The sequence below is a fragment of the Liquorilactobacillus satsumensis genome (genome assembly GCF_964065465.1).
Taxonomy (GTDB): Bacteria; Bacillota; Bacilli; order Lactobacillales; family Lactobacillaceae; genus Liquorilactobacillus; species Liquorilactobacillus satsumensis.
In genome coordinates this window covers 1,095,760-1,153,430 of record NZ_OZ061606.1, presented here as the reverse complement: position 1 = coordinate 1,153,430, position 57,671 = coordinate 1,095,760, and the positions used below count along the sequence as shown (strand labels likewise).

General features: G+C 40.8%; 48 protein-coding genes (1 of these 48 running past the window's edge). 29 read left to right on the top strand and 19 right to left on the bottom strand.

What is annotated here, in order from left to right:
* Positions 1 to 145: 145 nt before the first annotated feature.
* Positions 146 to 829: a triose-phosphate isomerase gene (locus AB3Y88_RS05440; protein ID WP_054757803.1), complete on the bottom strand. Its 684-nt coding sequence runs from the start codon at positions 827 to 829 to the stop codon at positions 146 to 148.
* Positions 830 to 1,109: 280 nt separating this feature from the next.
* On the opposite strand from AB3Y88_RS05440, the gene AB3Y88_RS05435 reads away from it, so the two are divergent.
* Positions 1,110 to 2,495, top strand: coding sequence for a class II fumarate hydratase (locus AB3Y88_RS05435; protein WP_228887980.1), 1,386 nt, complete (start codon positions 1,110 to 1,112; stop codon positions 2,493 to 2,495).
* A 42-nt stretch (positions 2,496 to 2,537) separates the two neighbouring features.
* Entirely contained in the window at positions 2,538 to 3,935 is a 1,398-nt protein-coding gene (locus AB3Y88_RS05430) for a flavocytochrome c (protein WP_228888006.1), read from the top strand.
* Positions 3,936 to 4,211: 276 nt separating this feature from the next.
* Here the strand turns inward: AB3Y88_RS05430 and AB3Y88_RS05425 are convergent, their stop codons facing one another.
* On the bottom strand, positions 4,212 to 5,177 hold the full coding sequence (locus tag AB3Y88_RS05425) for a ketopantoate reductase family protein (RefSeq protein WP_056961085.1): 966 nt from the start codon (positions 5,175 to 5,177) through the stop codon (positions 4,212 to 4,214).
* A 766-nt stretch (positions 5,178 to 5,943) separates the two neighbouring features.
* Between AB3Y88_RS05425 and AB3Y88_RS05420 the strand changes: the two genes are divergently transcribed.
* On the top strand, positions 5,944 to 6,900 hold the full coding sequence (locus AB3Y88_RS05420) for a ketopantoate reductase family protein (protein WP_056961084.1): 957 nt from the start codon (positions 5,944 to 5,946) through the stop codon (positions 6,898 to 6,900).
* Positions 6,901 to 8,289: 1,389 nt separating this feature from the next.
* Here the strand turns inward: AB3Y88_RS05420 and AB3Y88_RS05415 are convergent.
* Complete coding sequence (locus AB3Y88_RS05415; RefSeq protein ID WP_228887981.1) at positions 8,290 to 8,907, bottom strand: NADPH-dependent F420 reductase; 618 nt, start codon at positions 8,905 to 8,907, stop codon at positions 8,290 to 8,292.
* A gap of 171 nt (positions 8,908 to 9,078) precedes the next feature.
* On the opposite strand from AB3Y88_RS05415, the gene AB3Y88_RS05410 reads away from it, so the two are divergent.
* Positions 9,079 to 9,585: a type 1 glutamine amidotransferase domain-containing protein gene (locus AB3Y88_RS05410; protein WP_056961082.1), complete on the top strand. Its 507-nt coding sequence runs from the start codon at positions 9,079 to 9,081 to the stop codon at positions 9,583 to 9,585.
* A gap of 281 nt (positions 9,586 to 9,866) precedes the next feature.
* Here the strand turns inward: AB3Y88_RS05410 and AB3Y88_RS05405 are convergent, their stop codons facing one another.
* The 9 genes from AB3Y88_RS05405 to AB3Y88_RS05365 all read right to left on the bottom strand — a co-directional run bounded on the left by AB3Y88_RS05405 (position 9,867) and on the right by AB3Y88_RS05365 (position 18,840).
* On the bottom strand, positions 9,867 to 10,643 hold the full coding sequence (locus AB3Y88_RS05405; RefSeq protein ID WP_228887982.1) for an ABC transporter ATP-binding protein: 777 nt from the start codon (positions 10,641 to 10,643) through the stop codon (positions 9,867 to 9,869).
* Entirely contained in the window at positions 10,630 to 11,535 is a 906-nt protein-coding gene (locus AB3Y88_RS05400; RefSeq protein WP_228887983.1) for an ABC transporter permease, read from the bottom strand. The genes AB3Y88_RS05405 and AB3Y88_RS05400 overlap by 14 nt, the downstream gene beginning before the upstream one ends.
* On the bottom strand, positions 11,532 to 12,539 hold the full coding sequence (gene trpX / locus AB3Y88_RS05395) for a tryptophan ABC transporter substrate-binding protein (protein WP_056961079.1): 1,008 nt from the start codon (positions 12,537 to 12,539) through the stop codon (positions 11,532 to 11,534). The genes AB3Y88_RS05400 and trpX overlap by 4 nt, the downstream gene beginning before the upstream one ends.
* Before the next feature lie 294 nt (positions 12,540 to 12,833).
* A complete protein-coding gene (locus tag AB3Y88_RS05390; protein ID WP_054758016.1) occupies positions 12,834 to 13,307 on the bottom strand; it encodes an Rrf2 family transcriptional regulator in 474 nt (157 codons plus the stop codon).
* 584 nt (positions 13,308 to 13,891) lie between these two features.
* Complete coding sequence (locus AB3Y88_RS05385; protein ID WP_054758043.1) at positions 13,892 to 14,593, bottom strand: glycerophosphodiester phosphodiesterase family protein; 702 nt, start codon at positions 14,591 to 14,593, stop codon at positions 13,892 to 13,894.
* Positions 14,594 to 14,626: 33 nt separating this feature from the next.
* Complete coding sequence (locus tag AB3Y88_RS05380; protein ID WP_228887984.1) at positions 14,627 to 15,973, bottom strand: ABC transporter substrate-binding protein; 1,347 nt, start codon at positions 15,971 to 15,973, stop codon at positions 14,627 to 14,629.
* A complete protein-coding gene (locus AB3Y88_RS05375) occupies positions 15,973 to 16,803 on the bottom strand; it encodes a carbohydrate ABC transporter permease (protein ID WP_228887985.1) in 831 nt (276 codons plus the stop codon). The genes AB3Y88_RS05380 and AB3Y88_RS05375 overlap by 1 nt, the downstream gene beginning before the upstream one ends.
* A complete protein-coding gene (locus tag AB3Y88_RS05370; protein WP_082610488.1) occupies positions 16,803 to 17,762 on the bottom strand; it encodes a carbohydrate ABC transporter permease in 960 nt (319 codons plus the stop codon). Before AB3Y88_RS05370 ends, AB3Y88_RS05375 begins: the two co-directional genes overlap by 1 nt.
* On the bottom strand, positions 17,719 to 18,840 hold the full coding sequence (locus tag AB3Y88_RS05365; protein WP_056961077.1) for an ABC transporter ATP-binding protein: 1,122 nt from the start codon (positions 18,838 to 18,840) through the stop codon (positions 17,719 to 17,721). The genes AB3Y88_RS05370 and AB3Y88_RS05365 overlap by 44 nt, the downstream gene beginning before the upstream one ends.
* Positions 18,841 to 19,133: 293 nt before the next feature.
* On the opposite strand from AB3Y88_RS05365, the gene AB3Y88_RS05360 reads away from it, so the two are divergent.
* The 4 genes from AB3Y88_RS05360 (at position 19,134) to AB3Y88_RS05345 (ending at position 23,530) form a co-directional block, all read left to right on the top strand.
* Entirely contained in the window at positions 19,134 to 21,818 is a 2,685-nt protein-coding gene (locus tag AB3Y88_RS05360) for an HAD-IC family P-type ATPase (RefSeq protein WP_261909499.1), read from the top strand.
* A 366-nt stretch (positions 21,819 to 22,184) separates the two neighbouring features.
* Positions 22,185 to 22,859: a class A sortase gene (locus AB3Y88_RS05355; RefSeq protein ID WP_367293406.1), complete on the top strand. Its 675-nt coding sequence runs from the start codon at positions 22,185 to 22,187 to the stop codon at positions 22,857 to 22,859.
* A gap of 121 nt (positions 22,860 to 22,980) precedes the next feature.
* Positions 22,981 to 23,190, top strand: coding sequence for a CsbD family protein (locus AB3Y88_RS05350; RefSeq protein WP_054758046.1), 210 nt, complete (start codon positions 22,981 to 22,983; stop codon positions 23,188 to 23,190).
* A gap of 94 nt (positions 23,191 to 23,284) precedes the next feature.
* Positions 23,285 to 23,530 carry a GlsB/YeaQ/YmgE family stress response membrane protein gene (locus tag AB3Y88_RS05345; RefSeq protein WP_056961075.1) on the top strand — a complete coding sequence of 82 codons (246 nt, stop codon included), beginning with the start codon at positions 23,285 to 23,287 and terminating at the stop codon, positions 23,528 to 23,530.
* 388 nt (positions 23,531 to 23,918) lie between these two features.
* Here AB3Y88_RS05345 and AB3Y88_RS05340 read toward each other — a convergent pair whose 3' ends face one another.
* From AB3Y88_RS05340 to AB3Y88_RS05330, 3 genes are all read right to left on the bottom strand, one after another.
* Positions 23,919 to 25,904, bottom strand: a complete 1,986-nt coding sequence (locus tag AB3Y88_RS05340) for an ATP-binding cassette domain-containing protein (RefSeq protein ID WP_056961074.1) — start codon at positions 25,902 to 25,904, stop codon at positions 23,919 to 23,921.
* 147 nt (positions 25,905 to 26,051) lie between these two features.
* Positions 26,052 to 26,480, bottom strand: coding sequence for a universal stress protein (locus AB3Y88_RS05335; protein WP_056961073.1), 429 nt, complete (start codon positions 26,478 to 26,480; stop codon positions 26,052 to 26,054).
* Between the two features lie 41 nt (positions 26,481 to 26,521).
* The gene (locus tag AB3Y88_RS05330; protein ID WP_156653519.1) at positions 26,522 to 28,105 is read right to left on the bottom strand and encodes an Nramp family divalent metal transporter; all 1,584 of its coding nucleotides are present in this window, start codon (positions 28,103 to 28,105) and stop codon (positions 26,522 to 26,524) included.
* Between the two features lie 245 nt (positions 28,106 to 28,350).
* Between AB3Y88_RS05330 and AB3Y88_RS05325 the strand changes: the two genes are divergently transcribed.
* Entirely contained in the window at positions 28,351 to 29,232 is an 882-nt protein-coding gene (locus AB3Y88_RS05325) for a diacylglycerol kinase family protein (protein ID WP_228887986.1), read from the top strand.
* 73 nt (positions 29,233 to 29,305) lie between these two features.
* Complete coding sequence (locus AB3Y88_RS05320) at positions 29,306 to 30,232, top strand: aldo/keto reductase (protein WP_056961070.1); 927 nt, start codon at positions 29,306 to 29,308, stop codon at positions 30,230 to 30,232.
* A gap of 418 nt (positions 30,233 to 30,650) precedes the next feature.
* Here the strand turns inward: AB3Y88_RS05320 and AB3Y88_RS05315 are convergent, their stop codons facing one another.
* Positions 30,651 to 33,299 carry a cation-translocating P-type ATPase gene (locus AB3Y88_RS05315; RefSeq protein ID WP_056961069.1) on the bottom strand — a complete coding sequence of 883 codons (2,649 nt, stop codon included), beginning with the start codon at positions 33,297 to 33,299 and terminating at the stop codon, positions 30,651 to 30,653.
* Positions 33,300 to 33,476: 177 nt separating this feature from the next.
* Here AB3Y88_RS05315 and mscL point away from each other — a divergent pair, with 177 nt between their 5' ends.
* From mscL to AB3Y88_RS05270, 9 genes are all read left to right on the top strand, one after another.
* A complete protein-coding gene (mscL, locus tag AB3Y88_RS05310) occupies positions 33,477 to 33,839 on the top strand; it encodes a large-conductance mechanosensitive channel protein MscL (RefSeq protein ID WP_056961068.1) in 363 nt (120 codons plus the stop codon).
* An 857-nt stretch (positions 33,840 to 34,696) separates the two neighbouring features.
* Positions 34,697 to 35,599 carry a helix-turn-helix domain-containing protein gene (locus AB3Y88_RS05305; RefSeq protein ID WP_228887987.1) on the top strand — a complete coding sequence of 301 codons (903 nt, stop codon included), beginning with the start codon at positions 34,697 to 34,699 and terminating at the stop codon, positions 35,597 to 35,599.
* A gap of 76 nt (positions 35,600 to 35,675) precedes the next feature.
* Positions 35,676 to 35,816 (top strand): hypothetical protein, encoded by a 141-nt coding sequence (locus AB3Y88_RS05300; protein WP_164478094.1) that lies wholly within the window; start codon positions 35,676 to 35,678, stop codon positions 35,814 to 35,816.
* 134 nt (positions 35,817 to 35,950) lie between these two features.
* Positions 35,951 to 37,498, top strand: a complete 1,548-nt coding sequence (locus AB3Y88_RS05295; RefSeq protein WP_056961066.1) for an ABC-F family ATP-binding cassette domain-containing protein — start codon at positions 35,951 to 35,953, stop codon at positions 37,496 to 37,498.
* A 12-nt stretch (positions 37,499 to 37,510) separates the two neighbouring features.
* Entirely contained in the window at positions 37,511 to 38,146 is a 636-nt protein-coding gene (locus tag AB3Y88_RS05290; protein ID WP_228887988.1) for a L,D-transpeptidase, read from the top strand.
* A gap of 297 nt (positions 38,147 to 38,443) precedes the next feature.
* Entirely contained in the window at positions 38,444 to 40,180 is a 1,737-nt protein-coding gene (locus tag AB3Y88_RS05285; protein WP_056961064.1) for a pyruvate oxidase, read from the top strand.
* A gap of 152 nt (positions 40,181 to 40,332) precedes the next feature.
* Positions 40,333 to 40,965, top strand: a complete 633-nt coding sequence (locus AB3Y88_RS05280; RefSeq protein ID WP_056961063.1) for an NAD-dependent epimerase/dehydratase family protein — start codon at positions 40,333 to 40,335, stop codon at positions 40,963 to 40,965.
* A 68-nt stretch (positions 40,966 to 41,033) separates the two neighbouring features.
* On the top strand, positions 41,034 to 42,452 hold the full coding sequence (locus AB3Y88_RS05275) for a C69 family dipeptidase (RefSeq protein ID WP_056961062.1): 1,419 nt from the start codon (positions 41,034 to 41,036) through the stop codon (positions 42,450 to 42,452).
* 38 nt (positions 42,453 to 42,490) lie between these two features.
* Entirely contained in the window at positions 42,491 to 42,970 is a 480-nt protein-coding gene (locus AB3Y88_RS05270) for a hypothetical protein (RefSeq protein WP_054756956.1), read from the top strand.
* A 117-nt stretch (positions 42,971 to 43,087) separates the two neighbouring features.
* Here the strand turns inward: AB3Y88_RS05270 and AB3Y88_RS05265 are convergent, their stop codons facing one another.
* Together AB3Y88_RS05265 and AB3Y88_RS05260 are read right to left on the bottom strand one after the other, a co-directional pair.
* Complete coding sequence (locus AB3Y88_RS05265; protein ID WP_056961061.1) at positions 43,088 to 43,708, bottom strand: LexA family transcriptional regulator; 621 nt, start codon at positions 43,706 to 43,708, stop codon at positions 43,088 to 43,090.
* 191 nt (positions 43,709 to 43,899) lie between these two features.
* Positions 43,900 to 45,333 (bottom strand): amino acid permease, encoded by a 1,434-nt coding sequence (locus tag AB3Y88_RS05260; RefSeq protein WP_228887989.1) that lies wholly within the window; start codon positions 45,331 to 45,333, stop codon positions 43,900 to 43,902.
* A gap of 133 nt (positions 45,334 to 45,466) precedes the next feature.
* On the opposite strand from AB3Y88_RS05260, the gene mmuM reads away from it, so the two are divergent.
* Complete coding sequence (gene mmuM, locus AB3Y88_RS05255; RefSeq protein ID WP_228887990.1) at positions 45,467 to 46,423, top strand: homocysteine S-methyltransferase; 957 nt, start codon at positions 45,467 to 45,469, stop codon at positions 46,421 to 46,423.
* A 223-nt stretch (positions 46,424 to 46,646) separates the two neighbouring features.
* On the opposite strand, the gene AB3Y88_RS05250 is transcribed toward mmuM, so the two are convergent.
* Positions 46,647 to 47,822: a glycerol dehydrogenase gene (locus AB3Y88_RS05250; RefSeq protein ID WP_056961058.1), complete on the bottom strand. Its 1,176-nt coding sequence runs from the start codon at positions 47,820 to 47,822 to the stop codon at positions 46,647 to 46,649.
* Positions 47,823 to 48,138: 316 nt separating this feature from the next.
* Between AB3Y88_RS05250 and dhaS the strand changes: the two genes are divergently transcribed.
* The 9 genes from dhaS to AB3Y88_RS05205 form a co-directional block, all read left to right on the top strand.
* The gene (gene dhaS / locus AB3Y88_RS05245; RefSeq protein WP_228887991.1) at positions 48,139 to 48,699 is read left to right on the top strand and encodes a dihydroxyacetone kinase transcriptional activator DhaS; all 561 of its coding nucleotides are present in this window, start codon (positions 48,139 to 48,141) and stop codon (positions 48,697 to 48,699) included.
* A 244-nt stretch (positions 48,700 to 48,943) separates the two neighbouring features.
* Positions 48,944 to 49,768, top strand: coding sequence for a homoserine O-succinyltransferase (locus tag AB3Y88_RS05240; protein WP_082610485.1), 825 nt, complete (start codon positions 48,944 to 48,946; stop codon positions 49,766 to 49,768).
* A 190-nt stretch (positions 49,769 to 49,958) separates the two neighbouring features.
* Positions 49,959 to 51,335 carry a hemolysin family protein gene (locus tag AB3Y88_RS05235; RefSeq protein ID WP_056961057.1) on the top strand — a complete coding sequence of 459 codons (1,377 nt, stop codon included), beginning with the start codon at positions 49,959 to 49,961 and terminating at the stop codon, positions 51,333 to 51,335.
* A gap of 95 nt (positions 51,336 to 51,430) precedes the next feature.
* Positions 51,431 to 52,228 carry a glutamate 5-kinase gene (gene proB / locus AB3Y88_RS05230; RefSeq protein WP_056961056.1) on the top strand — a complete coding sequence of 266 codons (798 nt, stop codon included), beginning with the start codon at positions 51,431 to 51,433 and terminating at the stop codon, positions 52,226 to 52,228.
* A 21-nt stretch (positions 52,229 to 52,249) separates the two neighbouring features.
* Positions 52,250 to 53,497 carry a glutamate-5-semialdehyde dehydrogenase gene (locus AB3Y88_RS05225; protein WP_228887992.1) on the top strand — a complete coding sequence of 416 codons (1,248 nt, stop codon included), beginning with the start codon at positions 52,250 to 52,252 and terminating at the stop codon, positions 53,495 to 53,497.
* A gap of 89 nt (positions 53,498 to 53,586) precedes the next feature.
* Positions 53,587 to 54,558 (top strand): ribose-phosphate pyrophosphokinase, encoded by a 972-nt coding sequence (locus tag AB3Y88_RS05220; RefSeq protein ID WP_056961054.1) that lies wholly within the window; start codon positions 53,587 to 53,589, stop codon positions 54,556 to 54,558.
* 472 nt (positions 54,559 to 55,030) lie between these two features.
* Positions 55,031 to 55,459 carry a carbonic anhydrase family protein gene (locus tag AB3Y88_RS05215; protein ID WP_367293405.1) on the top strand — a complete coding sequence of 143 codons (429 nt, stop codon included), beginning with the start codon at positions 55,031 to 55,033 and terminating at the stop codon, positions 55,457 to 55,459.
* A 46-nt stretch (positions 55,460 to 55,505) separates the two neighbouring features.
* Complete coding sequence (locus tag AB3Y88_RS05210) at positions 55,506 to 56,822, top strand: C1 family peptidase (RefSeq protein ID WP_228887994.1); 1,317 nt, start codon at positions 55,506 to 55,508, stop codon at positions 56,820 to 56,822.
* Between the two features lie 65 nt (positions 56,823 to 56,887).
* Positions 56,888 to 57,671, top strand: partial view of a PD-(D/E)XK nuclease family protein gene (locus AB3Y88_RS05205; protein ID WP_228887995.1) — the start only. It continues 2,798 nt past the right edge of the window; only the first 784 of its 3,582 coding nucleotides appear in the window; the start codon lies at positions 56,888 to 56,890; the stop codon falls past the right edge of the window.

Sequence of the window (57,671 nt, the reverse complement as noted above, 5' to 3'; positions counted from 1 at the left end):
AATTTATTGTAATGTGAGCGCAATGGAACTAGTGACACTTTTTGAGTAAGTCGGCGTATCAGCCTAGATCAAAGCTTACTTGTAGCTATTAGGCAAAGTTGCCTTTAATTATAGTCTGACGTATTAAAATTTTGGCAGAAGTCAGTTACTTTTTAAAGTGTGCTAAGGCACCTATTAATGCGTTCAGCTTGGCCTCCCAATCTTCAGCTTTGACAATTCCACTAGCACCACCAGTTCCAGCTGCACCCCATTCCAGCATTTGGGTTACATCTGCCGCAGTGCTGACACCAGCAGCTTCGATTACGAAAATAGCAGGATCAACTGCATGAACTGCAGCAATTGACTGGGTTACATAGTCTTTGCCGCTTGTTTTGCCGGAACCTACTAATGCAGCCGGTTCACAGATCATGGCATTCGGGTGCAGTTGTGCAACGGCTTGACACTGTTCAAGTGTGTCTGCACAAGCAATACTTAAGAGGCCAACTTTTTTAGCACGCTTGATACCGGCATCGAGTTGTGAAAGAGTTAGCTGTCTTTCAGAATGGTTCAAAATGACGGCGTCTACTCCATAGGCTTTCAAAGCTTCTGGTAAAACGCTTCCCATTCCCTTATTTGGAGGGATTGTATCCATATGTTGTGCGGTAATTAGCAAATGAGGATATGCATGTTTTTTAATTTCAGGGATATCAATCAACTGTGCGGTGAAAATACTTTCAATGTCGTATTTTGCTGCTACTTTTTCAGTCAGCTCAGCTAATCTGAGTACATCATTCCCATAAAGATACGTTTTAGGGTTTACCATAAAAAATGGTTTTTTAAATTTTTTCATCCAAATTCTCCTTTAGTTGCTTGTTTACAGGGCTGCGAAAATGAAGCCAAAAATTAAGTTCCTGCTTTCATTGTAAGCGCTGAAATTTGGATTGCAAAAAAATTGATTATATTCTAATCACCGCCTTAGTTTTTAACGACTGCATGTTAAGGGCGTACTTTCATTAACGAGTATTGTATTTGAATTTTGAAACAGGATATAATAAAGATGATTATTGTTGCTGTTTTTCGAAAAGTTAGCATGAATTTTTCGCAACACTACAATCCAAGGAGGAGCTAGCATGACGTCATTTCGAATTGAAGAAGATACATTGGGACCCGTTAAAATCCCTGCAGATGCGCTGTGGGGACCGCAAACAGAACGCAGCCGCCATAATTTCAAAACGGGGAAGAAGATCCCACTGGCGCTTATCCGTGTTTTAATTGAGCTCAAAAAAGCCGCAGCCCAAGCTAATGGTGCGCTAGGACAACTTACAAGTGATAAGACTGACATAATGGTAGCAGCTGCTGATAAACTACTTGGGCTTACCGACGAGAAATTGGAAAGGGACTTTCCGCTACATATTTATCAAACTGGTTCGGGTACGCAGACTAATATGAATGTGAATGAGGTTATTGCTAACTTGGCTGCCCGCATGGACAACACAATTACAATACGGCCGAATGATGAAGTTAATCATGGGCAAAGTTCAAATGACATTTTTCCGACTGCAATGAACATCACAGCTTATTTAGAGCTGGCGCAACTTATTGCAGGACTGGAGCATTTGATTGCTGAATTAGACGAAAAAAGAAAAAAATATTGGCGAACTGTTAAAATTGGTCGAACTCATCTGCAAGATGCGACTCCATTAACTTTTGGACAAGAAGTCAGTGGTTGGGTGAGCATGCTGCAGCATGATCTGCAATTCATTCAAGCATTGCGGCCTAGTTTGCTGGAACTACCACTTGGAGGCACCGCAGTTGGTACTGGGATGAATGCGGCCCCAGGCTTTGCTGCAGCTGTAGCTACAAGAATAAATACGCGTTATCATAGTGATTTTACTGTAAAAAGCAATAAATTTTATGGTCTGAGTGCACATTCTGCGTTGAACGCGGTTCATGGAGCATTAAAGACACTCGCAAGTGATTTGTTGAAAATTGCGAATGATGTCCGTTTCTTGGCCAGTGGTCCGCGTGCAGGTTATGGTGAATTGCATATTCCGGCTAACGAGCCTGGTTCATCTATCATGCCTGGCAAGATTAATCCAACTCAAGCAGAGGCATTGACGATGGCTGCACTCAGAGTGATGGGCAATGATACTGTGATTACGACGGCTGCTTCACAAGGAAATTTTGAAATGAACGTTTTTAAACCTTTAATTATTGAAACCTTTTTGGAGTCAGTTGAAGTCTTGGAAGGAACCATGAACGGTTTTGCAGACAAAATGATTCATGGCTTGACAGTTAACGAAAAGAGAATGTCCGAGTTAGTTGCAGATTCGTTGATGACGGTGACGGCACTTTCACCACATATCGGGTATCATGCAAGTGCAAAAATTGCACAACAAGCTGAAAAAGAGGGAACTACTTTAAAAGAAGCTGCGTTGAAATCGGGGAAGGTCACCGCAGAACAATTTGATCTGTGGGTTGATCCATTGAAAATGACTAATAGTGAGGGACAATAACGGGCAAAGTTGGTTGCAAGCACAAATATTTTAGGGGGTAAAATAGTGGGAGCTTTTTCTTTTAGTACAACCGCACCAGAAAAGTTACAAGATAAATATGACGTGGTAATCGTCGGGTCAGGGGCCACCGGTTTAACCTGTGCGTTGCAGGCACATGAGCTTGGACTGCAGCCGCTGGTGGTTGAAAAAATGGCTAAAATTGGCGGCAACACTAACCGGGCATCTTCAGGAATGAACGCTGCTGAAACTAATGTGCAACTGCAGCATGGGATTGTTGATAGCTTTGCTGAATTTTATCAAGAAACATACCATGGCGGGGGTTATCTTAATGATCCACAACTGCTGCGTTACTTCAGTACACATGCGGTATTGGCGCTTGATTGGTTGTCTGCTCATGGAATTGAACTTTCTGATTTGACATTGACAGGTGGAATGAGCAAAAAACGTGCACATCGACCGGCTAGCACTGCTCCGATTGGGGCATTTCTGATTCAAGGCTTGTTGCAGGCATTACAGCAACAAAAGATTCCGTTGGTAACTGAAACAACTGTTACGCGTCTTTTGCGAAGTACAAGCGGAGCAACCCAAGGAGTAGAAGTCAAGTTCGCCGATGGAACTAAAAAAACGCTGCACAGCAAAGTAGTGGTGTTAGCAACTGGTGGATTTGGTGCTTCAAAAGAGTTGCTGCAAAAGTATCGTCCGGATCTTTTAGGGTATCGGACAACGAATCACGCAGGTGCTACTGGGGATGGACTTAGGCTGGCCCATCAAGTTGGCGCAGAGTTGATGCAGATGAACTTGATCCAGGTACATCCTACTGTTCAACAAGATAATCCCCATGCCTTTTTGATTGGTGAAGCAGTCAGAGGTGAGGGCGCACTGCTTGTTTCAAAGGGAAAACGATTTGTGAATGAATTAGATACACGTAGAATCGTCTCCAATCAGATTACTGCACTGCCAGAAAAAAGTGCCTATCTAGTTTTTGATCAACAGGTTCGTGAGCGGGTCAAGGCAATTGATTTTTACCTCAAAATTGGTCTAGTGGTCACAGCTTCTTCAATTGCAGAGCTCGCGCAAAAGGTTGGTTTTGAAGCAGCTAAATTGGAAGAGACGGTAAAGACCTGGAATCAAGCGGTTGAACGCGGCTTAGATCCGCAGTTCGGCAGAACAACTGGCTTTGGCAATGGCTTGACCACAGCACCTTATTATGCAATTCACGTAGCACCTGCTGTCCATTACACAATGGGCGGTATTCATATTAACGAAAAGACACAAGTGCTTGACGGAAATGGGGATGTCATTCCGGGACTTCTCGCTGCCGGGGAAGTCGCAGGCGGACTTCACGGAAATAATCGAATTGGCGGAAATTCAATTGCAGAAACAATTGTTTTCGGTCGGCAAGCAGGACAACAAGCAAAAGTATTCACGGAACAAGGATAGCAAAAGATAGTAGCAGATTTGCTTCTAAAAAGTTATTTAAATCCGTTTTTCGAACTCTTTATGTTATTAAAATAGTACTAAGGGGCTGTGACAAAAGTTAAATTTTGTCACAGCCCCTCTTTTATTCCGGATAAACGTGTTCCATAAGTCAAAATTTGAGTGCTAACTCGAAATTTCCCGACTTATGGAACACTCTCTTTATTTTTATAAATTAACATGATGTCTGACTTAAATAGGCAGTCAGTAATACTGTGAGAAGGAACTTTTCAGTAGGGCTTATTCCGAGACAGCCTCTTTTGGAGCTTGACGAGTGTGTTCTGCAAGATGGACAAGATGGGTTAAGAATGCATGTGTAGTCGCTTCATAGCGATACTTTCTTCCCAGCTCGACCAAGTAGCCATTGATGTAGTCTACTTCTGTTGGACGATTATGCGACATATCTTGATACATTGAAGGATAGTGCAACGGGTTAGCAACGGTTGAGACGTAGTTAACGCTCTCCAGCTCTGCTTGTCGGGTGTTAAGCATCTGGATACCGGCACGTTCGCAGACATCGTAGGCTTCATTAATCAGTTGTTTGCTCAACTCGTCAGCTCCAGGATAGCTTGCAAATTCACCCATTGTGATTTCAAAGAGCGTGCACAGTGTGTTAACAACAGAATTAAAGACAACTTTAGCGAGGAGCGTACCCATGAAGTTAGTGGTTAGATTCGGGTTGAATTGAGCTTTCTCAAGTTCAGTCACAACTTTATGCGTCATTTCATCCGGCTTTTCAGTATAATTGGCGAGATTCATTGTGCCAGCACCACGTGCACCAATGAAGTCAACATCTCCAGGTCCATTCAAAACAGTTGCGACCAAAGCAGTTCCAGCAATCAATTTTGCAGGTTTAAAATACTCTAAGAGTTTTTCAACGTGACCCATGCCATTCATACAAGTGAGGACGTATTGTTTTTCGTCAAAACAATGCGCAGTTCGTTTTAAAAAGTCCGCAAGCTGCATTTGTTTGGTAAAGACTACCCAAACGTCGGGATGTCCCTGGTATTCTTCCGGGTAGTAAACATTAACGGGGACAAGATGCTGATCCTGATGATCACGTGCAACTAAGACACCACCTTGTTCACGCACCTTTTCGACGTTCTTTTCCCAAGTGTCAACAAAATCAACTTGGTTTCCAGCTTCTTGTAATAAAACTCCATAACGGTATCCCATTGCACCAGCACCTAAAACTGTAAACTTCATAGTAGACCCCTCCAAGTATATTTTTATTCCGAATAAAAATAAAAAAGTCCCTTAGACAAAATAAAATTGTCTAAAGGACGCTGACGCGTGGTACCACCTTTTTTCATTCACGATTGTGAACCTCTTCGAACTCAAAATCAATTCGTCAGCACTATAATGGGTGCACCCACCGCAAGCTACTCATACTGCTTTTGCCTGCATCGCTCCAAGATGATTTTTTATTACCGTCAAATACCTGCTCTCATCAATTCAGGCTCGCTGATCATTTGCAGGGTAACAAAAGTTCTTTTCCACACGTTTTATCTCATTCGTTTTTAATTTATACGCAGTTTAACGCTTAAAAATCTAATAGTCAATCTTTTTTTTGAAAAAAATTATTAAATCGAACCCTGTAGCTTAAGAAAAGAAAGAATTTTGGCAAAATTAGTAAATAATTAAAAAGTGGTTGACAAAAAATGCTAAAAAAGTGTAGACTAGCTACATTAAATGATCATGCTATGAACGAAGTTAGTAGTTTTTCAGTTTTGCCAAGAAAGCACTGTTTGTTGGGAAAGTGTCAGAACTGAAGAAGGGAAGATTTGTTCATTGATCTTACTTTTCGAGGTAAGATGGGCAGCATCCATTAAAGTGCGTGTGTATCTTACACAGTAAGTGGCGATCTGCGAAGATGGTCAAAAACAAAAGGTGGTACCGTGCTGTCAAAGCACCCTTGGTTAAGTAACCAAGGGTGCTTTTTGCTTTAAAATAACAAAAAGGGGTGTTTGTAATGAAATATGGTGTAATTGGTGCAGGTGCGATGGGATATCGCTATGGCGTAATGCTGCAGGAAAATGCAGGGGTAGACGTTGACTTTATCGATACATGGGAACCCAATGTTGAAAAGGTGCGTGAACAGGGCGGAGTCTCAGTTGCACGTGATCATCAAAATAGACGGTTAGTTCCGATTAACATTTATTATCCAGAGGAGTATCAAGGGCATCCTGATGTTTGGATTATTTTTAAAAAGCAGATGCAACTTGAAGATGAATTAAAGCGGGATGCAGCAGCAGGCTTATTCCATGACGACCAAGCTGTTTTTTCTGCTATGAATGGAATGGGACATTTTGAAAAAATTGCGCAATATTTTCCCGCTGAAAAGATTATTTGTGGGACAGCGATGATCGCAACACGTCTTGATGGGCCCGCAAATGTTGACTTTATGGGAGCTAAGGGAACTGAACAAATGCACATTGCACAATATGCTGGAAAGGAACCCACCCCAGTAACGCAGAAAGTAATTGCTGATTTTGAGAAAGCTTCTCTGGGACCAATCTTTGCGGCAGATTACTTAGGGATGTGCATGTCAAAAGTAGTTTTCAACGCGGTGGTTAACACGTTATGTACGATGTTTGAAGTTCAAATGGGTCAATTTATTGAGTATGAGGGTGTTCCCAAAATGGCCCAGCAACTTTTCAACGAAGCCTATGATGCTTGTGAACGGGCGGGGATTCATCTGATTGAAACCAGGCAAGAAGAGATTGATTCTGTTACGACGATTAGTCACGAGTATAAATATCACTATCCTTCAATGTACCAAGACTTTTCCAAGGGAAGGCCCACAGAAGTAGATTACATAAACGGGTATATTGCTAAAATTGGGAGAGAAAATGACTATGTTTGTCGAACACATGAATTTGTCACACAACAGGTCCATTTGGCTGAATTAATGCGTAAATATCACTGAAATTGCGAGAAAATAAAAATTTAATTAAATATATAAAAAGAATTGCGGATTATTTTAAGCCAACGAATAAGAAACGTCAAGCGAATTTAACTATGGAAATTCGTATTTGACTGACAAAGACTGATATTGGAGTACGATGATTTATATATTACGAAATAAGAGAGTGTGACATAAGTCGGGAAAATTTGAGTGCTAACTCGAATTAAGAACATAGCGAGTACTTTGCTATGAGTAATTTGAAGTTAGACGGAGAATTTTGACTTATGGAACACGTTTATCCGGAATAAAAGAGGGGCTGTGACAAAATTTAACTTTTGTCACAGCCCTTTATTTATGAGCAGTCAAGCTTTAGATGCAACTTTTAAGCCGGCAGCACCAACTGAATTCAGTGCTGTTAATGAGCGCAGGGTGTCGGCACTTCTTTAATGTGCTCCAACCAGCAACCTCCTGTGCCTAAGCCAGAATTATGCGTAACCAAACCCAGGTTACTTTATAATTCTGACTTTAGTCCACGGCGGCTGAACGCTGGAAGTCGGCACTTCTTTAACGTGCTCCAAAAGGCAGGTTTTTGTGTTTAGCATGGATCACACCGGTAACAAGGTCAGTTACCATTGTGATCCGACACTAAGCCTCAAAACCTAGCGCCTTTTTACACACTTCTTCTTAATGTGCTCCAAGCACCAGACTTTTGCGCCTAACCTCAAATTACGCATAGACACAACCCGTCTATTTTGTAATTTGTTGTTAGTGCTCAAAGGCTAACGTGCTTGTCGGCACTTCTTCTTAACGTGCTCCAAGCATCAGCCTTTTGCGCCTAACTTCAAATTACGCATAGACACAACCCGTCTATTTTGTAATTTGTTGTTAGTGCTCAAAGGCTAACGGTGCTTGTCGGCACTTCTTTAACGTGCTCCAAGCACCAGCCTTTTGCGCCTAACTTCAAATTACGCATAGACACAACCCGTCTATTTTGTAATTTGTTGTTAGTGCTCAAAGGCTAACGATGCTTGTCGGCACTTCTTTAACGTGCTCCAAAAGGCAGGTTTTTGTGTTTAGCATGGATCACACCGGTAACAAGGTCAGTTACCATTGTGATCCGACGCTAAGCCTCAAAACCTAGCGCCTTTTTACGCACTTCTTCTTAACGTGCTCCAAGCACCAGACTTTTGCGCCTAACTTCAAATTACGCATAGACACAACCCGTCTATTTTGTAATTTGTTGTTAGTGCTCAAAGGCTAACGATGCTTGTCGGCACTTCTTTCATAACGTGCTCCACCCAGCAGCTTCCTGTGCCTAAGCCTGAATTACGTGTAACCAAACCCGGGTTACTTTGTAATTCAGGCCTTAGTCTACGGCGGCTGAACGCTGGTTGTCGGCACTTCTAGTTATTATTTTGCGAATTTTGCCGTCAACTCATTACGATTTCCTGAAAAAAGAAACAACGGTGTATCAGCCTGAAACTTCAAACTATCCTTTAAATCGCCAACATTATAGGGCGTGAAGCCAATTTGCTTAATCAAGTCGGAAACAGTTGCCTTAACCTGTGAATCACCCGCAATTGGCAGTGCAATGCGTTTGTCATCACTAACATTTCTAGCCAAATTTTCAAGGTTAGCAACAGGAATGGTATTGAAAGCTTTGACAATTTTAGCACCTTTAAAATGATGTGCGACCAGCTCCGAACTAGCAAGTTGATGGCGGGTAAGCTGTTCAAATTCTCCATCCCGATGGGGGAAATAATTTGTTGCATCTACGACCGCTTTCCCATTGAATAGGGTTTGATCGAGTTCAAAAATTGCTTTGTAAGGAAGTGCGAGCACAATCAGTTCTTGGCGTGCAACCTCAGCCAGATTTCCAGCCTCAGCCCGCGCACCTAGGCGTTGAATTACTGGTTTTAACCTATCTAGGCCATGTTTGTTTGTGAGCACTACAGAATGTCCTGCGTTAATAAACAGTGAAGCTAATACTTGGGCAACATGTCCGCCGCCAATAAAACCGATCTTCATTAAAAACACCTCCGGAATTTTTAAAAACGTTTTAGATATCACCGTCATTGTAGACTATAATTGCAGAACTGACAAACATTGCTTTTTCAGGCACAAGCTGATCAATTGAATTAACTAACCTTGCTTGCTATAGTTGTAACCGTAGACAAAGACCTGCAAGGAGGAATTTTAATGAGTAAAGTTGCAGTATTAGTAACCGATTTAGTGGAAGATGTAGAATATACCGCTCCGGTTGAAGCTTTGAAAAAGGCAGGACATACAATTACCACAATTAGCCCCGCCGGGAAAACAGTAGTTACTGGAAAACATGGAACTGAGATTAAAGTTGACAAAAACATTAACGAAGTGCAACCGACCGCTTTTGATGCTTTGCTATTGCCAGGGGGCTTTTCTCCTGATCAGTTGCGGGCTGATGAAGCCTTTGTGGCATTTACGAAGCACTTTCTTTTGGCAGATAAACCACTTTTTGCAATTTGCCATGGACCGCAGCTCTTTATTCAAACTGGACTTGTTAAGGGCCGTGAATTAACTGCATATCAGACTGTTCAATCTGATCTTTATTACGCAGGCGGCGTGGTCAGAGACGAGCCTGTTGTGACAGACCACAACTTGATCACAAGCCGTACCCCAGATGACATCCCTGCGTTTAATAATGCAATCGTTAACGCTTTGGCATAAAGTTAAAGTACGGTAGATTTTAAAATCGTTAGTAACTGTTAATTCGGATATTAAATATTAAAGATAAAGCTAAGAGAGTATGACATAAGTCGGGAAAATTTAAATGCTAACTCGAAATTACGAACATAGCGAGTACTTTGCTATGAGTAATTCGAAGTTAGACGGAGAATTTTGACTTATGGAACACGTTTATCCGGAATAAAAGAGGGGCTGTGACAAAAGTTAAATTTTGTCACAGCCCCTTAGCTTTACCCTTAGAACATGTTTATGTGATATATATTCTATTCGATTTCGCTGAATAATGCGAGAAGATCTTCTTTAGTTAGCTTTTTCTTTTGTTCACCGCTGACATCAAAGGTAATTTTACCTTTATCAAGGACAACGAGTCGATTACCATATTTTAAGGCATCGTCCATCCGATGGGTAATCATCAGGCAAGTTAATTTTTGTTCTGTGATATTCCGATTGGTTTGTTCCATTAACTGTGCACTGGTTTTAGGATCAAGTGCAGCGGTATGTTCGTCAAGTAAGAGCAGCTCAGGGCGCTTGATAATTGCCATTAAGAAGCTAAGTGCTTGTCGCTGCCCGCCTGAAAGATTTTCAGTAGCAACATCAAGCTTATCTGCGAGTCCATTATTCATTGAGGCTGTCAGTTTCTTGAATAATTGGCGTTTTTTCTTAAGTCCGCGCAATTTTAGCGTACGGTTGTCACCGCGCTTAGCCGCAAGGTTCAGATTTTCTGCAACTGTCATGCGCGGAGCTGTTCCCATCTTAGGATCTTGGAAAACACGACTTATGAATTGTGATCTTTGGACAACATTTTCTTTTGCAATGTTGCGACCATGATGGAGAAGCTGACCACTGCCAACCGGGATACTACCAGCAATAGTGTTGAATAAGGTAGATTTTCCAGCCCCATTTGGTCCAATAACTGTGATAAAGTCGCCTTCAAAGATTTCAAGGTTTAGCTGATTCAACAGTGCGGTTTGTGCAGGAGTATTTGGATTAACATAAGCGACAACTTCTTTTAGTGAAAGTAAAGGTTTATTTTGAACCATGGATTGCTGCCCCCTTAGAAATAATATGGTCGAGTCCTAACAATGCACTTAGCTTGGGAAGCATCAGACAAATTGCGAGGATTACGGCAGACAATAAGTTCAGATCATTGGTACTAAAGCCTAATTGCAAGACAATCAATAAAACGAAACGGTAGAGAATACTTCCAAGTGTAACGGCAACTAAACGTTGATTCAGTGTTAATTCACCGAAAACAACCTCGCCAATAATGATCGAGGCTAAAGCAATTACGATGATCCCAATGCCCATGTTGACGTCAGCGTAGCCGTTATTTTGTGCGATGAAGGCACCTCCCATGCCAATCAAACCGTTTGAGACCATTAAGCCCATGATTGTCATATTATCAGTATTAATACCGAGAGAATTTGCCATTATCGGATTATCACCAGTCGCAATAAAGGCTTGGCCTAGTTCAGTTTGAAGAAACAGAATTAAAGCGGCTGTGACGACCACGATGATAATCAGTCCGACTGTAACGCTGTCAAAGTATTTAGGTAGCGATTCGAGGAAGTGGTTGCTGAAAACAGTTTGTTTACCTAATAAAGAGATATTAGCACCACCCATAATCCGCAAGTTAATGGAAAGACAAGCAGTCATTACCAGAATTCCAGCTAACAAAATGGGAATTTTACCTTTAGTATAGAGCAGACCAGTGACAAGTCCGGCGAGTGCGCCTGTTAAAAAAGCAAGTGCAGTTGCCAAAAGTGGCGAGACACCATGACTGATAGCAGCAACTGCTGTGGCCGCTCCCAACGGAAAGGTACCTTCAACCGTCATGTCTGGAAAATTCAAGATCCGGAAGGTTAAAAATAATGCGACGCCTAATACAGCCCACAACAGGCCCTGACCTATACTTGAAACAATCATACTCATTTAAAGACTTCTCCTTTCGCTTCAGCCTGTTTTACAATTTCATTTGGCAACGTAATTCCTAATAACTTAGCTTCTTTTTGATTAATTACATACGTCCCCTTAGTAACATACGCAACTGGGAAAGTTGCAGTTTTGCGTCCTCGCAGTACCTGTGCAGCCATTTCACCCGCAACTTTACCAAGTTCTTTTTGACTGATTGCATATGAAGCAAGACCGCCATCTTTGACCATTGTATCAGCGGAAGGAATTACAGGAATCTTTGCCTGATTGGCGACATTGACCAATGTTTTCATTGCTGAGGCAACTCCATTATCTTGAGGTGCATAGACTGCATCAACCTGAGAGGTCATTTGTTCCGCAACTTGTTGCATATCGTTAGTACTAGAGATGGTATATAGTTTGTAGTTAACACCAGCTTGTTGGCAGAGTTTTGCAAACTTCTTTGCATTATATGCGCCACCATGGTCGGAGGAAGTGTAGATAATTCCAATCGTTTTTGCATTGGGGACAATTTGTTTTAAGAGTTCCAGTTGCTTTTGTAGCGGAGATTCACCAGAAGTACCGGTGACATTTCCACCTGGATGCTTATCAGATTTTACTAAGCCGCTGCCAGCAGGATCTGTGATACCTGCCAGAATCACTGGAGTGCTTTTAGAGACGGAATTTGCGAGTGCCTGTGCCGCCGGTGTAGCAATTCCGGCAACTAGATCAACGTTTTCGTTTGCAAATTTTGTGCTCATGGTCTTCAAATTGCTCTGATCTCCTTGAGCATTTTGAAAATCGATTTTAATATTTTTCCCTGGAACATACCCATATTCCTTCAAGCCTGCAACGAAACCTTGATGAATTTGATCAAGGGCAGGGTGGGTGACTAGCTGCAAGATACCGACTGTTGGAATTTTTTCCTTATTTGACGAAGTCGTTTTACTAGCATTTTGTGTTGTGAAAAATGCAACTCCTAAAAAAATTATCAGTGCTGCAATTAATGTATACATTCTTTTCATGGTGTTCCCCCTATTTTTAACTGATAGCTGAGGGCAAATAAAAAGGGCAAACCAACGAGTTTTGGTTTGCCCTTGCAACCGAAGCCCGCTGTGTTAGACCCATGCGGACTTCCTAATGTACACGAAAGTTAGTCGGCACAGATACAAACTGTTTGCCAGATTGTATCCGTTTCTTCACGAATTACAATCCACCATGCCGGCTTTGCCATGAACTATTCAAGTTGGCAATTTTGAACTTTCCCATACTGTTCCGTCCCTTCTAAAACTAATTAATGTCATTATATGAGAGGGTGATTAAAAAGTCAAGCTGCTTTTGGGATTAGTTGTGGTGCCTGTTTTTGGTTGCTGAGATTCAATATTTGATTTGACATCAGTGATAATATCTTGAAGTGTAATTTGCTGCATACGTGCTTCAGCAGCTCGCTGGACCTCCAGATAGTATTTATTAAGAACATGCGGCATTGAATTGCCAATCACACATTTTTTAGAAGTATTGTGATCAACCTTTAATAAGGGCTCTTTGGGCTGGGTAGCCAAATAAATCTCAAAAAGAGTGATTTCACCCGGAGCTTTGGTTAACCTGGGTGCAGCAGTTCCTTGAGTAGTTTCAAGCAAACTAGCTTTTCTAAGTTGTCCCATCATGCGGCGGGTTAAACTTGGGTTGGTGTTAATGCTGCTTGCGATTAATGCACTTGTGCTTTTTTGATGCTCGTGGGTATGGATAAAGACGAGAATATGAATTAAGTCACTTAATCTATTATTAGCCACAGAAGACACCTCCTTTTCCAGATGTTACTTTAAAAGTAATATTAGCATAAAAGTAATGAAAAACAAATTTGTGTTACTTCGGTCAGCCTACTTTAAGCCGGAAAAAGAGAACGAATTCTTGTGGCACGTTCTGGGATGTGTAAAACAAATTAGGTTCGGACCAAAAGGTAACCAAGCGTAATAAAAGAGGGACTGTGACAAAAGTTAAATTTTGTCACAGTCCCTCTTTTATTCCAGATAAACGTGTTCCATAAGTCAAAATTCTCCGTCTAACTTCGAATTACTCATAGCAAAGTACTCGCTATGTTCGTAATTTCGAGTTAGCACTCAAATTTTACCGACTTATGTCACACTCTCTCTTTTATTCCAGATAAACGTGTTCCATAAGTCAAAATTCTCCGTCTAACTTCGAATTACTCATAGCAAGGTACGCGCTATGTTCGTAATTTCGAGTTAGCACTCAGATTTTACCGACTTATGTCACACTCTCTTGGTGACTGCCATTTTTCAAAAATACTTGAACTAACTGAAAGATTACCTAAGTGATGCACACTAATGACATCATAAAGAAAGCTGAAAGCGTGCTAACTATTTAGTTTTGTCATTAGCTTGTCACGAATTTTCCCGGCCTTTTCAAAATTATCGGTAATAATACCAGCAACTCCTTGTTTAAATAGATGCCGAATTTTAAAGGTATCATTAATAGTCCAAATACGTTGCACCACTTCGTCAGCTTGCCGATGATGAAGATGCAAGCCCGCTAATCCTGCTTTTTTTACAAAAGTAGCAGCATCAGGAACTTTATGCATCGTTAACCAACAGTATTGTTGAGCCGCGTCAATTTTTTGACATTTTTTAAGTGTCTCAAGGTTAAAAGAAGAAAAAATTACAGGTTTTACAAGTGGAGCTTGGCTGATCATTTCTAGCACGATTTTTTCAATATTTTCGTACTCAATCTGGTCAGTTTTAAGCTCAAGATTAAGCTGAGTATTTGAGGTCGCTACTGTCGTTAAGAGTTCTTCTAGTGAAGGAATGGCTTCTCCGTTGGTTAGATGTAATTGCCGCAGCTCTGCGAAAGTGAAGGTTCTAATTTCTCCCTTGCCGTCAGTTGTCCGATCAACCGTTTCATCGTGAATGACTACAGGAACGCTATCTTTGGTTAAATGAACGTCAAATTCGAGACCATCAATATTGTGATCTACTGCATATCGAAATCCTTCGAGTGAGTTCTCAGCAAATTTAGCTGGGTATCCGCGGTGACCAAAAATTAAAGTTTGTGTTGTCATTTTACCATTCCTCATTATTAATTGATTTTGTGCTTATTTATTTGCCTTATTCGTAGTTTGAACGTAGCTATTCATCTGTTTTTCAGCGTCTTGCAGTGCTGAAGTTACACTTTTACCATTGTAGATTTGCTCCATCGCAGTTTGAGTGATGGTCCTTTCCTGGATCAAGCCTTGCATAAAGATTCCTGAGTTCGTGTTATTAGGGGTGGTTCGTGCTAATTGTTGACTAGGAATTTTTGCTGCAGGAGTTTTTTGATAGAGTTTTTGCAAGACAGGTTCATTTTGTGAATCCTTGTTAAGCGCTAAGTAGCCGGTTGCTGCCTGCCAAGCTGCTTGGTTTTGGGACTTCATCAGATATTTGATAAATTCCCACGCGCCGCGTTGAACGGTGGTCGATTTGTCATTTGAGATCCAAAGAGAGGCACCACCAATGGAAACGCCATTTGATTTTTGCCCATCTGGATGAGGATAGTAGGTGATCCCAAGTTGATCTTTCATCCCCGCTGTTAACTGGCTAATATCAGCTGATGATTGGAGGAACATCCCCAATTTACCAGAAAGAAAACCAGCCATTTCATTAGCAGATGCACTTGTACCCGAACCATAATTCATGAATGAACCATGTTTAATGTTTTCTTGGATCCATTTCATGGTTGTGGTGGCTGCTGTTCCGGTAAAGTTAACTGCGGTAGGCGTTCCAGCATGTCCATCTTGATTGTTAGCGAGTGATTCTCCGGCGTTAGCTAAAAATTGTTCAAAAAGCCAGCCGTAGATTTCAACACTTAGTCCCTTAACTTTTTTGCCAGAGCGTTCATAGAGCTGTTGTGCAACGCATGTAATGTCACTATAACTAGGATCAACCGGTGGGGGTGTAATCCCATATTTTTTTAAGAGCGTAGCATTATAGTACAAAACCGGTTGTGAAGTGTTAAACGGCATTGAAAGTTGTTGCCCGTTTTTAGAGTAAAAGGCACGTGCAACAGCCGAGATTTTACTAACATCATAATTATCCGCCGTGATAAATTTCTGCACTGGGGTTGTATAACCACTACTATAAATTTGGCTGGTAGAAATGTCCATTGATTGAAAAACAGCAGGAGAAGCACTTGTGCCATGTGTATTCAAAATCTTTTGCACAGCTTCATTATAATTGCCTTCGAACTGCGGAACAACCGTATACTTATTCTGTGACTGGTTAAATTCCTTGACAAATTTTGTTAATTGAACTTGCGCCGGGCCGGTCATTTCATGCCAGAAAGTGATTTGAATTCGGCTATCAGCTTTAGCAGAAGTGCAGCCGGTTAACGCTGATAAGATGACAGCACACAAGGAAAAAAGCAGTAACAAGTGGCGGTAGCGGAAATTCTTTATTTTTTTCATTATTTAACAGCACCTTCATTCAAACCGGATTTAAAGTAATGCTGTCCAATGAAAAGCACAATTAAAGTTGGAATAACTACAATAGCAGCACTTGCTTGGATCATCCCCCAGTTATTGAATGATTCTTGTGATTGTAGTTGGCGCAAACCGTCTTGGACAGGTCTAAAGTCATCACTAAAGGTGGTCAACATTGGCCAGAGATACTGGTTCCAACTGGCTAGGAAACTGTAAGCAGCAAGGGTGAAAAGGCTGATCCGGGAATAAGGCATAACTACACTAGCGTAAAAACGCCAGTGTGACAGCCCTTCGATCTCTGATGCTTCTTTCAATTCACCAGGAATTTGTAAAAATGATTGCCGTAGCATAAATGTTCCGAAAGCTGAAGTGAGGAAGGGAATAATCATAACTGCATAGTGATTCAAAAGTCCCATATTACGAACTGTCACAAAGTTTGGGATGACCTCTGCTTCAAATGGCAGCATCATTGTGGCTAAAAACACGTAGAAAAGGGTGTTTCGCCCTTTGAATTCAAGGAAGACAAAGGCATAGGCACTCATTGAACAAAAAAGCAGTTGCGCAGCCATTGTGAAAAATGAGATCACAAGGCTGTTGAATAGATATCGAATAATTGGAGTTTGCGTAATCGCGGTGTAGTAGTTGTCTAATGAAATGTGACTACTCCATAATGAACCCTTAGAAATATCTGCTGTTGGTAAGAGGCTGGTCCAAAAGCCAAGTAGAAACGGAATTAAAATGAAAAGTGCCAATAAAATCAGGACAAGAAGTTGACCTAGCCGCTGAAAATTAGGACCGGTAATATTTTTATTCATCAATAGTTCACTCTCTTTTCCAAGACTTTAAACTGGATGAAGGTAAAAAAGGCAATCATCAATGCAAGAATAACTGATTCAGTGCTTGCCAGGCCGTAATTACCGCTCAAAAAAGCATCTTGATAGATACGATAAACAAGCAAATTGGTTGCGTTATCTGGACCGCCGGCTGTCATTAGATCGATTAAGCCGAAGCTTTTGAACGATTCAATTAAAGTAATAATGGAAACAAAGAAAAGTGTCGGTGAAATCATCGGAAGTGTAATGTGAAAGAACTGGTATCTTTTTGAGACTCCTTCAATTTGTGCAGCTTCATAGAAGGTAGTGGGCACAGATTGCAATGCTCCGAAGAAAATCAAAAAGGTAAAGCCAAGATTCATCCAAACTGTCGAAATGACGACTGCTGTCATGGCCCACCCAGGCTGGGTCAACCAGTTGATGACGGGTAGATGGAAAAGATTGGCAAGTTGGTCTAAAAGACCCACAGAAGGATTAAACATGAAAAGCCAGAAAATGGCAGCAACTGAAACGGAGACTCCCATGGTTCCAGAGAAAACAGTTCGGAAAAAGCTAATCCCGCGAATTTTTTGGGAAGCTGTTTGTGCGAGCAGCAGTCCTAAAACGAGCGTTAAACAAGAAACTGCAATGACGTAGATGAAAGTTGCCTGTAGACTATGAAGGTAAGCTGTAGAAGTTAATAAACTGAAATAATTCTGGAGTCCAATAAACACAGTCGGCTTACCAACACTATTGGTTAAGAAAAAGCTGAGATACAAGGTGCGCAGCATTGGGAAAAAAACAAAGATTGTTAAGATGAGTAAAGAAGGGCCTAAAAAAACAAGTGCATATAAACGTTCGCGTAGTTCTTTCTTGTACGAAAGTCCAACAGTTAAAGGCTTCTTATTACCTTTGGGCTTATAATGCGTTTGTGACTGTTTGTTTGTAATTGGTGCGTCCATCTTCGCCATCCCCCTTATTGAAAAAGATTGCCCTGCCCGTATTATCAAAAACAAAGTAGGCAGCAGTGGCACGAATCTGAATCCGTTCGCCAAGACTGAAAGTGTTGTTTTGGGCAGTAGTGATGCGAACTTCTTCTTGGTTATCCAATAATGCGTGAATAATTGACTGTGTACCTAAGTATTCAATGTTCTTGATTGCGGCATTTGAAGCTTGCGCAGTCGCGTGGATCTCAAGTGCATTAGGACGAACACCAACAAAGTAGTCTCCTTCTTCAATATCCATTGGCAAAACATAATCAAGCAACGGATCCACTTGCAGATGACGTTGATTCTTTGTTGAATAATGTACGCTTAGAAGGTTCATTCGGGGAGTGCCAAAAAATTGTGCCACAAAAGAGTTTGCGGGATGTTGGTAAATCTCTGAAGGCGTTCCGATCTGTTGAACCTCATGTGCATGTAGAACCATAATTCTATCTGCCATTGTCATTGCTTCGACTTGATCATGGGTCACATAGATCAGTGTAATACCAAGATTTTGTTGCAACTCACGAATTTCTGAACGCATTTTACTGCGCAACTGTGCATCAAGGTTCGAAAGTGGTTCATCCATCAGGCATATTTTTGTGTCACTTGCAATTGCACGGGCTAATGCGACTCGTTGGCGTTGACCACCAGATAATTCGCGCGGTTTACGTGCTTTTAGCTCACTTAGACCAACAAGTTCAAGTGCGTGCGCTACACGTTGTTCAAGTTGAGCTGCAGGCATTTTTCGCGCTTTTAAGCCAAAAGCAACATTTGATTTGACATCTAGAAAGGGAAACAAAGCATAATTTTGAAAAACCATTGATAATGAGCGTTCTTGTGGAGGAAGGTTAGTGACGTCTTGATCATCGATTTTGAGTGTTCCATCAGAAATCGAGATGAGGCCGGCAATCATTCTTAACAAAGTACTTTTTCCACAACCGGAAGGACCAACAATCGTGAAAAATTCACCTGATTTGATTTGGACGTTAATGTTTTTTAATGTCCAGTTTTGACCATCATAACTCTTTGAAAGACTAGCTAGTTCAATACCCATCTGCTCACTCCCTAATTTTATGTTAAATACACGTTCAGTATAGCCGTGAAGTGTAACGCGTTTGTATGCACCATGTAAGGATTGAGTAAACTTTTAGTCTATTTATTTTAGTAGATTTTGAAAATCAGCGACCTAAAATTTTCAAGTTATGTAGAGATACGCTATAATTAAATTATCAAAAACAAAGGCCGCGGTTGAAATTGGTGTTTCAACCGGCTGGTGATATTCAGGCAAGAATTGAAAGGATGATTACAAGAATGCAGGAAGAGAAGAAACCTGGACCGCACGAACACATGGGTGAAAATGATGGCCAGAGGCAATCGTTGTTTTGGGAAAAGACGGATCAAGAGCTAGCACGTGCGTTTGAGACGGACCTTGAAAGGGGTTTGTCTGCAAAAGAAGCGCAGCAAAGGCTGACCCGTTATGGTAAAAATGAGTTGCTTATTCAAAAACGTTCTAATTGGATCTTGTTTTTTAAGCAGTTCAACAATAGTATTATTTACATTTTGGCGCTTACTGCCTGTGTGACATTGATACTGAAACACTACCCGGATGCAATTGTGATCAGTGCTGTGATTATTGTGAATGCCTTCATCGGCTTCTTCCAAGAGATTTCTGCTGATAATGCACTTGATAAAATTAAAGAACTGCTGGTTTCACGCAGTTATGTAGTGCGCTCGGGTCGCAGAGAACTATTAGCGGCGCAGCAAATTGTTCCAGGAGATCTAGTCAGTTTAGAAGCAGGAGATGCGGTTCCTGCGGACTTGAGGCTGGTTTCTGCAGATAACTTGAAAATTCAAGAAGCAAATCTGACAGGGGAATCGGAACCATTAACTAAGATTGAAGAACCACTCTCAGGCAAGAATGTTCCGCTTGCCGAACGAGCGAATATGGCATTTGCATCGACTGCGGTTACAAGTGGGACTGGAATGGGTGTTGTGGTTGCGACCGGGATGGATACGCAGATCGGACAGATTCAAAGAGATGTGGCGACCGTTAAAACCAGACCTACACCATTGATGCATAATCTAAATCGATTAGGGCTTACGTTGTCACTGGCAATTGTTGCCTTAGCAGTCTTACTTTTTGCACTCGGTTTTTACCTTGAAATCTACAGTTTACCAACACTGCTAATCTCAATTATCACTTTGATTGTAGGTTCGATGCCAGAAGGAATGCCAGCAAGTGTCTCAGTTGTTTTAGCAATGGGAACTCGCAAACTAACACAAAAAAATGCGATCGTCAAAACCTTACCAGCTGTTGAAACTTTAGGAGCAGTTGACATCGTGAATACGGATAAAACGGGGACTTTAACTAAAAACGAGATGACCGTGACAGATATTTTCACACCAGAAGGAGAATATCAAGTTACAGGAGTGGGCTATGATGCGGCTGGAGAAAAAGTTCAGTGGCAACAGCTCCCTGCAATCAAATGGTTAGTTGAAATTGCAGGTCAGACCTCAGATGCAAGTTTCCATCAAGAAAATAACAAGTGGATTTTGACGGGAGAACCAACGGATGGAGCTTTAACAGGGTTGTACCATAAATTAACCGGTCAGGAACCCGAGGTCAATGAAGTCGATTCTTTACCTTTTGATTCTGCTTTTCGCTACTCTGCCCGGTTGCTAGCACAAAACGGGGAAAAACTGCTTTTTGTTAAAGGTGCCCCGCAAACTTTGCTGCAATTGATGGAAAAGGCAGGAGCTTCACCAGATAAGGATTATTGGAAAACCAAAATCGAAAAACTTTCAAAACAAGGTAAACGAGTTGTTGCCTTAGGTTATCAGAAAGTTGCGGTTGATAGTACCGCAGTGATTCCGGAAAACATTGGGAAAAATTTCGAACTTGTGGGCTTGGTGGGAATTATTGATCCTCCCCGCAGTGAGGTAAAAGATGCTATTAAACAATTGCGTTATGCTGGAATTAAAGTCAAGATGATTACCGGAGATGATCCTAACACAGCACTAGCAATTGCTGAAAAGCTTGAGATGGGCGAAAATCTTAAAGCAATTACGGGACCGGAACTCGAAAAATTGACAGCAGCTGAACTTGCAGAGCAAATTGATCGTTATACAGTATTTGCCCGAACGACTCCGAGTGATAAGCTGAAAATCGTAAAAGCACAGCAGCAAAGAGGCCATGTTGTTTCAATGACCGGAGACGGTGTTAATGACGCTCCCGCCTTGAAGCAAGCAGAAATTGGGGTTGCGATGGGAATTAAGGGTACTGATGTTGCTAAGGGTTCTGCCGATATGGTATTAGCCGATGATAACTTTACGACGATTCTTGCAGCAGTTAAAGAAGGACGGCATGTTTTTGACAACATTAAAAAAACGATTAGGTTTTTGCTGCCAACTAGTTTTGCTGAAGGACTAATCGTTGTTTTCAGTATCCTGTTGGACCAAACAATGCCGCTGTATCCAACACAATTGTTGTGGATTAATATGGTGTCTGCTTTGACGATTCAATTTGCGTTTATCTTTGAACCGGCAGAGACCGGGATCATGGCTCGCGGACCGCGCTCAATTAACAGTGGGATTCTGACAAAAGCAGATGTTTTCGAGATCGCTTATGTTTCCGTCTTGATCTCAAGTATGGGGATGATTGCTTATGAAATCTTGACGAATCAAGGAATGTCCACTGTAATGGGGAGTACGATGACGCTTAATATTATTATCTTTGGTAAGATTTTCTATCTCTTCAATTTACGGAATAACCATCCTGTTTTTTCAAAGTACTTTTTCCAAAACAAGATGGCATTTTATATCATTGCACTGTTGCTTGTATTGCAAGCAGGGATTATTTATCTTCCCTTTATGCAAGCAGTTTTCCACACAGGACCAATTGATTTTCTTTATGGTTGGTTATTGCCGGCCGGAATTGGGTTTACAATTCTACTGGTAACGGAACTGATTAAGTTTTCAAAAAGTCGCTTATATGATTCTTTTCTTGCAAGAAAAGAATTGAAGGGCAAGTAGTCTGGTAATAAAAATATCATAAAAAAGAGCGCAGCACTGAGACTGAACAAGTTAAGTGTTGCGGCTTTTTTATGTGTTCTTTCTAGCAGTCCTAAGATGCAAAGATCGACTACTTAGCAACAGATTCTGAGAACAGTTGGCAAGTAGCATAAGAGCTTTTAGGGAAATTCGGATAATGTTGTGGATTTGGGGCAAAAAGCGCGCCCTGTTTTTTGGTGTTCTTTGTTTCCAAACAGCTAGTGCTGAAATGTGCACCAAAAGACAGCCAACTAAACGCTCTTTGTCCCTCTCTTTTTTTGTTAAAAATATTTTTTTGTGCGACAATACTGGTAAGAGTAGGAAGTCTATGATGGGCGGGGAAGTAACTTGAAAAAATATAAAAAAATATTGTTAAGGGCACTGGCAGTCAGCTTGCTGCTGGTTGGAATTGCTTTGATTTTTAACGAGCAGATTAAAACTTTTGTTATTCGCGAAATAGCAACTAGTCAACTTAAAAAAAAGCCACAAAGTATTAGTAAAAAAATGCGTAAGAAAGGAAACTTTGATTTTAAAAGTGTTAAAGCGGCAGATCTTTCGACCTTAAGTAAAGCAGCTCAAACTCAAGGAGGCATGATCGGTAAAATTGCTATTCCACAAATTGGAATGCGTTTACCAATCTTTTATGGCATCAATAATGAAAACTTGCTGCGTGGTGCTGGGACAATGAAACCAGCTGAAAAAATGGGAACAGGAAACTACGCATTAGCAGGACATCATATGAGCAACCCTGATATTTTATTTTCTCCACTCGCAAAAGCTAAAGTAGGGATGGAGATTTTGCTGACTGACGGCAAAAAAGTTTATCGTTATCGGTTTGTTGAGCGCAGAGTGATTGATAAGTATCAAGTTAGCTGGATTGATGATGTGCCAAAGCAGCAACTGGTGACACTCGTGACGTGTTTGACCGCAACCACTGGTGAAACTAACCGAATAATGGTGCAAGGCAAGTTGGAACAAGTACAACCGGCTACAAAAGATAACTTGAAGGAGTTTGAAAGTTAAAAGCAGAAAAATTGCTTAAAATATTGTGCTTTGTTAAACTAAAGTTGTAGGAAATTAGCTCACTTTTTTGAACATCCTGCTTGATGTCCTGAATAGGTGATTAGTGAAGGGAGATGCAAAGATGAGCTTAAAAAACAAGGTCGAGGGAACAAAGGATCAGGTTGCTGGTAAAGCTAAAGAAGTTGAGGGCAAGGCAACTGGAGACAAGACACGTGAGGCCCAAGGAAAAGCACAGGGAATTCTTGGCAAAGCTAAGGATAAACTTGAAGAGGCTAAGGACACAGTCAAAGAAACCGTCGACGATCTAAAGAAAAAGATCGATAAAAAGTAAGGTTATTTTGACTGAAATGTGTCAATTTTAAAACTGAGCAATCTGCGTTTTTGAAGATTGCCAGTTTATTTTATGAAATTAGGGGGATTAGAGTATGCATTGGTTATGGGTCTTGATTATAGGTGCAATTATAGGTGCGATTGCAGGGGCAATCACAAGTAAAGGCAAGTCAATGGGCTGGATCAGTAACATTATAGCTGGTTTAGTAGGATCCGCAATCGGGGAAGCGATCCTTGGTTCATGGGGACCACAATTAGCCGGAATGGCAATCATTCCTTCAATAATTGGAGCTGTGATTCTGGTATGGCTTGTGTCTTTCATCCTTTCGCGTGGAAAATAGCGGAAGCAGCAGAAGTTATGCGAAGCTGGATAAATAATAATTATTAAAAAAATTAAAACGGGTGACATAAATTGTCAAAATTTGAGTTAGACTGAAAATCTTGACTGTTGAAACATGGTTATCCATACAAAAAAGGGCTGTGACAAAAGTTAAATTTTGTCATAGCCCCTCTTTACTCGGATAAACGTGTTCCATAAGTCAAAATTCTCCGTCTAACTTCGAATTACTCATAGCAAAGTACTCGCTATGTTCGTAATTTCGAGTTAGTACTCAAATTTTCCCGACTTATGTCACACTCTCTTTTTTGTAATGCATTAACGTGAAAGTTCTTTAAAAACAGCATTGATTACGCACATTGCTGCCTATCTGAATTACTTAACAGTTTATTTTATTCTGCAGACAGAGCCTCGATCGGGTTCAAACGCGAAGCTTTCCGAGCAGGCAAGAGAGCCGCAATTAACGAAATAAACAGTGAAACTAAGATCGCGAAGATAACGTTGCTTAAGTTGATCTGCACAATGTTAAATTTGATTAAGCCATAGAGCGCGTGATTAAGTGCTGCACTGGCAAGCCATGCAATTATGAGCGCAAAGATTGCTGAAAAGAAACCAATCATTAAGGATTCTGCAGTGAAGAGCCGTCTAATATCCTTACGTCGTTCTCCAAGTGCACGCAGGATTCCAATTTCTTTTGTGCGCTCTGCTACAGACATGTACATTGTAACAACAATCATGAGGACTGAAACGATAAGCGAGATACCAGCGATTGCCGCCAAGACCGTTGATGCAAGACTTACATAGGTGTTAATGGTTTTAAGCAAATCACCCACAGTCATAACTGCAAAGGCATGCTTGCCATTAATTTTTTGATTACGAATACTATTTGCAACTGAGTTTACATTATCAAGATTTTTTGCGTTGACAGAAATAAAGTTCGGTTCGGTTCTTGCCCCAGCATCTTTGAGCAAGGAACGCAGACTGCTGTAATTAAGCAAGGTAACTTGCCCACTGGCACTGCTGGAACCAGTAATTCCTGAAACAGTCAGGTCAGTTTTTACTTGAACGGGTGTATCTTGGGCGGAAAGCCAGTTGATGACAACCCCGATCTTTTTACCTATTAGTGAACGATAGTTGTTGTTCCCTAAAAGTGTCACAGCTTGTTGTTTGGAAATTACAATTTCGTTGCTTTTAGGCCAATTACCATTTTTTAGGTTATTATCAGCAAATGCCTTAGTGTAGCTCTGGATTCCTGACGAGTTGCTATTTTTCCCTTGATAGTTCAGTGAGTAGGTCCCTAACTGATAACCTGGCTCAATTGAAGCGGTGCCTTTGGTTTTCTTTATCTGGGTGAGTTGTTGATCCGAGATAAAAAATTTGGTTGGATCTTGGCTGAACTCTTGCATAGATTGCTGTGCTTCTGTATTTGAAAGCTTTTTGCCTGAAGGGTTGCTTAAAACAGTCATTGATCGAGGATTTACTAATGAATTGACTTGATTTTGGATATATGAATTAATTCCATTACCTAATCCTGAAAAGAGCAGTACCGCAAAGATGCCGATAGCCGTTCCAATAATAATCAATGAATTCTGTTTGAAATTATACAGCAGGTGTTTAAAAGCAGAAAGGTAACTTGCACCTGCACGTAAAGGGCGGGCCTCAATTTTTGCAGGTGTTTTGTCTTGGCTATCAGGTTCCCCTAAACGAACGTCACTATCAATCTGACCGTCAACAAGATGGATAATTCGCGTACCGTGATTTGCAACTTCCTGTGAGTGCGTCACCGCAATAACAAGTTTGCCATCAGCAGCAATCTTTTTCAAAATTGCCAGAACTTCTTGTGTATTCTTGGAATCTAAAGCTCCTGTAGGTTCATCAGCTAAAATAATTTCTGGGTCACTTGCGAGTGCACGTGCAATTGCAACACGCTGTTTTTGACCACCAGAAAGCTGATTAGGATGTTTCTTTAAATGTTCACCCAGACCAACCTGCTCAAGCAATTGCTTAGCTCGTGCGACTCTCTCGGTGTGCGAAAGGGACGTCATATCAAGGGACACCATGACGTTTTCAAGAACAGTCAGGTGGGTGATAAGATTATATGACTGATAGATATAACCAATAGTTCCTCGCCGGTAGTTATCTAGCTGTTTTTCTTTTCGGTGATCAAGTTTTTCATTATTGAGAAGTAACTCCCCAGAAAATTCACGGTCAAGTCCGCCAATAATATTCATCAAGGTTGACTTCCCGCCACCGGATTCTCCTAGGATTGAAACAAATTCTCCAGAATTAAACTCAAGATCAATTCCATTTAAAACCTTGCTTTCTTCTTTCCCCAGAAAGTAAGACTTGTGAATGTTACTGAGTTTCAGTAAGCTCATAAAATTTTAACTCCCTTTTTTAAAGTTATTACACTTGATTCTAACATAGTGAAAGGCTGTTTATTAAAAAAAAGATTACACAATTTCTAGACGAAATAATATTCGCAATTGCATAATCTTTTTTTCTTTTAAAATGAGCACGCTGTTTTATCTTACGACTAAGACAGAGATGGGAGCGTACTTTGCCATGTATGCAGCCTGACTGCCAAAGTGACGCCGAATTCCTTTTTTAGATGCAGAGCCGATGATTAATAAGTCGGGGTTCACATTAGGAATAACATCTTTTACGATCGCTTCACCGGCATTTCCTTCAGCAATTATAGTTCGTACAGCACTGACGCCGGCTTCCAAGGCCTGTTTTCGATAATCTAAAATGTGCTCTTCTAATTCTGAACGTTCGCCATGAATGTAATCTTTATCCATTGCTTGATAAACACTTAGCTCATTGCTTTCCAGAACAGAGGTAATGATGAGTTCAGCATGTTCTTCTTTGGCACGTTGAATAGCATAATCAAAAGCTAACAGCGCATCTGCAGAATCATCAACACCAACTAGAATTTTTTTAAGATTTTTCAATGGTACAACATCTCCATTCGCTCAAATCATTTGCAAACTAATTATTCATCCTCTAAGGGCTTAGCCGTCTTACCGGCAGCAAAACGTTTGTTGCCGCGGTACAGGTCAATGACTGTCCAGATCAGTAACGCAAGGACACAGAAGATTAAGAAATAGGCAATGTCATTTGCCAGTGCAATTTCAGTCTTAGAAGCATTAGAACCGAAAAAGTCTTGGATTTGTCCGGGTAACCCCGTCATATTGAGATAAGTCAGTCCAATTACGGAAATCCAGCCTAAGGTTTTAATAAGCAATGTATTTTTGAAGCGTTCGCCCATCTCAGCTCGACTGTCGGTCATCATCAAAAGTGGCAGCATTGAAAATGGCAACGCAAAGGCTAGGAAAACTTGCGAATTGTTCATCAACGTATTAAGGGCAGTATGTTCTTCAATGTCGCTTTTTCCACTCGTCAAGATGACACAGATCAAAACAGGGACAACAGAAATTAAGCGGGTGACTAAACGACGTAACCAAAGCGGCATTCTTAGATGGACAAAGCCCTCCATAATAACTTGACCAGTTAAGGTTCCTGTAATAGTTGAATTTTGACCAGAAGCAAGCAATGCCACCGCAAACAAGGTGGAAAGAACTCCTGAACGGGCAACCTCAATCAAAATACCATTACTAAGCATCGAAGTATCGGAAAGTGCATGGAACAAACCGAAGAAGGAGGGATCCTTGACGGCGCCGGTTTTGAAAACAGCAACCCCCATGATTAGCAATAAAGAATTTACGATGAAGGCAGCTGTCAGCTGAATGTTTGAATCCCAAGCTGTAAAGCGGACTGCGCGAGCGACATCTTCTTCATCGCTATGATCAATTTTACGGGTTTGCGAGATTGCAGAGTGCAGATACAGATTATGCGGCATTACAGTCGCACCGATAATTCCTAATGCGCCGGTTAAAGGAGTTTGCCCTCCCACGCTAGGTGAGCTGGCAATTGTTTTTCCAGTTGGAATAAAACCTTTGAACATACTTGCCCAATCTGGATTTGAAAGTGCTACTTGATAGATGAAGATAAAAAGAATAACCAAAATTAAGCAGACCACAATGGCTTCAATTTTTCTAAAACCAATTTTAGTTAATAAGAGCAATAACAAGACATCAAAAACGGTTATGAAAACGGCAATCACCAAGGGAATATGAAATAAGAGATAAAGTGCAATTGCGGCACCAATAACTTCGGCAATATCAGTTGCCATAATGGCTAATTCAGTTAACAGCCATAAAACAATGCCTAATCCCTTGCTTGTGCGTGCACGAATGGCTTGTGCAAGATCCATCTGGCTCACGATACCAAGTTTGGCAGCCATGTATTGCAGCAGCATCGCGATCAAACTTGAAATCAAGATGACGGACATTAAAAGATACTGGAAATTCTGTCCACCAGTAATGGATGTTGACCAATTCCCTGGGTCCATATAACCAACGGCGACTAAAGCACCAGGTCCAGAATATGCGAAAAGTGTTTTCCAAAAGCCCTTTCCCCGTGGGACTGTGACGGTGCCGTTAATTTCCTCCAATGAAGGCCCATTGGCATATTCGATTAATTTATGCCGGTTTTGTTTGTTTTTCTTTCTGCTCACTTTTAATACCACCTTTCAAAGATCTCTGAGCTATCCACATTGTACACCAAATTTAATCTATTGAAAACAATTTTTAGGCGCACCTTAGAAAATAAAAAAGGAATATTAATTCTGGTGGGGTTTGAAACAGTTTCCATAGTTACAAGGCGTACTTATGTTAAAGTTAAAGAGCAGCTAAAAACTATAACTTAATTAGAATTTAAGGAAAATAGGAAATAAAATTAACGATGACAGGTGGGAAAAAAATGGAGAAAAAAACTTTGCTTTTTTTCAATTCGAATGCTGGCGATGGTCAAGCACAGCAGATTGCGGTCGAGATGCAGCAAAAACTGGAACAAAAAGGCGCACAGATTATTGAATTAAACACAAAAACTAGAGCAGAAGCAATTGTAGGTTTGCAGGAGATGCTGCGACAAAAGCAGTTGGCAAAGATCGTCTGTATTGGAGGCGATGGGACGTTGAACATTGTTGCTACGGCTCTTGTACATGCTCACGCCCAAGTTCCTGTCGGGCTGATTCTAGCGGGAACGGTTAACAATTTTGCACAAAAATGGCAAATTCCACTTGAACCAAGGGCGGCCATTGACCTTATTTTACGGGGAAATCAACGCCGGGTTGATATTGGTGAATGCAATGGCACAGCGATTGTTAGTTCATTACTTTTTGGGAGCCTTGCTGAGCTTTCAAATGATGTTCAGCAAAGGCAAAAACAAAAGTTCGGCTTGGCAGTCTATGGTTGGAGTGCACTTAAGCACCTTGGAAAAAGGCAATCCGCTGAATTGTTATTTTTTAATCAAACATTTTCTTTACGTGCAAAGGTTTGGGTCTGTCTAATGACAACTTCCAATTATGTAGGCGGTTATCAGTATTTGGGGAAAACATCTGCTGGACTGCATGTTACGATGCTTAATAATATGAAAATTAATAAATTATTGAATTATGGCTTTTTTGCGCTAACAGGCAACTTACGGCGCTCAAGTACCCTGACCTCTTTTGATATCAAAGAGGTGATCATCAAACCAGTTGCAAAGCAAGCAGTCTCAGTCAGAATCGATGGGGACGAGGGGCCACAGTTACCGGCAAAAATCAGCTGGTTACCGCATTTTATGACAATCTACGTTAAGTGAGCAGAATCGCAGTCTGTTTCGGATAAACTGTTTTATAATTAAAAAAGAATTTGAGGCAAAAGGAGGAATAAAAATGAATCAAAGTCAAAGCGTTAAAATCGGTAAAACAGATGTTTTAATTGCACCTAAGCTTGGTCTTGGAACCAACAAGGTAGGGGGCCACAATCTTTTTAAGGGACTTAAAGATACTGATGGGAAGGCGGTTATTAAGACGGCATTGGATGAAGGCATTTCGCTGTTGGATACTGCTTTTATGTACGGTCTAGGCCGCTCGGAAGAAATTATCGGAGAAGTGTTGCAAGAGTACGATCGTGCGCAAGTAATTTTAGCAACTAAGGCCGCCCAAGATGTTCGTAAAGATTATCAGCCCAATAATGAGCCTGAATTTTTAAAGAATGCAGTTGAACAAGCACTAAAAAGACTTCACACAGATTACATTGATATTTTTTTCATCCATTTTCCTGATAAAACAACGCCTAAAGATGAAGCTGTGGCTGCACTTGCAGCCTTGAAAAAAGAAGGCAAGATTAGAGCGATTGGGGTTTCAAACTTTTCGCTAGCACAGCTAAAAGAAGCTAATAAAAATGGTGAAGTGGATCTTGTTGAAGATAACTATAGCTTAGTACAGCGTACAGCTGAAAAGGAACTTTTCCCATATTTAAAGGAGCAGCAGATTTCATTTGTGCCTTATTATCCGCTTGCCTCTGGACTGTTGACGGGGAAGTATCAAGCTACAGATCGGGATAAGTTTGAGCGCTTCACACCAGCGCAATTCAGGCAGATTATCGCGGCACTTGTACAGGTTAAAGAATTGGCTCAAAAGCATGCAGCGACAGTTGCACAAGTCATTTTGGCATGGTATTTACAAAACCCAGCGTTAAGTGTTGTGATTCCTGGGGCACGTAAACCTGAACAAGTTCAAAATAATGTTGGTGCGCTAAATGTTGAACTAACACCGGCAGAGTATACACAGATTGACAAACTTTTCAGGGAATTTTGAGATCAAAGACAAAACGGCTGGTCATCTAGCTGCAATAGTTTAGTTTATATAAGTAAAACAAAAGAGAGTGTGACATAAGTCGGGAAAATTAGAGTACTAACTCGAAATTACGAACATAGCGAGTACTTTGCTATGAGTAATTCGAAGTTAGACGGAGAATTTTGACTTATGGAACACGTTTATGCAGAATAACTAGAAAAAGAGTGTGACATAAGTCGGGAAAATTTGAGTGCTAACTTGAAATTACGAACATAGCGAGTGCTTTGCTATGAGTAATTCGAAGTTAGACGGAGAATTTTGACTTATGGAACACGTTTATCCAGAATAAAAGAGAGACTGCGACAAAAGTTAACTTTTGTCACAGTCCCTCTTTATTTTGCAATTCAAGCCTAACATTCCAAAGCTTTTGTAGTCTTTTTTATTTTTTATAGAGTAACTTACGCTGCACCAGCTTAACAACTTCGACGATCACGAGCATTAATGTGCCACCGATGAAGACAAGCAACCATTGCTGTGGTGCTAACGGAGTAACTTTAAAGGTTGCATTAAAGGCTGGAACTAGGATAGTAGCAAACAATAATATACCTGAAATCAGAATCGACCAGTTAAACATTTTATTGTTAAACAAATCTTTTCTGAAGATTGAGCCGTGCAATGACTTGGAATTGAATGCGTGGAATAGTTGAATTAAACCAAGCGTTGCAAATGCCATTGTCAGAGCATCAGCGTGAATCAATGTGTAAGAATGGTGAAATGGGAATTGAAGTGCAAACCAGTAAACTCCTAAAGTTAGCGCACCCTCTAAGATTCCTTGATAAAGGATACTCGACATAACGCCATCGCTGAAGAAGTTTGATTGCTTACCACGCGGTCTGCGTTGCATGATAGTCGCTTCGGCACGTTCGATTCCCAGCGCGATTGCAGGAAATGTATCTGTGACAAGGTTAATCCATAAAATTTGTGCCGGGGCGAAGATATCCCATGCCAGCATTGTCATAAAGAAAAGGGTTAAAACTTCGCCGAGGTTAGCGGATAACAAGTACTGAATTGCCTTTTGAATGTTAGCAAAGACTTTCCGTCCTTCTTTAACTGCTACAATAATCGTTGCAAAATTGTCGTCTGCAAGTACAATGTCACTGGCATTTTTAGAAACTTCTGTCCCAGTGATTCCCATACCAACACCAATGTCTGCTGTTTTAAGTGCAGGTGCATCATTGACACCGTCCCCCGTCATCGCCACAATCTTTCCTCTATTTTGCCAAGCTTTAACGATTCTGACTTTATGCTCAGGTGCAACACGCGCAAAAACGGAGTATTGGGCAATTTTTTGGTTCAAGTCTTGAGTGGAAAGCTGGTCAAGTTCACTGCCCGTGATTACGGCGTCTTCGTCCGTGCTTTTTAAGATCCCTAAGCGTTTAGCAATTGCCGTTGCGGTATCTTTATGGTCTCCAGTAATCATCAAAGGGCGAATTCCAGCTGCCCGTGCTTCAGTCACGGCATTTTTAGCTTCAGGACGCTCAGGATCAATCATGCCGACCATGCCGACAAAGATTAAATCTTTCTCAAGGTTTTCTGAATTCAAGGAAGCTGGCATAGCTTCAACTGGGGAATAAGCAAACCCCAAGACACGTAGAGCCTGCAGCGCAAGTTGGTGGTTGACTTCCATAATACGCGCTCGGTCCTGAGAAGTTATTTTCCGGATACGACCGTGATCTTCAATTCGATTTGTTCTTTTGAGCAGCTCATCAATTGCGCCCTTTGTCATCACATAGTTTTGTTGGTTATTCTTAACAAGTGCGGACATTAGTTTTCGCTTTGAATCAAATGGAATTGAGGCAACGCGTGGATAATCTTTTTCCAGTGACACAAGCTCTAATTTTTTGTTGAGATAATACTGAATTAGGGCAGTTTCTGTGGGATCACCGACCAGACCGGTTGGTGTCTTTTGACTATCATTTGCAAGTATCATGATTTGAGTCAAACGATCCTGAAGCGTTAATGAGGCTTGTGCGGCATCCTGCAAGGCATCAGGGAGGTAGATTTTTTCGACCGTCATTTTATTTTGTGTCAATGTGCCAGTTTTATCAGAAGCGATAATTTCTGTTGTTCCCAGTGTTTCAACGGCGGGCAGCTTTCGGATCAAGGCATTGCGTTTAGCCATTGTCTGCGTTCCTAATGCCAATGTGATTGTCACAATGGCGGGCAATCCTTCAGGAATAGCAGCAACAGCCAAAGAAATTGACGTTAGCAGCATCTCAAGCACTGAGGAACGGCCAACGAGAATCCCAATTGCAAAAACTAAGACGGCAATCAGCAAAACAAGGATACTCAGGATTTTACTAAGATGAATAATATTTTTTTGTAGAGGTGTAATTGATTTATCAACGCTGTTAAGCATCGTCGCAATATGTCCAACCTCAGTTTCCATACCAGTGGCAATCACAACACCTTCACCAGTTCCATAGGTGACGTTGGTATTCATATAACCAAGGTTTTTACGGTCTCCAAGAGGAAGCTTGGATTGAGCAAGCGGTGCTTCACTTTTATCGACCGGGACAGATTCGCCCGTTAATGCCGCTTCTTCGATTTGTAGTGAGGCAGTTTTAAGGAGCCGCAAATCGGCTGGAACAATGTCTCCTGCTTCAAGCAAAACAATATCTCCTGGAACGAGTTCTGAGCTTTTTACAGTTTGGACTTGCCCGTCACGGCGCACACGAGAAGAGGGGGTCGTCATTTCTTTGAGAGCATTAATCGCATTTTCAGCTTTCGCTTCTTGAAAAACGCCGAAGACTGCGTTTAAGATCACTACTAAAAAGATAATAACTGCGTCCGAGGCATCACCGGCAAAGAAGGCAATTACAGCAGCCACCATCAAAATAATAATCATCAAGTCTTTGAACTGACTCAAGAACTTCTGCAATAGCGTTGTTCCTTTTTGTTCGCGCAAGACATTTTGACCATACTTTTGCAAACGTTCGTCAACTGCACCTGGTGTTAGACCAGTTTTAGCGGTTTGCAGCTGCTCAAGTGTTTTTGTGGAAGAAAGCTGGTGATATGTTTGTTTCATTGGATGACAATCCTTTCTTTATACTAGCTTAAATGTAGCATATGGTAATCTTTTTAGGAAGTTTAATACTCAGAAACCTACCTAAGAGACAAATAGTTGTTTTATAAGGCCGTTTAGTTGAATGTTTTACTAATTATTGCTACATTAAAACTAATTAATTACATAGGGGTGTTTGAGTTGATTAAAGAGTTTAAAGAGTTTATTTCGCGTGGCAGTGTGATGGACTTAGCAGTTGGTGTTATTATCGGCGGTGCATTTACCTCAATTGTGAAGGCCTTGGTAAATTACCTGATTAATCCGTTAATCGGGTTATTTATTGGTGGCATTGATTTTTCTGACTGGGTCTTAAAAATTGGAAGTGCAACTTTCAGATTTGGAAGTTTCATCAACGCAGTCATTAACTTCTTGATTATTGCATTTGTGATCTTTTTATTGGTTAAAGCTGTTAATAAATTAGTCAATAAGAAAAAGGTGGTTAAAATTACACCTGAAGTTCAACTATTAGAAGAAATTCGTGACTTATTGAAAAAGCAAAATTAGCAGAAAGTTTTAAGCTATGTTCAATCCGATATGAATAAATTTAAATGACTCGGTGTTTGTATGTATGAAGGAGAGTGTGACATAGGTCGGGAAAATTTGAGTGCTAACTCGAAATTACGAACATAGCGAGTACTTTGCTATGAGTAATTCGAAGTTAGACGGAGAATTTTGACTTATGGCACACTTTTATCCGGAATAAAAGAGGGGCTGTGACAAAACTGATAAGTTTTGGCATGGCTTTTTTAGTTTAAGTGCGTAAGTGTAATCTTTATTAAGCTGTTTTTTTAATTTTATTGCAATCCATTTTTCTTCATTCTTCCATTAAATTTGTTTAAAAAAGGGTTTGACTCCCAATTCACGGTTATTAATGCATAAAGTGAAGGCTTTGTCTGCTACTTTGCTGAGCAACTGTGCATTTAACAACAGAATGCGGTTTTCCACTTTTTTCCTACTTTTATCTGAAAATAAAAGTTAAATTTGAAAACAGAGTGACCGATATAAAAAAGCAGAACGTTATTTGGAAATTGAGGTAAATTCAGCTGGGAAAATCTGAAATAATGGTTACTTTTAGAGAATAATCTGGTATCATAAACTTGTAACACCGGGTACTGGGGAAGACAATAAAGTTTCCAATTTATTATTTTATTGGATGCCAAGTATTAAAAAAAGGGGAAAACAATTATTTGTAAAAATCATTTTATATTTCACAAAGCTTTATTATTGCAATGAATAGCGTAAAAATAGATTGTGCATAGTATTAAGACCAAATTTCACTGATATATAATAGAATGACCATTTTTTGAACAACTGTTATATATTAAACACTTGTGCAATAAAATATTAAAAGGGGCGGAAAGATGAAAACAGGAGAGCTAGTTAAAAACATTCGAACTGCAAAAGGAATTAAAGCGAAAACAATTTATGACGATTTACTGTCACGCTCAATGTATTATAAATATGAAAGCGGACTGGTGGAGACAACCGCGGATACTTTCTTACATATATTGGATAGATTAAATGTCGGTGCCGATGAATTTATGAAGCTTTTTGGGAAGTTTATAAAAAAAGACGACCATTATCGCAGTTGTCGTAATGATTTGAAACAGGCTTTCGCCCAGGGAAATCTTACAGAGATCAAGGCCATCGAGAAAAAGATTGAAAAAGAGTACAACGCATCACATCTTTTACGTCTTCATAATCTGGCGGTGATTGCTGATGCGATGAAGAAAACATTAGGCAAAACAAGTGAAAGTACTTTGAGCGAGCGCAAGGAAATCATGCACTATTTGTCAAGAAGTCACAAATGGGGCTATTATGAATATTCGCTATTTTCGGATGCAATCTTTATGTTTGATAGTTCCTCAACAGAAAAGTTGTTACAAAATCATGATTGGGATACTGAAGCAGAAGTTCAAGACATCACGCTTGAAAACCTGAAAATTAAAACGCTGTGCAACGCAATCTTACTCTTCATGAAGGCTAACAAAAAAGAACACGTAGCTTACTACTATAATCTCTTAAATAAAATTAAAGTTGATTCAAGCAATGTTAGCGCTTTGAGTAACAAAACTTTCTTTGAGGGACTCAAAATCATTAATGATGGTGATTATGAGCAGGGGCTAAAGATTATCTCTGATACCTTCTCACTTTACCAAAAGTTGGGATTGGATGATCTTTATCGCCAACATGTAGCGATTTTGCAGGAATTATTGAGTGTCAACTTGCAGAAGGCTAAATCACGGCGGCGACGGAAAGCATAAAATGGAACTTGAAAAAAATTGTATTACAGTTTAACATAAAGTGATACGCAATAAATGAAGGGAGGAAACTACACAAATGTCACAGAACACACATGTTGGGGTTGCAAATGATCGCCGCCCTGTAAATCAGAAAAATATTAAGAAACGTCGTGCACAACATCAAAATGTTTTGGAGTTTTTGAAGAGTCGTGCAGAGTTGGAAAAAGCAGCAAAATAGCAGCTTTTTTATCCTTAAAAATTATCTGCCAACATGAGGCGTCAGTGACGTTTAATGTTGGCTTTTTTGTTGGAATAAATTATTATTTGTTGAAGAGAGTATGATATAATCACCCGGTAAGAGGATGGAGAATAATGAGTATTTTAGAAGTTGATGGTCTGGCACATTCATTTGCTGATAAACAGCTGTATCAGAATGCAGCCTTTAGACTTAATAAAGAAGATCATATGGGCGTGATTGGCCAAAATGGAGCAGGAAAAAGTACACTGATTAAAATCATTACTGGCCAAGAATTGCCTGATGAAGGCAGTATTAAATGGCAAAAAGGTGTCAAAATTGGTTACTTGGATCAGTATGCACAAAACGCACACGAACTGACAGTGTTTGCCTTTTTAAAATCTGCGTTTGCAAATTTGTACCGAATTAGTGCAGCTCAGGCTAAATGCTATGAAGAATATGCAAAGACGATGAATGATGAGCTGTTGGAAAAGGCGGGACGTTACCAGGAGCAATTAGAGGCTGGCAGTTTTTACGAGATAGAAACCCGGATTGCACAAGTGATGACCGGATTAGGAATTGACGCAATCGGCAAAGAACGGCAAGTTGATCAATGTAGTGGAGGACAGCGTTCTAAGATTATTCTGGCTAAACTACTCCTTGAGGAACCTGATGTTCTTTTGCTGGATGAGCCGACTAATTACCTTGATACCGAGCACATCGAATGGTTGATTGGGTATTTGAGAGATTTTTCTGGGAGCTTCATGGTTATTTCGCATGATTATAATTTTTTAGAGCAGATTACAAATACAATTATTGATGTAGCATTCGGGAAAATTACTAAGTATACCGGCAGTTTCAGTGCAGCAGTCAAGCAAAAAGAGCAAAAAAAAGAAGTGCAATTGAAAGCATACGAAAAACAGCAACGCCAAATTGAAAAAGATGAGGCTTATATTAGGAAAAATAAAGCCGGTTCGCGTTCTACAATGGCTAAGTCTCGGCAAAAAAGACTGGACAAACTTGAACGTGTTGATCCTCCTAGTGATGCCTTGCAGGCGCATTTTAAATTTCCGTACATTGAGCTGCTTTCCTCGGCAACCTTGGTTGTTGAAGGACTATCAGTCGGATATCAGGCGCCCTTGCTGGAACCGGTGACTTTTTCGCTTAGTCACGGCGAAAAAGTGGTACTCAAAGGATTTAACGGTGTTGGAAAGTCGACCTTGATCAAATCAATCTTAGGTTTAATTCCGACTTTTGGAGGCAGTGCTAAATTTGTAGATGCCGCTGAAGTGAACTATTTTACCCAAGATTTAGAGTGGCAAAATCCGGACCAGACTCCTTTGGGAATTGTGCAGGATGTCTATCCGCGCTTGGAAGCCAAGACCGTGCGTCAGCGGCTTGCAAGAGCAGGCTTGAGCCCAGCCAACATCATGAAGCCGATGCGCTTGTTAAGTGGTGGAGAACAAACAAAAGTAAAGTTGTGTATCCTGGAACTTAAACCAAGTAATTTTCTGATTATGGATGAGCCGACTAATCACTTGGATGAACAGACCAAAAATGCGCTTCGTGATGCGTTAATTGCTTTTCCTGGGAATGTGTTACTTGTTTCCCATGAAGAACCCTTTTATGAAGGCTGGGTCGACCGAATCTTTGATGTTGAAAGCGTCAGACTTAATAAAAATTAAAGGATGGGTCAGATGAATAAGAAGAAAATATTTGCGTGGGCTGTCGCACTGGTACTTGTGTGCATTGCTGCCGGAAGTGTGGTTTATGTGCGCCATGTAGAAAAAGAAAATCAAGTTAAGATTGCTAAACAGGCTAAAAAGGAAGCAACTTTAAAGAAAAAAAGTACTGATCCAGAGATGCGCTATCCGATTAACTGGCGTAAATCATCTGAAAAAAAGGATTATCCAGACGCTAAATTTCTACCAAAGATGTGGGTGAAAGTTTCACTTAAGCGTCAGAGAATGTACATAATGTCTGGTAAGAAGACTGTCTATAAAATGTATATTTCTGCTGGAACTAACGCAGAAGGATATTCTAATAATAAAAAGAAGTTTCCTAAAGGGACTTTTAAGGTTGAGTCTAAAAGAGGAGCATTCTTCTATTCGCCTACCATAAATGAAGGTGCCAAATACTGGGTGTCATGGAAGGGTGATGGAAAGAACATGATTCACACCGTTCCGACCGATGAAAAGGGCAAGTACCGAACAGATCAAGCCCAAAATTTGGGGCAAAAAGAAGATACTAACGGCAGTATCAGACTATCCGTTAAAGATGCTAAATGGTTTTATGAAAATATTGCTGCAGGAACAAAATTAGTGATTGAATAACTGCTTTTTCAGTCTGTGGCAGTGAGTTTGTGGTAATTAAAATAAGCATCAGGCGGGGCTGTGACAAAAGTTAAATTTGTCACAGCCCCTTTTTTATCCCGGGTAAACGTGTTCCATAAGTCAAAATTACTGATTTTGGACTGCTGGTAGGGTGCAACCTGTGCAGGCTGAATCTGTTGCCTAGGTTCCTTGAAATTTTAAAGCAAAAAACTGTTGTGCAAAATCTTTTTGCAGTAGAATGAAAAGTGAGCCCGGATTTTGATGAGCTATTATTATATAGTTTAGGGAGTGTTTTTTATGGCAAATACTAAAGGATCGGACCTGCTGGTTGATGTTTTAGTTGACTGGGGAGTTCAGAATGTTTATGGTCTACCAGGTGATTCCATTGATACAACTGTTGATGCATTGCGCCGGCAGCAGAAAAAAATAAAGTTTACACAGGTGCGCCACGAAGAGGTGGCGGCATTAGCTGCGGCAGCAGAGGCTAAGTACACTGGAAAATTGGGCGTGTGTCTTTCAATTGGTGGACCAGGTGCAATTCATCTATTGAACGGTTTATACGATGCTAAGATGGATCATGTACCAGTTTTGGCTTTATTAGGACAGGTAACGTCTGCTTCATTAAATGAGGGCTACTTTCAAGAAGTGAATACCGCTAAGTTATTTGATGATGTAGCTGTCTTTAACCGGACAATTTCTGCAGTTGATAACTTACCTGAAGTAGTGGATGAAGCTGTTAGAAGTGCCTATGAGAATAAAGGGGTCGCTGTCTTAACGATTCCTGATGATATTCCTGAGCAAAAGATGCAGGGAGAATATAAGTCTTCTGCGCGTGCTTTTGCATTGGCTACACCGGAAGTCGCAAAACAACAGGTAGAGCAGGCAGCTCAGCTACTTAAAGCGGCTCAGAAGCCAATTGTTTTGTTAGGTGTCGGAGCTAAACAGGCAGGCAGCCAAATTAGGGAATTTGTAGAAAAAAATAATTTGCCATTTATTGAAACCTTACCAGCTAAAGGTACAATTGCAGATGATCATCCTAATTCTTTGGGACAGGTGGGTAAATTAGGTACAAAACCTGCTTATGAAGCGATGCACAACGCAGACTTATTGCTACTTCTTGGCACAAATTATCCATATTTGCCATATTTGCCGGCTAAGGGGCAAGCTAAGTGTATTCAAGTTGATCTAAAGGCCGAAAATTTGGGAAAGCGCTATGGAGTAGACGTTGCAATTCAAGGCGATACTGCTAAAGTAATTGCAGCTCTCAATGCACAAGGAAGTTTGCATGCAGATAAAAACTTTTTAGCGGCTTGTCAAAAGAGTATGTCTAACTGGAACAAGTGGATGGCTGGAAAACGCAAATTAAATACAGCACCGGCCTCTCCAGAAAGTATGGTTGCTTACATTGATGAGACAGCACCAGATGACATTGTATATTCGATCGATGTAGGGACTTCAACTTCATGGGCAGCCCGTTTTCTGCATGTTAAGGAGAGCCAAAAATTTGCAATTTCATCATGGCTTGGTACGATGGGCTGTGGGCTTCCAGGTGCAATTGCAGGGCAGCTAGCTTATCCAAAGCGCAGGGTTCTGACGCTCAATGGTGATGGAGCTTTTGCGATGGTAATGCAAGACTTTGTGACAGCTGTCAAGTATAAGTTGCCAATTATCTGTATTGTGATTAATAACCAAAAGTTGGCTTTTATTGAATATGAGCAACAATCTGCAGGCCAATTAAATTATCAGATTGATCTAGCTGATGTGGATTACGCTAAATTTGCTGAGGCATGCGGCGGGGTCGGAATTACTGTCAAATCAAATGATGAATTTAAGGCAGCGCTTGATCAAGCTTATACAATTAAGGACAAACCAATTTTAATCAATGCTTATGTTAAAGACGATGCTCCACTTCCAGGCAAAATCGTGATGGATGAAGCTAAGGGTTATATGAAATTTGGCCAAGAATACTTGGAAAATTACTGGAAAATTCCAGAATTGCCACCATTAAAGGACATTTTGCGGCAATTCTTCTAAAAAAAATTTGCAAAGTACCTGCTAAAAACCTAGACTTAAAAAACTGGGTTGTAGCAGGGCTTTTTTAGTTGTTGATAGTTTTTGCTTACGCAGGCTTGCATAGTTTGATCTTTGGATCAATGTGCTATAGTTTTACATAGGGAGGGCGACAGATGAAAATAGTATTACTCGGAGGTTCAGGCTTTGTTGGCCAGGGAGTGATCGCAGAACTTCTGCAAGACAGTCGTTTTGAAGTTGTCAGTATTTCACGTTCTGGCGGTAATGAGACCTTGTGGCGGCGCTGGCCGCAAGTCCAGTGGGTTAAAGCTAATTTGACAGTTGCTGAACCAGCTTGGCAACAGCCGTTAAAAGACGCTGATTGGGTGATCGACCTAATTGGAGTATTATTTGCACGTAATTATAATGATTATCAACAAAAGACAATTAGGCCCGTGACTAAGGTTCTTGAATTTTTACAGTTTGAAGCACCTACAACTAAATGGCTATTTGTTTCGGCAAATGCTGCACCCAAATTGTTGCATAATTATCTGCGGGCTAAAAGGGAACTTGAAAGGCAATCTAAAAAACGTTTAGGGGCGCGTGCATTTTTTGTTTATCCAGGTTTGATCTATGCGCCTGAGCGGCCACTGGTGAATCTGTCTGGAAGTATTTTGCGGACACCAGCTGCTCGGAAACTTCTGCCGCGAATAACACAGCAGTTACGACCGCTTAAACGGTGGGAATTTGCCCAAGAAATTAAAGCAGTCTTATTAAGACATGAAAGCAAGTTAACTAAAAGAAATTAATAAGCATGCTTTTTTGAAAGCGGAGATCGCTTTATAATCAAGAGTGTTATTTTTTAGGAGGAGTAGTAATGGAAAAAGCATGTACCACTATTTTAGTGGGGAATGAAGCAACAATTGATGGTTCGACGATGATTGCACGAAACGATGATACTTTCTTGCCTTTGACGCCGCAGCGGTTTGTCATGCGACCGGCGAGCAGTAGTGCAGGGCGGGTGCTAGTCTCTAATCAAAATGGATTTAAAGCTCCTTTGCCGGCAAACAGCTATCGCTTAACGGCTACGCCAAACGCGGATGTTGAACATAACGGTGTATTTGATGAAAGTTCAATTAATGAAAAAAATGTAGCTATGTCTGCAACTGAAAGCGTTTATGGCAATGAACGCGCCCTCGCATATGACCCCTTTGTGCCGAATGGCTTGGCAGAAGACAGCCTGCAGACAATGGTTGCTCCGTACATTGATTCAGCCCGCCAAGGTGTGCGTTATTTGGGAGAGCTAATTAAAAAGTACGGTTCACCAGAAGGCAATGGGGTTTTGTTTGCTGATCGGGATGAAGTCTGGTACATGGAGATTGTGACAGGGCATCACTGGGCAGCAACCCGAATTCCGGATAATGCCTATGCGATTGCTGCAAATCAAGTGGCTCAGCAGCAAATTGATTTTGATGATCCGCAAAATTATTTGTGGTCAGCAGGAATTCAGGAATTTGTAGCGGCTCATCACCTTAACCCAGATAAGTCTGGCTGGAACTTCCGGCGTATATTTGGAACTGATACAGAAAAAGACCGTCACTATAATACACCGCGTGTTTGGTACGGGCAGCGTTATTTGAATCCAAGTACGCCACAAGCTCCAATGTCTAGTGAGTTACCGTTTATCTGCTACGCTGAGCATTTGATAGCGGTTGAGGATCTTGAATATATTCTCAGTTCACATTATAACGAGACTAAATATGATCCTCTTGGTCATGGCAGTGTAGAGGATCGCCTTAAATTCCGACCGATTGCGCTTAACCGGACACAAAATTCACACATTTTGCAGCTGCGGAATGCTGTTCCTGCTAAAAATGCCGCTCTGATGTGGATTTGTTTTGGAATCCCTTCATTTAGTCCCTATGTACCGTTTTACACAAATGCAAATGACACTGCGCCTAGCTGGAGTCAAACACCGCTTAAATACGACATTAAGAGTGCATATTGGATGTATCGTACGTTGTCAATGTTAGTGGAAGCACACTATTCTCACTTTGTTCAGACTGACTTAGATTATCTAAAAGAATGTCGGCGATTACAGCATCAAATGATTGCGGCTGCAGATCAAAAAGTCGCTGCAGTGGATACTGAAAGCGAAGTTACCGCCGCTTTAACACAGAGTAATTACGAACTTGTGGCTAAAATGCGAGCGTTGACAATGAAGTTGATTGGCGAATTGGTCACACAAGGTTTGACATTATCGCGGCTAACTTTTAATATGGATAAGAATCTTTAGTAAAAAGCTTATTTTGAAAGTTTGGATGTGAGACGAAGATGAAGATTAAGGTCGCAGAATTTATTAAGCAGATTGAAGATGGAGATTTTCAAAAAGAGGTGCTACCAGCAATTGCGTGCAAGAGTGCAACGGAATTTGCGGCAAAACAGTTGCAACCATTGTTCGCGGCATTTAAAAAGGCTGTGAGTGCTGGCAAGACTGTCCAAGTTGAACAACCAGTTTCGCTTGGAACAGAACAAGCTTCGTTAATGCTTGAAAGCGGCATTATCAATTTACCCTTTGCAAATACTAAGAGTGTTGATAATTTTTTTGAGTTGGATGATGAAGTTGAGGAAATTACTAATCTAATAGTAGTCTCTGCCAATGTGAATGCTTCAGGACTGCGCATCGACTCGTTTGGAACAACGACAGCTTTTTTAGATGACACAGTTGCAGAACAGAAGGTTACAGCAAATATTTTGCGTGAGCTTGCACTGATCGAAGAAAATGTAAAGAATAACTTGGACACAAAAGAATAATTACCGCTGAGTTTTGATGCTTACCACATTAAGTCACATGCAGGTAAATAAAATGAGACGGACCAAAATGGAAATTTTGAGTCAGTCTTATTTTTTATGTGTAATTTGGGTGCCAGTTTATAGTTCTGACACAAAGCGGATTGCTTTGCCCAATATTTTGATGGGGTTTTCTGGAGAAGAAACCAGCGGATCGTATTTGGGATTATCGGGCAATAACAAAATGAGTTTGCCGGTATGTTTGATTCTTTTTAAAGTTGCCTCATTTTCATTAGTTAATAAAACAGCTGCAATTTCACCATCTTCAACTTCAGGTTGCTGTCGAATTAAGACGTTGGAACCATCCGGAATAGTAGGCGACATTGAATCTCCTTTTGCACGTAAATAAAAAAGTTGTCCTGCCGGTAATGTTTCTTTAGGTTCTTCAACATAACCTTCAATATTTTCTTCGGCAGTGATCGGGTCTCCGCAAGCAATCACGCCGATTACGGGAATTTTAACGACTCCATAAACGGGTGTCATGTTAGCCGGCACTTCAACTCCAAGTAAATGTTCAGAGGTGGTACCTAGTGCTTTGGCAAAGCTTTCAAGTCGATTTAAAGGAAAAGCCCGCGTTTCATTGAAATATTTTGAAACTGCAGATTTTGCCATTGCTACTCGCCGTGCTAGTTCACTGATTGAAATATTTTGTTGTTGTGCAAGTTCACGCATTTGTTTGACAATCGCGGCATTTGATTTCATGAATCAGGACTCCTTCATAATAGTAAATTTAGTATACCATTGTTCTCTATAAAGAACAATGGTATTTGAAGTCTTGTTAGGCGACAAAAAAGAACACCCCTGAGAGGAGTGCCTTTTTACCTGAGTCAGATTAATGAGCTAGTCTCAAGTTTGACGTGGTAAGCTACAACTGTTTGAGAACAAATTTTAGTTTATTTTGAATCATTTCGTGATGTTTCTTCTATGCCGGTTTGCGCCGACTCCTTTTTTTGCAGGTTTAGCTTTATTTTTTCTTTCGTATAGTAAACAACATAGCAAAGAATTACAAAGGGAATCATGTAAAATAAAGCGGGTCGCTGTGTGGGGTCAAAGACAATTAAAACACAAGACAGCAAGCTTAAGCTAAAGGCTAACCAAGGAACCACAGGATACCAAGGAGTTTTAAATTTAAGCTCTGTGACAGTGTGCCCACTAGCCAGCCAATTTTTACGGAACTGAATTTCAGCATAAGCAATTGCCATCCAGACGAACACAACTGCCAGTCCAGCAACTGAGACCAAGACTAAGTAGACAGTTGAGGCGGCGATCACACTTGAGAGGAGTGCTAACAGCCCGCCCAGCATACTGAGGGTTAAGGCAATTATTGGGATACCCCGTTTATTAGTGCGCGCGTATTTTTGCGGGATCATATGTTCATTTGCTAATGACCATAGCATTCTGGTTGAGGCGTATAGCCCGGAATTAGCTGCCGACAAAATTGCAGTTAGAACGACAAAATTCATAATGGCTCCAGCAAAAGGAAATCCCAGACTATTCAGGACTAAAACAAAGGGACTTTCAGTAACTCCTGCTTCTTTCCAAGGAATTAAGGCAGACATGACAATAATACTTCCGATGAAGAACAGGCAAAGGCGAATTAAAGTGGTATGAATGGCTTTAGGGATATTTTTGGCAGGATCTTTAGTTTCCCCCGCGGTAACTCCAATGAGCTCTGTTCCTGAAAAAGCATAATTAACAGTCAACATGGTAGTAAAGACGCCTTTAAAACCGGTTGGAAACCACCCGTCTTTAAAGAGGTTGTGAAATAATGGAGCGCTTGAGTAGCCTTTGAGCGGAATAATGCCAAAAATTGCAAGTGTACCTAAAAGGATAAAAAGAATAATGGCAACAACCTTTATACTTGAGAAGAAGAATTCAGTTTCGGCGAAAAAACGTACAGAAAGAGCATTCGACATAAAAATAATGAGCATAAAAAGCACACTCCAAAGCCAAGTGGGTGAATCTTTAAACCAATCGTGCATAATCAGCCCGGCAGCGGTAAATTCTGACCCAAGTGCGACGGTCCAAGTTAACCAATAGAGAATGGCAACAGTAAATCCTGTTCCTGGACCAATAAACTTGTCCGCATAAACGTGAAATGAGCCCGTTTGCGGCATCGCGACAGATAATTCGCCTAAACATAGCATTACGAGGTATACAATTACGGCACCGACGAGATATGCCAAGATAGTACCGACTGGACCGGCTTCGTGAATGGTGTACCCTGAACTTAAGAAGAGGCCAGTGCCAATTACGCCTCCCAAAGAGATCATCAGCAAGTGGCGGGCCTCCATTTTTCTTTGCAGCTTGGTTGTTTCTTCTTCCATGAAAATGTTTTCCCTTCAGTGTTTTATTTTCATTAATAATGAGTTAAGATAATTAAAATTACAGGTGAAAATACATTATTATAAGAATGCACCAATTTTTTAAAAGATACAAGTCGGATGCAGGAGGAAAAAGATGAGCGATCCAATTAAGCAGGAATTAGCTAAACAGGGAGTTTTAGCTTTAGATGGGGCAATGGCAACTGAATTAGAAAAATTAGGAGTTGCAACTAATAACGAATTATGGTCAGCAACTGCATTGATTAATGCACCTGAAAAAATCAAACAGGTGCATCTGAAATACTTTGCAGCTGGCGCAACAATTGCAATTACAGATACATATCAGGCAAATGTTACTGCTTTTAAAAGGGCTGGTTTTAGTCTAGCGCGAAGTCAGAAGATGATTCTTACTGCTGTCGAGCTTGCTAAGGCGGCTCGCGAGGAATTTCTGGCCCAGACAGCATTGGAAGGAAAAGCTATGCAACAACTTTTGCTTGCGGGTAGTGTAGGGCCTTATGGGGCTTACTTGGCCGATGGTAGTGAGTATACAGGAGCGTACAAGTTGACGCAGAAAGCTTTTCAAGATTTTCATCGTTCAAGAATGCAGTTATTGGCGGATGCCGGTGTAGATCTGTTTGCTTTTGAAACGCTACCGCAATTCGAAGAAGCTAAGGCCTTAGTGGCGTTACTACATACGGAATTCAGTAGATATTCAGCGTGGCTGAGCTTTAGCATTAAGGATGCAACACACCTTTGTGATGGAACTTCTTTGGCTCAGGCAGCCGCCTTTTTTGCGAAAGAGCCACAAATAAGTGCAATTGGTGTCAATTGCACCACGATGACCAAGATTGCGGACGCGATTAAAACAATTGCGCAAGTGACCACAAAACCGATTATTGTATACCCCAATAATGGTGATCTTTATGAGCCGCAAACGAAAACATGGGTAACTAATCCCCAAGCTGCGACTTTTTCAGAGCTGGTGCCCACGTGGATTGATGCGGGTGCCAAGATTATCGGGGGCTGTTGCCGTACAACCCCAGCAGATATTAGGCAGATTGCGGCTGCAATTCAGGCGACTAAACTAACTTAAAAGTGAAGAGCTATATTTATATATAATATGGCTGATTCAAGAAACTCTAACCTGTCATTAATTAACTGGCAAAATAAGAGCGAGCTCAGCGAAAAACGTTTTATTTTTCGCTGAGCTCGCTCAATTTTAGAACAGGAGGTTTCAAGTATTAATCTTTAGTGACTTGATTAGAAGAGATTCAGGTCACTAAAACACTAAAGTGGGTATGACTTTTGCTGTGAAATTAAACCAGCATGCCAACCTGTTTTTCAAAAACATTGTCAACAAAAACGGGATGTACGGTATGAGTCTTCTTATAATGAGTGACCGCTGCATCTGCTCCCGCAAGTGCTTCTAGAATCATTGCAGGTGTAACCTTGAATGACATATTTTCGATTGTTTCACCCTTGTCAGTTGCTTTTTCGGCAAATGCTTCAAGATCTTCTTGGCTGACCTGATCAAGATGGAAGTCTTTTTTGGTTAATGGGAAACCGCATGTTAGGAGGAACTCGATGAACTTATCCAATTCTTTTTGGGGTGTTCCAACCAGCATCAATTGAATCATCACGCCTAGAGCAACTTCTTCACCATGACGAAATTTAGCGGGATCACCTTTTAGTACGCTAAAACCATCATAAATTGAATGCGCAGCTGCAAGTCCAGCCCCTTCAGCTCCTAACCCAGACAAAAGAATGTTAGCTTCAATGACTTTTTCTAAGGCATGGGTAACGGTGTTATGTTCAGCCGCTTCGAGAGCTTGATAGGCATATTTCCATAATGTATCGGCACATTGTTTAGCAACTGCCAGACCTGCATCTGTAGGGTGACCGCCTGCGAGAGTATGACCATGACTTTTAGCAACTTCTAAGCCTTCATAGTAAGTCGAAAAAGCATCGCCAATTCCTGCTAACAAAGTTCGGGTAGGAGCTTGGGCGATCACTTGAGTGTCTGCCATAATAAGTACTGGATGATGCGCATAAAAGAGGTACTTAACAAATTCATGGTTTTCTGTATAGATGATTGAAAGCTTGATGCAAGAAGCATCACAGGATGCAGCAGACGGGCAGATAATGTTTGCGATGTTTAGTTTATTAGCAATCCCTTTTGAGGTGTCAAGCGTTTTTCCACCGCCTAGACCAATAATGACATCGCTACCCTTTTCTTGAGCGATCTTTGTCACCCGTTCAATTTCTGTAAGGGATGACTCACCATTAAATTCAACATAATCAACAGTAAATTGATTGTGAGTTAGATATTCTTGGAATTTTTGACCGGCGGCTGCGTAAACGCTTTTATCGGCTAATAATAAAAACTTTTTTCCATAGGGCCTGAGAATATCCGCACTATTAAGCAAAATATTTTTCCCTTGAACGTAATGATCTGGACTACCAAACCAATTGAATTCTGCACTATTTGTCATGACGAATCCTCCTTGTATTATTGTGGACCAGTTAACACTAAAAACAGCGCTTACCAACTACAATTACATTGTGTAGTAAGCGGTTACTTTAAGCAACGTGCATTTCTGAAAATTTGTCCCTTACAAACGAAGATGGTTTATTTTAAAATACTTGTGGGTATTCTTTTTTGAGGACAATGCTCACAAATAATACTAAATAAAAACAGATTGCTAATTCAAAGTTAAAGCGAGTTCATTAAGACTTTACTATGTTATAATTTACACAGAGAGAAAGGCGGACAGGATCGGATCACCAGTGAATTTGTGAGGGTGAAAAATGTCAGATATTCTTAAAAAAAGAATTGCTTCTTCTTTTCAGGGACTAGTCAATGAACAGGATTTTGAGCATCTTTCGGTTACACTTGTTATGCACAAAGCAAAAGTAAGACGTCAAACTTTCTATGATTATTTTCTTGATAAGTATGATCTGTTGAGCTGGTTTGTACACGAAAGCTTATCTGAGTTAATTGACAGTAACATCAATTATCTACCATGGGAAGACATCATTAAACTAACTTTTTTTGAATTAAACGCAAACCGAAATTTTTATACAAAATGTATTAGAGAACAACATGAATTTGATATGACGAATGCATTAGCGCAGCATTTGAGTTTACTTGTGTTGAGCTGGGCTAAGAGTGGCCCGCGTAAAGATAAAACTGAAAATCAAGCATTAATCGATGTCTTATCATTAGGGATCGGCCATTTGGCGACACATAACTTGCTGGTTAATCACCCATTAGATTATGAATTCTTGACGAATGAGGCAATTGAATCTTTGAATTTAACAATTGCTTTGTTTAACAAGGCTAACCGACAAATGCGTATTAAAATTTGACCTTGAAATTTATAGAGCTGGCATCTCGGTAGGGGCTACTCTGAAATTAAAAAAGCGAGCTACTAAAATTAATTAGTAGAGCTCGCTTTTTTAATTAGTGTTGAACAACTTTAGTTTTAAAAGTGGACACCTGAACTTTGTTAATTAATTATACTAGAACTTTCTTTCTGGGTGCGTTAGAATTAGAAAATTGATAAAAGGCTTTTTCCGGCTCGCAAAATTAGAAAATGTGAGGAGAAGAACGGTGGAACGTGGATTATTGAAGATTGGGATTTTAAACATCATGCATGACAAGGAAGATACTAAAAGACGTTTTGAACGTGTTTTAGGGGCCGCTGGACAAGCAGTCCAAATTACCTATTTTTATCCGGTTATGCATTACCAAAATAGGAGTGTTCCTGCATTTTTATTGCAGACTGCTGAGCCGCTTTCACGCAAGCGTGTTGCCATGATGGATGCTTTTATTATTACTGGAGCACCGCTTGAAAAGTTGGCGTTTGAGGATGTAACGTATTGGCCAGAATTAAAGCGGCTTTTTTCCTTTTTGGAAGGTGCAGCAATCCCGCAGCTCTATGTTTGCTGGGGTGCAATGGCGGCTGCAAATTATTTTTATGGAGTGGGAAAACAGCAATTGCCACAAAAGATCTTTGGAATTTACAAGCATCAAATTTTACAGCCTACTCCTGCACTGCATGGCTTAACAACTGGGTTTAAGGCTCCGCATGCGCGTTATGCAGAGCTCAACCAAGCAGAGATTAGCGCTGTTCCGGCACTTCAAATTGATGCATTGACGACGGATCAAAAGCTTTTTTTGGTAGAGGCACGCGAAAAGCCACAACTTTTTTTGTTTGCACATCTTGAATATGGTAAAGATGCTTTAACAAAAGAATACCAGCGAGAAGTGCAGGCATACCCAGAAAAAGTTACCTCTTTGGCTAAACCGGAGAACTACTATGCAGATCCTGAAAAAATGCAAGATGAACGGTTTTCTTGGAAACAAACCCAGACAGTCTTCTTTGCAAATTGGCTAAAGTTAGTGGAAAAAGGCAAGTATAGAGTAGGGTATTGAAAAATTGAGCGTTGTTATCAAAATAGGAGACTGCGTCAGAACACGCGTTTTGGCACAGTCTTTGTTGTTTTTGTAAACTGTTTTACCAATGCGGCAGTTAAAGGACAACAATTGATGGTTAGTACGTTCACAGTACTTAAAAAATGATATTATAATGGTAAGAAGTAAGAATTGAAATGGGGAATGGATTTTGACAAGTGGCCAGTTGGCAATTAACTTGCTCATCATGGTGGTTGTTTTTTATTTTGCAGCTTTTTTCGTTGCTACAGAATTTGCGCTCGTTCAAACTAGAAAAAGTGCATTGGAAAGTGCGCTTGAGGCAGGCAAGGGCAACCGACGGAAGTTACAAACAGCATTGAAAATGGTTCAAAATTTAAATGAATACTTATCGACCACCCAAGTTGGTGTGACTTTAGCAGGAATTATTTTAGGGTGGATTGGTGAAGGAACGATCGAAATTCTAATCGTTGATGCACTGCGAATTGCACCCATCAGCGAGACTGGTCTACACGCAATTGGGGCCATTCTCGGGGTGATGTTGCTCACATATTTAGAAGTCGTGCTAACGGAAATTGTGCCTAAAAACCTAAGTATTGATATGCCGATGAAAATGATGATGTTGGTCGTGACGCCGCTGCATTATTTTCATATCCTGTTTTATCCTTTTGTTTGGCTGTTAAACGTTTCTGCCGCAGCGATTATTCATTTGTTTGGACTGCGGCCTGCAAGTGAAAGTAACGATGTACTAACCCAAGCTGAGATTCTCCGGCTTTCACGAAATGCTGTGACAGGTGGTATGCTTGATAAAAACGATCTGCTTTACATGCAAAGGGCGTTTGATTTTAACGATAAAATTGCCAAAGACATTATGGTGGATCGGACTAGTCTGGAAGTTGTAGATATTACTGATTCTGTTAAGACTGTGATTAACTACTACTTGCGTCAAGGCTTTAGTCGTTTCCCAGTCGTGGCGAATAATGATAAGGATAAAATATTGGGTTATGTCTATATTTATGACTTGATTAGACAAGCTCAAGTTGACGATCGAATTTTGGTCAGCAAGCTTTTACGTACAATTATAACAGTACCGGAAGTTACTCCAATTCAAGGACTATTACAGCAGATGATTCAAAAACAAACTCCGATTGTCGTGGTCTTGGATGAATATGGCGGAACCAGCGGAATTGTGACGGATAAAGATATTTACGAAGAACTTTTTGGAGTTGTTAAAGATGAAATCGACAATGTCTCAAGTGAATATATTTTAAAAAATGCGGATGGTTCGTACAAGATTTCAGGGAAGACAACCTTGTATGATTTCGAGCGCTTTTTTAGAACTAAAAACAAGAATTTTGATGAATCCGAAAGTGTTACAATCGCGGGGTATCTATTAGAAAATTATAAAGTTAAACGCGATGATGTGATTACGATTGGGCAGTTTGACTTGAAGGTAGTCGACCTTAACCATAATTATATTGACTGGCTTGAAGTTAGACGGCATGCTGCCAGTCCGGATGAACAAAATGCACCACAAGATAAACCTGCAGAAATTAACGGACAGAAGTAAATTGTTCTGCTTATTTAAATAGACAATTAGGCAGGGCTGCTATATTATTATTGCAATATAGCTTTGGATATTTTAAAGGAGAAGTGACTGGGTAGATGCAGCAAATGGATGCAAAACGAATTGTCATTAAGGTGGGCACGAGTACCCTGACACATGACAATGGAAAATTGAATTTACAAGCAATTGATCAGCTTTGCTACACGTTAAGCGGCCTCGTGAACGAAGGCAAGGAGATTGTGTTAGTTTCGTCAGGGGCAATTGGCGTGGGATTAGGACTGTTACGCTTGCACGAACGACCTGCGTCTATTCCAGAACAACAAGCAGTTGCTTCGGTGGGACAGACACAGCTAATGACGGTTTATCAGCAGCGCTTTTCAGTCTATGGTCAAAAGATTGGACAGATTCTTTTAACGCATGATGTAGTTGATTATCCAATCAGTCGGCAAAATGTGCTGAATACTTTTGAAAATCTGTTGCGGTTAAATATTATTCCGATTGTTAATGAAAACGATGCGGTCGCAGTTGACGAACTGGATCATCATACAAGGTTTGGTGATAATGATCAGTTGTCTGCGATTGTAGCGCGTGCAATTGATGCTGATTTGCTGATTATGCTTTCAGATATTGATGGCTTTTATGATAAGAATCCGCGTAAGTGCGATGATGCGGTCTTGATTGAGCGGGTAACGGAAATTAGCGAGGAAACCTTCAAGCGGGCAGGTGGTCGCGGAACAAAGTTGGGGACTGGCGGAATGATTACCAAGTTAAAAGCTGCCGAGATCATGTTAAAGGCTAAAAAGGCAATGTTACTTGCGAATGGTGAAAATCCATCAATTATTTTTAAATTGCTTGATGGAACCGCTCTTGGAACTTTATTTAAGGGCACAGAATAAACAGACAAGGAGGCAACAGAAATGACCTATGATTTGACAATGCTGGGTAAGCAAGCGCAACAAGCAGCATTTCAATTAGCGCAATTGGAGACTAAGAAAAAAAATGCGCTTTTGGTAGCAATGGCTGCAAGTCTGCGCAAGCATGCTGCTGAAATTATTGCTGAAAATAAAGTTGATTTAAAGCAAGCGGCTGGTTTAGCACAGGCCTTTGTGGATCGCTTGACGCTTACAGAAGAGAGAATTGAACAGATGGCACAAGGGTTGGAGAAAGTTGCGCAGCTTCCAGACCCGCTAGGCAATCTCGCTGGTGGTTGGGTGAATGCTGCCGGGTTACAAATTGCACAACAGCGTGTTCCGCTGGGAGTGATTGGAATTATTTATGAAGCACGTCCCAACGTCACGGTGGATGCGGCTGCTTTGTGTTTTAAGTCTGGCAATGCAGTTATTTTACGCGGAGGCAAGGAAGCATTCCGCACTAATCTTAAGTTGGTGGAAATCTTACAGGCGGTCTTGCAGCAAGCACAGGTTGACGTTGCGGCGGTGCAGGTAGTTAAAGATACATCGCATGAAGTTGCGCAGCAATTAATGCAGCTTACTGAATATTTGGATGTACTGATTCCACGTGGCAGCGCCCGCTTGATTCAGGCGGTTGTTAAAAATGCAAAGGTTCCAGTAATTGAAACTGGTGCAGGCAATTGTCACCTTTATGTTGATAAGACCGCTGATTTAGAAATGGCGGAAAAAATTATTATTAACGCTAAATGTCAACGTCCTTCGGTTTGCAATGCCGCTGAGAAGTTGTTAATTCATCAAGATGTTGCTGCCGCATATCTGCCAGAGATTGCCAAGCTTTTATGGGAACAACACGTTGAATTGCGTGGTGATAAAGAGGTCCAAGCAATTCTGGGAGCAAAGGTTAAACGGGCAACTGAACAGGATTGGTATACGGAGTACAATGATTATATTCTGGGGATCAAAGTAGTGCCTTCTTTTGCCGAAGCCGTTGCACATATTAATAAATATGGCACTAAACATTCAGAAGCAATTATTACAAATGACTATGAAAGAAGCCAGCAGTTTTTGGCACAGGTTGATGCGGCCGCAGTTTACGTGAATGCTTCAACTCGTTTCACAGATGGCTTTGAATTTGGTTTCGGCGCCGAGATTGGAATTTCGACGCAAAAACTCCATGCACGTGGTCCGATGGGTCTGCAAGCACTTACTACGACGAAGTATACAATTCGTGGAAATGGGCAGATTAGAAAATAAGCTGATTTTGCATTTTGTAGCGTCCAAACGATAGAATTATCGGCTATTTTTTATTATAATGGTTAAAAAGACAATAATTGGAGGCAGTCATGGGCGAAAAAAATGGGCAGGGCAGGCTGAAGTTGTTTGCGCTGAATTCAAATAGGAAATTAGCAGACAAGATTGCACGGGAATTAAATGTTGAATTGTGTGCAGCGTCAGTCAAACATTTCAGTGATGGTGAGATTCAGATTAGTATTAATGAAAGTGTTCGCGGGGCGGATGTTTTTATCATTCAATCAGTTTCTGATCCGGTGAATGAGAATTTTATGGAATTGATGATCATGATCGATGCCCTGCGGCGCTCAAGTGCAGGTACTATTAATGTAGTGTTGCCATACTATGGTTATGCACGTGCTGATCGTAAAGCCCGTGCCCGTGAACCAATTACTGCTAAATTGATCGCTAATTTTATTCAGCTGGCAGGTGCTGATCGAGTTATTACAATGGATCTGCATGCAGGACAGCTTCAGGGCTTTTTCAATATTCCTGTTGACCATTTGCTGGCGATCTTTGTGCAAGCACGTTACTTTATTGAAAAGGGAATTACTAATGACGTAGTAATTGTTGCCCCCGATCATAATGGGGTTAAGGCAGCCCGTAATTTAGCAACCTTGCTGAAGGCTCCAATTGCAATCGTTGATAAACGCGATGCTAAGCGTGCAGCAGCTAACGAAAAGATGACGGTGATTGGTGATGTTGCTGATCGCCGCTGCATTGTCTTTGATGACTTGATTGATACTGGTGGCAAGATGGCGGATGCAGCCGCAGCATTAAAGGCTGCAGGAGCACGGGAAGTATACGCATGTGCTACTCACCCCATCTTCTCAAATGATGCGGTCGCAGAACTGCAAAATTCTGCTTACACAGAGGTGGTTGTAACTGATACGATTGAAATTCCAGCGGAAAAACAATTTGCAAAATTGCATGTTCTTTCTGTTTCACGGACTTTTGCCAAGGCGATCAGTTTAATCTACAACAACAAGTCTGTAGACTCATTATTCAATAAAAACAAACTTTAATTTTAGAAACCAGAACTCGGAACTTTAGAGTTTCGATGGTTCGAGCAAAGACAGCGACTGTATTCCCTTCTGGGAAAAGTCGCTATTTTTTGTAATGTCCGGCTTGCGAAATGGTTTATGCTAGAGAGCGGTAAACTCTGATTAAGCTTAAAATTTGCACGCTGACAAGATTCTAATTCTTGCTGCCTTATTTCCTTTTTAACGCTAGGCCTTTTTGCTACCTTGAAGTATTTCAATTAACTTATACTGGAGCTTAGAGTGTGACATACGCTGATCAAATTTGAGTACTAATGTGAAATTACTCAACGGGGATCTTTTGTGCTGAGTAATGCTAAGTTAGACGAAAAGCTTTGGCTGATGGAACACGTTTATCCGCAGTTCTTAATGAAGGATCTGAGCAAAATTTACTTTTTTCTCAGTCCTGTGCGAATAAGTTAATAGGAATATTTTAAGCAGAAGGGAAAGAGAATTTATGTTAGATTATAAAGAGCAAGACAATTGGCCAGATCATCTTTCACAGTGGCAATCACCACTTGAATTATCTGCACTGCAGGCAACAAAACGACAACAAACAGCGCAGGTCATCAATTTTTCCACAGATTATAAATTTAAAACGGTGGTTGGCAAGGGAAATAATTTGCAATATAACGGAGTGGGACAAACCATGATTGCGGGTCGAACATTTGAGTTTCAGCAACTCCATTTTCATTTCCCGGCTGAGCACCTTGTAAACGGCAAGACTGCTTCTATGGAGTTGCATTTCGTGCAACAAAACGCAATTGGCCAGTTGTCAGTCTTGGCTTTTTTAGTTGAGCCAGGAACTTTTAATGAACAGCTTGCCCCATTTTATCAGCATTTTACTTTAAATGAAAATGAGGAAACGGTCTTTGCGGAGCGCTAAGATTATATTTTGCATTAATTAATTCAAAGAAGAAAGAGGTTTTTAAATGAAAAAAGATATTACGCAAGCCAACTTAGAGAGGTTTCGAACAGCATTAAAGGGGCGCAAGGTTAATGCAGTGGTAGCCCGTGCAGTTCAGCAAAACGGGGTGAACGCTGCAAGTGAAAATATTGCTGCTAAGCAGGATTTGACGCGTGTTTTCTCAATTGAACTACCCACTGGTAAAGTTACTAATCAAAAGAAAAGCGGCCGTTGCTGGCTTTTTTCAACCTTAAACACATTGCGGCATCAATTTGCTGAGCAATATCAGATTAAGGATTTCCAATTTTCACAAAATTATAATTCCTTCTACGATCGGTTAGAAAAAGCTAATCATTTTTATGAAGAGGTGCTGGCAACTGCGACCCAACCGCTAGCTTCGCGGATTGTGCAACATTTATTTGCCGGACCTGATGATGATGGCGGACAGTGGGCAAATGCGGCGGCTTTAATTGAGAAGTATGGTGTGGTTCCTCAAGACGTGATGCCTGAAACGTATAATAGCGAAAAAACAGCTGAAATCAGTGACGTCCTGAGCCTCAAGTTACGTAAAGATGGGTTGAAACTACGAGAGTTGGTTAATGCGCAAGCTGCGCAGCAGGAAATTGTGGCTGCAAAAGAACAATTTTTGGAAGAGGTTTACCGGATGTTGGTCTATGCCTTCGGTGAACCGCCCACTGTTTTTGATTTTGAATATCGCGACGATGAGCATAAGTATCACCTTGATCAAGCTTTAACTCCACAGCGCTTTTTTGCAAAATACGTTGCATGGGACTTCAATGATTATGTTTGTTTAACAAATGCTCCAGATCATGAATTGGGGCAGGTTTACAGTTTGCCAAGTCAAGATTACATTTTTAACGGACAAAAGATCGCGTTTGTTAATACTGAACTCGCAGTGTTGAAAGAAGCTGCGATCGCTCAGCTTAAAGCTGGACAGTCTGTCTGGTTTGGAAATGATGTGACCAAGGATCTTGAACGGACTCAAGGAATTCTGGCACCTGCTTTCCATGAACGTTCAGCCTTGTTTGATGTTGGACTTCAACTGACCAAAGCGCAGCGTTTGCAGACCGGTGAAGCGCACGTTTCACATGCAATGACACTTGTCGGAGTTGATGTTATCGCGGGGCACCCAACTAAATGGAAGGTTGAAAATAGCTGGGGTGAAAAAATTGGTGATCAGGGATATTTTGTAATGAGTGCTCAGTGGTTTGACGATTATGTCTATGAAGTCATTGTTAATCAAAAATACCTCAAAGACGCACAGCGCCGGTTACTGCAACAAAAGAAAATTGAGCTTGCACCATGGGATTCGTTGGCTTAAAGCTGGTTTTTAAAAAATAGCCATGTTCTAAGCCAAAGTTTAAATGAAACGGGGGGCTTTGGTAGATGAGTTTAGGTTTTATTTTAGGGAAAGCATCGCTCGATCATCAAAAAGAGTTGTTCACACAGTTAGTTGCTTTAAGAAAAAAGGATCCACAAGGAAAATTCTACTTTTTGGTGCCTAATCATATCAAATTTGCTTCCGAGGTCAAGGTGTTGCGACAACTTCAGGCTTTGCAAAAAGAGCAAACAACATTGTTTGCTGAAAATGCTGTCCAAGTTTTCTCGTTTTCACGTTTGGCTTGGTACTTTCTTAAAGAGACTCCTTTTTATCAAACTCCGCGGATTTCGGAAGCTGGCTTGAATATGATTATTCAAGATATTCTCCAACGCCACCAGCATGAATTGACCATCTTTAAAAGCGAACAGGCTCAGCTAGGCTTTGTAAGCCAATTAAGAACACAACTAGAAGAGTTCCAAAGAGGGTGTATCACCGGAGAAGATGTTGCCCAATTTGCGTTTGAGTCGCAAACTAAAGCAGAACTGCAAGCCAAGCTCCACGACCTTGCTTTAATATATGCAGACTATACACAACAAACTATGGGAAAATACTTAGATAATGCAGCTATCTTGGAAGAACTAGCGCGGACCTTGGGTGAGATGGACTTGCAGCACAGTTACTTCTTTATTTATGGCTTTACGCAATTTACTGCGAGCGAGTTGCGGTTGGTAACGACTTTGACCAAAAAAGCAGGAGCGGTTTTGGTTTCACTTGTACTCGATCGTCCCTATGTAGAACAACCCCCTGCGCCCTATGAGTTATTTCGGCGCTCTGGGTTACTGTATTTTA

Bases quoted from the DNA above. Each gene is read 5' to 3' on its own strand.
- AB3Y88_RS05440 (WP_054757803.1), bottom strand. From the start codon at position 829: ATGAAAAAATTTAAAAAACCATTTTTTATGGTAAACCCTAAAACGTAT.
- AB3Y88_RS05435 (WP_228887980.1), top strand. From the start codon at position 1,110: ATGACGTCATTTCGAATTGAAGAAGATACATTGGGACCCGTTAAAATC.
- AB3Y88_RS05425 (WP_056961085.1), bottom strand. From the start codon at position 5,177: ATGAAGTTTACAGTTTTAGGTGCTGGTGCAATGGGATACCGTTATGGA.
- AB3Y88_RS05420 (WP_056961084.1), top strand. From the start codon at position 5,944: ATGAAATATGGTGTAATTGGTGCAGGTGCGATGGGATATCGCTATGGC.
- AB3Y88_RS05415 (WP_228887981.1), bottom strand. From the start codon at position 8,907: ATGAAGATCGGTTTTATTGGCGGCGGACATGTTGCCCAAGTATTAGCT.
- AB3Y88_RS05410 (WP_056961082.1), top strand. From the start codon at position 9,079: ATGAGTAAAGTTGCAGTATTAGTAACCGATTTAGTGGAAGATGTAGAA.
- AB3Y88_RS05405 (WP_228887982.1), bottom strand. From the start codon at position 10,643: ATGGTTCAAAATAAACCTTTACTTTCACTAAAAGAAGTTGTCGCTTAT.
- AB3Y88_RS05400 (WP_228887983.1), bottom strand. From the start codon at position 11,535: ATGAGTATGATTGTTTCAAGTATAGGTCAGGGCCTGTTGTGGGCTGTA.
- trpX (WP_056961079.1), bottom strand. From the start codon at position 12,539: ATGAAAAGAATGTATACATTAATTGCAGCACTGATAATTTTTTTAGGA.
- AB3Y88_RS05385 (WP_054758043.1), bottom strand. From the start codon at position 14,593: ATGACAACACAAACTTTAATTTTTGGTCACCGCGGATACCCAGCTAAA.
- AB3Y88_RS05380 (WP_228887984.1), bottom strand. From the start codon at position 15,973: ATGAAAAAAATAAAGAATTTCCGCTACCGCCACTTGTTACTGCTTTTT.
- AB3Y88_RS05375 (WP_228887985.1), bottom strand. From the start codon at position 16,803: ATGAATAAAAATATTACCGGTCCTAATTTTCAGCGGCTAGGTCAACTT.
- AB3Y88_RS05370 (WP_082610488.1), bottom strand. From the start codon at position 17,762: ATGGACGCACCAATTACAAACAAACAGTCACAAACGCATTATAAGCCC.
- AB3Y88_RS05365 (WP_056961077.1), bottom strand. From the start codon at position 18,840: ATGGGTATTGAACTAGCTAGTCTTTCAAAGAGTTATGATGGTCAAAAC.
- AB3Y88_RS05360 (WP_261909499.1), top strand. From the start codon at position 19,134: ATGGGTGAAAATGATGGCCAGAGGCAATCGTTGTTTTGGGAAAAGACG.
- AB3Y88_RS05350 (WP_054758046.1), top strand. From the start codon at position 22,981: ATGAGCTTAAAAAACAAGGTCGAGGGAACAAAGGATCAGGTTGCTGGT.
- AB3Y88_RS05345 (WP_056961075.1), top strand. From the start codon at position 23,285: ATGCATTGGTTATGGGTCTTGATTATAGGTGCAATTATAGGTGCGATT.
- AB3Y88_RS05340 (WP_056961074.1), bottom strand. From the start codon at position 25,904: ATGAGCTTACTGAAACTCAGTAACATTCACAAGTCTTACTTTCTGGGG.
- AB3Y88_RS05325 (WP_228887986.1), top strand. From the start codon at position 28,351: ATGGAGAAAAAAACTTTGCTTTTTTTCAATTCGAATGCTGGCGATGGT.
- AB3Y88_RS05320 (WP_056961070.1), top strand. From the start codon at position 29,306: ATGAATCAAAGTCAAAGCGTTAAAATCGGTAAAACAGATGTTTTAATT.
- AB3Y88_RS05315 (WP_056961069.1), bottom strand. From the start codon at position 33,299: ATGAAACAAACATATCACCAGCTTTCTTCCACAAAAACACTTGAGCAG.
- AB3Y88_RS05305 (WP_228887987.1), top strand. From the start codon at position 34,697: ATGAAAACAGGAGAGCTAGTTAAAAACATTCGAACTGCAAAAGGAATT.
- AB3Y88_RS05300 (WP_164478094.1), top strand. From the start codon at position 35,676: ATGTCACAGAACACACATGTTGGGGTTGCAAATGATCGCCGCCCTGTA.
- AB3Y88_RS05295 (WP_056961066.1), top strand. From the start codon at position 35,951: ATGAGTATTTTAGAAGTTGATGGTCTGGCACATTCATTTGCTGATAAA.
- AB3Y88_RS05290 (WP_228887988.1), top strand. From the start codon at position 37,511: ATGAATAAGAAGAAAATATTTGCGTGGGCTGTCGCACTGGTACTTGTG.
- AB3Y88_RS05285 (WP_056961064.1), top strand. From the start codon at position 38,444: ATGGCAAATACTAAAGGATCGGACCTGCTGGTTGATGTTTTAGTTGAC.
- AB3Y88_RS05280 (WP_056961063.1), top strand. From the start codon at position 40,333: ATGAAAATAGTATTACTCGGAGGTTCAGGCTTTGTTGGCCAGGGAGTG.
- AB3Y88_RS05275 (WP_056961062.1), top strand. From the start codon at position 41,034: ATGGAAAAAGCATGTACCACTATTTTAGTGGGGAATGAAGCAACAATT.
- AB3Y88_RS05270 (WP_054756956.1), top strand. From the start codon at position 42,491: ATGAAGATTAAGGTCGCAGAATTTATTAAGCAGATTGAAGATGGAGAT.
- AB3Y88_RS05265 (WP_056961061.1), bottom strand. From the start codon at position 43,708: ATGAAATCAAATGCCGCGATTGTCAAACAAATGCGTGAACTTGCACAA.
- AB3Y88_RS05260 (WP_228887989.1), bottom strand. From the start codon at position 45,333: ATGGAAGAAGAAACAACCAAGCTGCAAAGAAAAATGGAGGCCCGCCAC.
- mmuM (WP_228887990.1), top strand. From the start codon at position 45,467: ATGAGCGATCCAATTAAGCAGGAATTAGCTAAACAGGGAGTTTTAGCT.
- AB3Y88_RS05250 (WP_056961058.1), bottom strand. From the start codon at position 47,822: ATGACAAATAGTGCAGAATTCAATTGGTTTGGTAGTCCAGATCATTAC.
- dhaS (WP_228887991.1), top strand. From the start codon at position 48,139: ATGTCAGATATTCTTAAAAAAAGAATTGCTTCTTCTTTTCAGGGACTA.
- proB (WP_056961056.1), top strand. From the start codon at position 51,431: ATGCAGCAAATGGATGCAAAACGAATTGTCATTAAGGTGGGCACGAGT.
- AB3Y88_RS05225 (WP_228887992.1), top strand. From the start codon at position 52,250: ATGACCTATGATTTGACAATGCTGGGTAAGCAAGCGCAACAAGCAGCA.
- AB3Y88_RS05220 (WP_056961054.1), top strand. From the start codon at position 53,587: ATGGGCGAAAAAAATGGGCAGGGCAGGCTGAAGTTGTTTGCGCTGAAT.
- AB3Y88_RS05215 (WP_367293405.1), top strand. From the start codon at position 55,031: ATGTTAGATTATAAAGAGCAAGACAATTGGCCAGATCATCTTTCACAG.
- AB3Y88_RS05210 (WP_228887994.1), top strand. From the start codon at position 55,506: ATGAAAAAAGATATTACGCAAGCCAACTTAGAGAGGTTTCGAACAGCA.